Origin of the sequence: Streptomyces sp. TSRI0281 (genome assembly GCF_001905125.1) — a bacterium.
Classification (GTDB): domain Bacteria; phylum Actinomycetota; class Actinomycetes; order Streptomycetales; family Streptomycetaceae; genus Streptomyces.
Genome location: NZ_LWLE01000005.1, coordinates 110,906 through 167,629, shown reverse-complemented (window position 1 = coordinate 167,629; position 56,724 = coordinate 110,906). Strand labels below are relative to the sequence as shown.

Genomic DNA, 56,724 nt, shown 5'->3' with positions numbered 1-56,724 from the left:
CCTTAATAGTCATGGATGTGATTAGTCAGATTCTTGACTATCATGGAAGCGGTGTTCGTGGACAGAGGCGAGAAGGAGGCGGTCCGATGGCTTTGCGCCACGCCGTGCTGGCAGCGCTCATCGATGGGGAACTGAGCGGTTATCAATTGGCCAAGGCGTTCGACACGGGTGTGGCGAACTTCTGGCATGCGCTGCCGCAGCAGCTGTACGCCGAGCTGACCAGGCTGGAGAAGGAAGGGCTGGTCGTGGGCCGTGAGGTGGTTCAGGACACTCGGCCCAACAAGCGTCTGTTCGCTGTCACCGCCGCCGGGCTGGCCGAGCTGGAACAGTTCGCCAAGACGCCCACCAAGCCCTCCTTCATCCGCGACGACCTGCTCGTCATGGTCCAGGCGGCGGACCATCTCGACACCGAGGCACTTGTCGCCCAGCTCACCGAACGGGCCGCCTTCGCCGAGGCCAAGATCGGACTGTTCGAGGCGCAGCTGCGGAAGATGCGCGGTGGCCGCGACGAGGAGGAGTTCCTGCGCCACGGCGAACGCGTCGGCCCCTATCTGACCTGCTGCCGTGGCCTGGACTTCGAGCGGGGCAACCTGGAGTGGTGCAGGCGGACCGCGGCGCTCCTGCGGGAGAGGCGGGCGGCCCGTGCCCAGCGATGACCACCTGCGCTTCGTCGCACTTGGCGACAGCCAGACCGAGGGGCTCGGGGACGGCGACGACACCGTGGGACTGCGTGGATGTGCCGACCGGTTCGCCGAGCGGCTCGCGCTGCACCACTCCGGCGTCCAGTACGCCAATCTGGCCGTACGCGGTCGAATGGCCGGGCAGGTCCGTGCGGAGCAGCTCGCGCCCGCTCTCGCTCTGCGCCCGGACCTGGCCACGGTGGTCGCCGGGGTCAACGACCTGCTGCGGCCCCGGTTCGACGCCGACGAGGTCGCCGGTCACCTGGAGGCGATGTTCGAGGCGCTCACCGCGACAGGGGCCCGCGTCGCGACCGTCACCTTCCCCGACATCGCCCGGATCACCCCGCTCGCCCGTCCGCTCGGCTCCCGCGTCACCGCGTTGAACCACCGCATCCGGCAGGCGGCCCAGCGGCATCATGTCGCCGTCGCCGAGACCGCACTCCACCCCGTGCTCACCGACCCCCGGCTGTGGAGCCCGGACCGGCTGCACGCCAGCCCGCTCGGCCACGAGCGGATCGCCGCCGCCGTCGCCCACGCACTCGGCCTGCCGGGCAGCGACGACTCCTGGACCCACCCCCTGGCCGGACCGAGCGCACCCGTCCCCGCCGGATGGCGCCACGCGGCGGGCGAACTGCGATGGGCGGCCTCCTTCCTCGGCCCCTGGATCGGCAGGCGCCTGCACGGCCGTTCCTCCGGCGACGGGCGCACGGCCAAACGCCCGAACCTCCTTCCCGTACACACCATTTCTGACCATGGCGGTACGAGGAGGAACGACGCACGCCCAGGAGACGCCCCCCAGCGCCCGTGAGGGATGGGGTGACCTGTACGCCGTCGCTGCGGACGGGCGGCGCCCGGAGGCCCGAGACGGCGATCAGCAGCGTTGGAACTACGGAGCACCGTGGAACTGCTCGGCAGCGTAGAGCGACGAGGACGGCCTGCCCGGCTTCGCCGCTCTACCGCTGCTCGCCCACCTGTGTGATCCGCTCGTCGCCGAGCCTCTGCTGTACGTCCTGGAGGAGTACGCGCAGCAGCTCGTTCAACTGACGCTGTTGCCCGGGCGTCAGAGCGGTGATCAGATCGGCCTCGCTGTACAGGACCTGGTCGACGGTGGCCTCGACCAGCTCATGACCTGCCGGGGTCAGCGTGACCAGTACGGTCCGCGGGCGCCCCTGGGCGGGCCGGCGGACGACGAGCCCCTCGCGTTCCGCGCGTGCCACCCGCTGTGAGATCGCGCCCGCCGTGACCAGGGAGTGCTGCGCGAGTGCGCGGGTGCTCAGGGTGTACGGCTCGCCGCTGCGGCGCAGCACGCTCAGCAGGTCGAGGGTGGCCGTGTCCACACCGGCTCGGGCCAGCACCCGGCGCCGGTCGTCACCGAAGAGCTTGGCCAGCTGCCAGATCGGCGTGACGATCCCGATCGAGGAGACGGGGGTGCCCGGACGTTCGCGCTCCCAGGCGGCCGCGATGTCCTCGGCCGAGTGAAAGGCGCCGTCGACCGCCGTGGACCGTTCACCGCCGGCCGGAACGGCACCGGCCGCAGCACCGGGGTCCGGCTCGCCCGACGGCGGGGTGAGGGGATCTCTCGTCACGGTGTTGCTCCCAGGTGCTACGTTTAGATCTGAATTTAGACCTACATGAACGCGATACGGAGCTCAGCATATGGCACGCACCATCCTGATCACCGGCGGATCCACCGGCATCGGCCAGGCCCTGGCCCGTCACTTCGCCGAGCGCGGCGATGCCGTGATCATCACCGGCCGTCGGGCCGGCCCGCTCAAGGAGACCGCCGCCGCTGTCGGCGTCCGTGGGCTGGTCTGTGACCACACCCGGCCCGAGGCGCTCACCGCACTGCTGTCCGAGCTCCCCGACCGGATCGACGTACTCGTCAACAACGCGGGCGGCAACACGGACTTCGACGCCGACGGTGCCGACGACCTCGCCTCGTACGCCCGTGACTTCCGCGCCAACCTGGACGCCAACCTCGTCAGCGCGGCCCTGACCACCAAGGCGCTGGAGGACCGCCTCGCACCCGGCGGCGCGGTCGTGCACATCGGCTCGATCGCCGCGGACCAGGGCGCGGGCTCCTACGGAGCGTCCAAGGCCGGCCTGGCCACATGGAATCTCGACCTCGCCGGACGACTCGGCCCGCGTGACATCACCGCCAATGTGGTGGCGCCCGGTTACATCGCCGATACGGAGTTCTTCCGCGACCACCTCTCCTCCGAACGCCGCGACCAGCTGATCGCCGGAACGGCCACGGGGCGCCCCGGCACACCGTCCGACATCGTCGGCCCGGTCGGCTTTCTCGCGTCCCCGGCTGCCCGGCACATCACCGGTCAGGTGCTGCACGTCAACGGAGGTGCGCTGATGACACGGTGAGGCTTCCAGGTACCGGGAACTGCGCCACGCGCTGCCGATGCTGCTGTCCGCCCTGCACCGGTGAACCTCGACGGCATCCACCGGTCCGTTTCGCGGCTCGGTTCCGCGGCCGCCCGCACCGTACCCGGGCGGGCTGGGGGTGGGCGCGGTCCGTGTTGCCGGTGGGGCCATCCGCCAGCAGCATGGATGGCGGAGCAGCCAGTGGGCGGCCGGAGGGTGCGTGGCACCGAAGACCCTCCCTCGCGGCGCCCCGCGCTTTTCCACGGTCGGGCATGCGCGGCCCGGTCCCCTCGACCATCCGGAAGGACAGACTCATGCCCACGGTGATCACACGCGACGGTGTCGAGATCTTCTACAAGGACTGGGGGCAGGGGCGTCCCGTGGTCTTCATCCACGGCTGGCCGCTCAACGGCGACGCCTGGCAGGACCAGCTCAAGTACGTGGCCGACAACGGATTCCGGGGCATCGCGCACGACCGGCGCGGCCACGGCCGCTCCACTCCGGTGTACGACGGCTATGACTTCGACACCTTCGCCGATGACCTGAACGACCTCATCAACGCCCTCGATCTGCGTGACGTGACCCTCGTGGCGCACTCGATGGGCGGCGGCGAACTGGCCCGATACATCGGCCGGCACGGCACCGGCCGGATCGCGTCCGCCGTCCTGCTCTCCGCGATCACACCCCTGATGCTCCAGGGCCCCGACAATCCCGAAGGTGTGCCACAGGACGTCTTCGACGGCATCAAGCAGGGCATTCTCAAGGAGCGCTCGCAGTTCTGGAAGGACACCGCGGAAGGGTTCTTCTCCGCGAACCGTCCCGGCAACAAGGTCACCCAGGGCAACAAGGACGCCTTCTGGTACATGGCCATGGCCGAGACCATCGAGGGCGGTGTGGCCTGCGTCGACGCGTTCGCGCACACGGACTTCCACGAGGACCTGAAGAAGTTCGACATCCCCACCCTCGTCGTGCACGGTGACGACGACCTGATCGTACCGATCGACGCCACCGGCCGCAGGAGTGCCGAACTCATCGCGCACGCGACGCTCCGCGTCTACGAGGGCGGCTCCCACGGCATCGCGCTCGTCGCCGGTGACAAGGAGAAGTTCAACCAGGATCTCCTGGGCTTCCTCAATGGCTGACCCGGGCGCCCGAGCGGGGCCCCCGCCGTGCCTGGCCGGGCCGTGGTGGCCGTTCCGTGCCCGGCCGGGGGTAGCCGGCCCCGCGCCGGGAAGCGGAATGAGCCGTACACGGGCACGGTGGAAGGGGCGGCGATCGACAGGACACGGAGGGCGCCATGGATCAGGAAGACGTCGCAGCGGGGCTCCACTGTCTGGTGACCGGGGCGACCGGTTACATCGGCGGGCGGCTGGTTCCCGAGCTGCTCGACGCCGGACACCGCGTGCGATGCCTCGCGCGTACCCCGGAGAAGCTGCGCGACCACCCGTGGGCGGGCCGGGCCGAGGCCGTCCGGGGCGATGTCCTGGATCCGGATTCCCTCCGGGCCGCCATGCACGGCGTGGATGTCGCCTACTACCTGGTCCACACGCTCGGCAGCGGGAGCGGCTTCGAGGCCACGGACCGCGAGGCGGCCCGGAACTTCGCCGAGCAGGCACGTGCCGCGGGGGTGTCCCGCATCATCTACCTCGGTGGCCTCACGCCCGCGGACGTACCGGAGGACGAGCTGTCACCGCATCTGCGCTCGCGTGCGGAGGTCGGCGCCATCCTGCTGAGGTCCGGGGTTCCGACCACGGTGCTGCGCGCGGCCGTGATCATCGGTTCGGGCTCGGCCTCCTTCGAGATGCTGCGCTACCTCACGGAACGCCTGCCGGTCATGGTCACCCCGAGCTGGGTGTCGACCAGGATCCAGCCGATCGCCGTCCGGGACGTGCTCCGGTACCTGGTGGGCAGCGTCGCTATGCCCGCCGAGGTGAACCGCACCTTTGGCATCGGTGGCCCCGACGTCGTCACGTACCGGGAGATGATGGAGGAGTACGCGGCGATCGCCCAGCTGCGGAAGCGGCTGATCCTGCCCGTCCCGATGCTGACGCCGCGCCTGTCCAGCCACTGGATCGGACTGGTCACCCCGGTGCCCCGCTCGATCGCGCGACCGCTCGCGGAGTCGTTGAAGTACGAGGTGGTGTGCGCAGAACACGACATCCGGCGATACGTTCCCGATGGCCCCGGGGAGCCGTTCACCTTCGAGCGGGCGCTCACACTCGCGCTCCAGCGGGTGCGCGAGGCGAACGTGACCACACGATGGTCGTCGGCCTCGGTACCCGGCGTGCCGAGCGACCCGTTGCCGACCGACCCGGACTGGGCGGGCGGCAGTCTCTACGTCGATGAGCGGAAGGCCGAGGTGGACGCGCCGCCCGAGGCGCTGTGGAGCGCCATCGAGAGCATCGGGGGTGACAACGGCTGGTACTCCTTCCCTCTGGCCTGGGCCGTCCGCGGCTGGCTCGATCGTGCCGTGGGCGGCGTCGGACTGCGACGGGGCCGCCGGGATGCCACGCGGCTCAGAGTGGGTGACTCACTGGACTTCTGGCGGGTCGAGGAGATCGAGCGGGGGCATCTGCTCCGGCTGCGCGCCGAGATGCGGCTGCCGGGCCTGGCCTGGCTGGAGCTCTACGCGGAGCGGAACGGGACAGGCGGTGTCCGGTACCGGCAGCGGGCGCTGTTCCATCCCCGGGGGCTGCTGGGCCACGCCTACTGGTGGAGCGTCTCCCCGTTCCACGCCATCGTCTTCGGCGGCATGGCGCGGAACATCACGCGGGCCGCCCTGTCGCCGAAGCGGGCAAAACCGGTCGAGCCGGCTTCGGCTCTCCAGCGCGGGGGAGCGGGGGCGTAGTCGCACGCCGGGAGGGCGCCGTCGAATGCTTCGGTGAGCCTGTCGATGCGGGCGGTGAGTGGGCAGCATTACCGAGGGCCGTCATCGGGCAGGCGGCCTCACGGGCAGCGATGCCACTGCGCGTCAGGCTGGGGAGGAGTCCATGGTGGAGCGTCTGCTCGCACCGCACGAGGCGGCCATCGCCGAGGCCGGTGTCCGGCTCGTACTGCACAGCGATGTCGAGGGCGACCTGGACGAAGAGATCCTGGCCGAGGCACTGGCCCGCCTTCGGTCCTGTTACCCGTTGCTGGCAGGCAGCATCGTCCGGGATGCGGACGGCGAGCAGGTCGTCCGGATCGACGAGACTGCCCCAGGACCCTTACTGAACACTGGCGTTGATCTCGATCAGGAGATCAGCGCCCCTCTTGCCTGGGACAAGGGACCGCTGCTGCGACTGACGCTGCTGCGTGAGCCCCACCGCACCCGTGTAGTGATGACGCTGCCTCGGGCGTTCTCCGACGGGATGAGCTATCTGGCCGTCCACCAACGGCTGTGGGACCTCTACACCGCGCTCTCCACGCACCGGCCGGTCGCCACCGAGCCCGTCCGGCCGGTGCTGGGCCCGGCGCTGGACGACATGCTCGCCTCCCGCTTCACTTCGGAACAGCTGAGAGAATTCGTCACCGAACGCGCGCGGCTGGACACCGGGGCGCCACCCTCGCTGCTGCCCGCCCTCGCTTCCCGCGACGGCGCTCCCGGCCCCGATACGAGCTTCGGCATCATCGGCGTCGAAGCCGACGCCGACCGGTGCGGGAGGCTGGTCCAGTGCGCCCGCGACGCCTCGCTCACCCTCAACGCCCTCGTCTCCGGGATCCTGTTGACCAGCCTGCGCTCCCTGTTTCCCGCACCGGGCGGTCCCGTACGGATGCTGTGCACCACGGCCGTGGACATGCGCCGCAGGCTCGACCCGCCACTGCCCGACCAGGTTCTTCAGTCGGCCGCCACCACCACGTCCATCCGGCTCCAGGTCACCGACCGGTCCCACCCCGTCGAGGTCGGGCACGACCTGGCCGCCCGGCTGCGCGCCGATCTGGACACGGGCGCCGCGGCGATGGAACTGGCCGCCTTCGCGTACATGCTCGACCAGCACCCGCCCAGCCTGGTCATCACCAACGTGGGCATCATCACCGAACCGCGCCCGCCCGGAGGTCTCCGGATCCGCGACGTGCGCCTGGCACCGCTGGGCCACGTACCGATGATCTTCGCGGTCGTCAGCCGCTACAAGGGCCGCCTCGCCGTCGACCTGACCTACAGCCGGGCCTGGTACACCGACGCCCAGATCCAGGAACTGGCCCGCCAGGTCTCCGTCGCGCTGGACGACCTGGTGGCCTGATCGCCGGACCGGCTCCCGGCGTACCACCTGCCCACCTGGAAGTGCCTGCCCGGCACGGCCCGCCCAGAGCAGCTCAAGAAGGAGTGCGGCGTCTCCGGAAGCGTTCCACGTACCCGGCGCTGGACCCCGCCCGTCTCCACCATCAGCTCCCCGTGATCCCGCTCGTCGACGGTCAGGCGCTGTCCGGTGCCGGGGATGTCAGCCGTGCCGGTGGCGGTAGCGGTACGTGTCGAGGGCAGGCCTCGAATGCCTGGATCGCCAGCCCCGCGAAACGGCGGGAGGCCATGACCTGGGAGGCGGTCGATCGGGTGTGGATTCCCTTGTTGGCCATGAGGATGAGAATGAGGTCGTCCAGGACGAAGTCGGACCGCAGATGTCCTGCCTCCTTGGCTCGCCGGGCCAGTCCGGCGACTGCTTCGACCGTGTACTCACGCCCCGCGACGTCCGGCGCCCCGGGGGACGGTCGACAGAAAGGCTTCGGTGAAGCCCCGGTCGCGTGCGTGCAGTTCGCAGATCTTCTCGATCACCAGACAGAGGCCATGCCATGGATCGGGATCGGCGCACCCCTCGTCGACGATGGTGCGACATGCGCGCAGTTGGTCCGCGAAGGCTTCGGCGATGAGTATCTGCTTGGTCGGGAAGCGACGGTACAAGGTGGCGGGCCCGACACCGGCGCGCCGCGCGACCTCGCGCATCGGCACGTCCAGGCCGTCGGCGGAGAACAGGGCCCGGGCCGCGTCGAGGATGCTTTCGCGGTTGTCCCGTGCGTCGGAGCGCAGGGTGTGAGGCAAACGATCGCTCATGCTCTCACTTTAGCTAAACGGACGGGGGTGTCCGTTAACGTTCGAGACGTAGCAACTCACCCAGATCGTCCGGGCGCGCAACACCGGGACAGCCTCCGGCGGTCCGCGGCCTCGTCGTCAGTGGCGATCGGTGGTGGGCATTGAGCAGGACCGCGCCCGAGCGGTCCGGAACAGGGGAGACGGAAGTGAAGGCAGTCGCGATCCAGACGTACGGAGGTCCCGAGGGTCTGGTCGTTGTCGACCTGCCGGCCCCCGCACCTGCCGGCGGCCAGGTGCTGATCACCACCGAGGCGATGGGCGTCGGTGGTGTCGACACCGTGATCCGAAGCGGAGCCCTGGCCGCCTACGGCTTCAAGGAGGGTTTCGTCCCGGGCAGCGAGGTGGCGGGCACCGTGTCCGCGGTCGGTGACGGCGTCGACGTGTCGTGGATCGGCCGACGGGTGTGGGCCTTCACCGGCACCGGTGGAGGCTACGTCGAACAGGCCATCGCGCCCGTCGAGGAGATCGTCCCCCTGCCCGAGAACCTGTCCGCCGTCGACGCGGTGACCCTCGGCAGTCCCGGCGTGGTGGCCCACTTCGGACTCCGCCACGCCCACTTCGCTCCCGGTGAGACGGTCCTGGTACGGGGCGCGGCCGGAAGCATCGGGATCATGGCAGTGCAACTCGCCGCTCGCGGCGGAGCCGCCGCGGTGGCGGTCACCACATCCTCGGCCGACCGCGGCAGGCGACTGCTCCGTCTCGGCGCGACCCACGTGCTGGAGCGCTCCGGCGAAGGAGGCGAAGGCGCCCCTGCGGGCTATGACGTCATCATCGATGTGGTGGCCGGTGGGGACATGCCGTCGTTCTTCGACCGGCTCAACCCGAACGGCCGCATGGTGGCCGTGGGTGCTGTCGCGGGCCAGCCGCCCGCAGACTTCGGAACGAAGGTCATGGTGGCGTTCCAGAAGTCGATGTCCTTCGCCGCTTTCAGCGCCGCCACCGTCTCCGAGGCCGACCGGTCCGCCGTACGGCGCGAACAGTTCGCCGCGGCGAGCCGCGGCGAGATCGAAACAGTGGTGCACGACGTGCTCCCACTGGACGCAGCCGTTCTGGCGCACCGGAGGATGGACTCGGGCGAGGTCTTCGGCAGGATCGTGCTGACACCGTAACCGCTGTCATCCACACCGGGCCTGCCGCGATGTCCTGCGCGCCCGAGGGAGTCCACCATCGGTATGTTCGGGACTTTAGGTCCCTGAAGACAGAGTCGGGCTCCCCTCGCGACCGTGCTCCACGTGCAAGCCGATCAGCCCTCAGCCGGGCGGCCGCAGACCGATGCGGTCGATCGCGCATGTGCCCGGAGTCCGGGTGCTCCTGGCGTGCTGGCCGACATGGGTCAGACGGAGCGTGTTGACGCCCGCCCGCAGGGAGACCCGGGCGAACTCCGGCTCGGCGTAGGTCATGACCGGGCTGTAGAGGTCGAGCGGCTCACCCACCGTGGTCCCGTTCACCGACAGCCGGTAGATGCCCCGGGAATAGTGCCGCTTCACCCGCAACCGCAGGGTGCGCAGACCGGGGCCTGGCTGCTGGAACTCGCAGGTCAGTGCGTCGCCGGGGGCGGCCGGTGTGAACAACAGCCCGTGGCCGGAGCCGCATTGGGGGTCGGCGAAGATCTCGGCGCTGCCGCCCGACACGGTGCGGGCGAGCTCTTCCGCCTCCGCCTGCCAATGCAGGGAGTGTGGCGTCCAGTCGCCGTGCGAGTCGCAGAGGACGACGCGGGTGCGGTCGGTGGTGGCTTCCGTGTCGGTGTAGGCGACCATGCGGCCGTCTGGTGAGAAGGCCGGATGGGGGTGGCCGGGGTGGGCGGAGCCCCAGCCGGCCAGGCCGAGTGTGCGCGGTGGGTGTACGCCGGTGAGGTCGACCAGCGCCACCGAACCCGTCTGCCCGAGTGCCGAGCCGTTGCGGCCGTTGGTGTCGGTCACGGCCCAGCGGCCGTCGGGGGAGATGGCGCAGTGGTTGTACGCGCCGTTCGTGCCCGAGGGGCCCCGTGCCAGCAGCCGGTCCGGCCGGTCGTCCGGGTGGACCATCCACAGCCCCGGGGCGCTGCCGCCGATCGCCACGGCGAGGCAGCCGGTGTCGGCACCGGACGTCCACACCTCGTGGGTCCCGACCGGGACCCCCGCCGCGGCCTGGTCCCAGATCATCCTGCCCAGTGGCGCGTGGACCGGATGCAGGGCCCAGGTACGCATGTTGCCGCCGAGCGAGTAGCCGATCCATTCGGGATCGTGGGCGCTGTACTGGAAGTGGGTGGCCATCACGTCCCCCGAGAACACCTCCTTGACCCGGCCGCCCGTGAGCTCGATCTCCACCGCCGTGGTCGGTCCGGCGGTGATCGGGGCCGGGTAGTGGCTGCACAGAACCCGGTCGCCCGCCGGATGCAGATTCACGACGACGCTGAGCGCGCGGCCCGGCGGCGGTGAGTAGAGCTTCACGGGCGAGGGACCGGCCAGGTCGATCAGCCAGACCGCGTTCTCGGCGCAGGTGACGAGGCGTCCGGAGTGGATGTTCCACCAGACGAAGGGATTCCGGTCGCCCGCCGGGGTGGCGAACCGTGCCAGGAACCGCTCCGCGCCGGAGTGCAGATTCACCTCCCACAGACTCGTGGCCCCGGCCTCCCGCTGACCGAGCACGATGCGGCCGGCATCGACGAAACCGTTGTGGGTCGGGTACGTGAAGTAACGCCGCCGGCCGAACGAGCTGAGGTAGCGCACCTCGAACGGTTCCTGGACCGTGCCGGTGATGCCGGCGGCCCCGCTCGCACCGCCCGTCCCGGCAGTGAATCCTGCGGCCAGCACAGCCAGTCCGGCCATACGGCCGAACCCTCTTCGGGTGATCTCACTCATGGCGTCCTCACTCATGCGTACTCACGGTGGGTGGCGCCCAGCTTCGAACCCGCCCACGGGACACGTCAAGGTGCTAATACGTATTACTGCCGGTCCTCGGCGGATCCGGAGCGCCGACCCCACATCGGCTTGAGGGTTGTCGAGGTCCTGCTCCCGGACAAGGGAGCCCCCGTTTCCCAGCCGTCGCCCCGGCTCCGGGTGTCCGTCACGAAGTGCGCCGAGCCGGTGAAGCCGCATCGCGCGCCGTCACTGCTGCGGGCCTGTCCGCCATGGTTCGGAGCGCGCGTCGGTTCGCGGAATCCACCGACTCATCGGCTGCGTCGCGGTGCGCGCGGAGTTGGCCGGCGGACTCGGACCTAGTCAGGGCATGGACACCTCCCGGTTCCCGAGAAAGTTGCTTCCGACCCCTTGACCCGCCGCTCGGGGCACCCTCAAAGTACTCGTCAACACCCGGTACTAATACGCATTAATGAAAGATCGGAGCGGAGATGGCGCAGCGGGAAGCGCACGGTCGGCGTGGTCGGACGTCCCGCCCCAGGCAGGCCGAGGTCGCCCGCCTGGCGGGAGTGTCGCAGGCCACCGTCTCGCTGGTGCTCGGAGGGAACAAGCAGGGCATCTCCATATCCGAGGAGACCCGACGCAAGGTCCTCGACGCGGCGGACAGCCTCGGATATGTGCCCGATCCGGTCGCACGCCGGCTCGCTGCCGCCCGCAACAATCTGCTCGGCGTCTTCTCCTTCACCGCCACCTTTCCGACCGATGTGCAGCACTCGTACTACCCCTTTCTCGTCGGCGTCGAGCAGGAGGCCGCCTCCCGCGGCTACGACCTGGTCCTCTTCACCGGCTCAAGCTCCGGCGGCGCCGGAGCTGCCCGACCGGAGGCTCTGAACCGGGTCAGGCTTGCCGACGGCTGCCTCTTCCTCGGCCGCCACGCACCCAGCACTGAGCTGCGGCGGCTGGTGGACGACGGTTTCCCCGTGGTCCACATCGGCCGCCGTGACGAACTCGAAGGGCTCGCCTGCGTCGGCGCCGACTATGTGAGCGCGAGCAGTGAAGTCGTCGCCCGTCTCGCGGCGGCGGGGCATCAGCGGATCGTGCTCGTTCGCGAGGACGACGACGCGCCTGCCTCGACCGACCGTGAACACGGCTTCCTCAAGGGGCTGGAGGAAGCCGGACTTCCGGCCGGACCGGCCGCCGTCTTCCGGGATGCCGACCCGGAAAGGGAGTTGACGTCGGCATGGCTGCACGCGCGGCTCGACGAGGGCGTCACCGCCTTCGTCGCCGAGGAGACCGACACGGGGGCCGCGTGGCGAGCGCTGCGCGATGCCGTCCGCGACGCGGGCCTCGCCTGCCCGCGCGAGGTCTCGCTGGCGCTGCTCGGCAGCCCGCCGGCCGATCTGACACATGAGCCCGAGCCGACCGGATTCGACATCCCGCGCCTGGAGTTGGGTGCCGCCGCGATTCGTCTGCTCGCCGCTCTGGTGGCCGGTGAACAGGCAGTGGAACCCCTCGTGGCCTGCCCCTTCCGCCCGGGTGCGACGGTCGGGCCGCCGCCGACGCGGGCCTGATGGAACGCACTTGAACCCGGACCCGAGGCCGTGGGTCCCGTATCCGAACCCGTGATCCACGGCCCGGCGTCCCTTCGTACCGCACCGAGGCGTCCTGCTTCGAGTACCACGCAACACAAGGAGTGAAGTGAACGTGCAGCAACCCGACATCCTCGTCGTCGGTGGAGGTCTCGGCGGTGTCGCGGCGGCGCTGGCCGCGTGCCGGGCCGGACGCAGTGTCGTCCTCACCGAGGAGACCGACTGGATCGGCGGCCAGCTGACCTCGCAGGCCGTGCCCCCGGACGAGCACCCCTGGGTCGAACAGTTCGGCACCACGGCCTCGTACCGCGGTCTGCGCGAGGGCATCCGTCAGTACTACCGGCAGTGGTACCCGCTGCGCTCCGAGGCCCTCGCCCTGACCGAGCTCAACCCGGGCGCGGGACGGGTCAGCAAGCTCTGCCACGAGCCCCGGGTCGCCCTCGCTGTCCTGGAGTCCATGCTCGCTCCCCACCGGGCCGCGGGGCGGCTGGTCTTCCTGACCGAACACCGGCCGGTCGCCGCAGAGTCCGACAACGATGTCATCCGAACGGTGACATTCGCGTCGCTGCGGGACGGAAGCCGCCGGACCCTCAGCGCCCGCTACGTCGTCGACGCCACCGAAACCGGCGAACTCCTGACTCTCGCCGATGTCGAGCACGCCAACGGAGCCGAAGCGCAGGGGGAGTTCGACGAGCCCCACGCACCCGCCGAGGCCCAGCCGCTCAACCAGCAGGGCATCACCGTCTGCTTCGCGCTCTCCCACCACGCCGGCCAGGACCACACCGTCGACCGGCCCGAGGACTACGCCTTCTGGCGCTCCTACCGCCCCGACTTCTGGCCCGGACCGCTGCTCGGCTTCGAGGCCCCCGACCCGCGCACCCTCGAACCTGTACCACGTACCTTCGTCCCCAACCCCGCACTGGACCCCCTGGACGTCACGGCCGACCAGAGCGCCGACGCGGGCGACAAGGAACTCTGGGGCTTCCGCCGCATCCTCGCCCGCACGATGCACCGGCCCGGATCGTTCGACTCCGACATCACCCTGGTCAACTGGCCCCTCAACGACTACTGGCTCAAGCCCTACATCGGCGAGGAGGAGCAGGCCCTGCGCGAGGCACGGCAGTTGTCCCTCTCCCTGTTGTACTGGCTGCAGACCGAGGCCCCCCGGCAGGACGGCGGCACCGGCTTCCCCGGCCTGCGTATCCGCCCCGATGTCACCGGCACCGCCGACGGGCTGGCCAAGGCCCCGTACATCCGCGAGTCCCGCCGCATCAAGGCGGTCACCACGGTCACCGAGCACGATGTCGCCATCGACCTGGTGGGCCCGCGCGGCGGCACCCGGTACCGCGACTCCGTCGGCGTCGGCGGCTATCGCATCGACCTCCACCCCTCCACCGGCGGCGACAACTACATCGACATCGGGTCCGTGCCCTTCGAGATCCCGCTCGGCGCTCTCGTACCTCGCAGGGTGCGCAATCTGCTCCCCGCCGGCAAGAACATCGGCACGACCCACATCACCAACGGCTGCTACCGCCTGCATCCGGTGGAGTGGAACGTCGGAGAGGCCGCCGGAGCGCTGGCCGCCCACTGCCTCGCCGAGGACGTCGAACCGCACCAGGTCCAGGCGGACGACAAGCACTTCGACGAGTTCGCCCGCGTCCTCGACCACGCCGGGGTCCAGCGCCACTGGCCCGACGTCCAAGGCTACTAGAGCCCCCGGGCCGCTCAACCGCCCGCTGTCGGCAGCCCCCCTCGCATCGCGCAATCCCGCATCGCATACCCCCGTGCTCCGTACACCTCGCGCACCCCGTACGCCCGCACTCCGAAGCCCGCGCCCCGTACGCCTCGCGCACCCCGCACCCGTACGCCCCGCACCGCAGCACAAGGAGGTGCTTTCCCACCATGACCACCCAACGTATCCGTGTCGGCATCGATGTCGGCGGGACGTTCACCGACGCCGTGGCCGTCGACGCCACGACTCTCGAACTGCTGGGACAGGCGAAGGTCCCCACCAGCCACCATCACGAGGACGGCGTTGCCCACGGGATCGTCACCGCTCTCGACCGGCTGCTCGCACAGACCGGCCGGGATCCGGAGGACGTGGCCTTCCTCGCCCACGGCACGACCCAGGCCACCAACGCCCTGCTCGAAGGCGACGTCGCGACCGTCGGCCTGGTCGGCATAGGCTCCGGCGCCGGAGCCGTCCTCACCCGCCGACTCGCCGCCCTCGGCAGGCTCGAACTCACCCCCGGCAAGCGCCTTCCGCTCACCTACACCCATGTGGACGACCCCGAGGACGCCGCCGCCGTCAGCCGTGCCGTCGACGCCGTCACCCGGGACGGAGCGCAGGTTCTCGTCGCCAGTGAGCCGTTTGGCGTCGACCGTCCGGAGGGGGAGGAAGCGGTCACCGCCGCCGCATGCGCGGCCGGACTGCCCGCGACCGCCGCCCACGAGATCACCTCGCTCTACGGGCTGCACAAGCGGACCCGTACCGCCGTGATCAACGCGGCCATCCTGCCGAGGATGCTGGCCACCGCCGATCTCGTCGACGCCTCCATCACCAAGGCGGGCGTCACCGCGCCCCTGATGGTGATGCGCTGCGACGGTGGAGTGATGTCCCTGGACGAGATGCGGCGCAGGCCCCTGCTGACCGTCCTGTCCGGCCCCGCCGCCGGTGTCGCGGGCGCGCTCATGCAGGAGAGGATCAGCGAAGGGCTGTTCCTGGAGACCGGTGGCACATCCACCGACATCAGCGTCGTGCGACGCGGCAAGGTCGCCGTCCGGCACGCCGTCATCCTCGGCCGCACGACCTACCTCAACGCCCTGGATGTACGGACGGTCGGCGTCGGCGGCGGCTCCATGGTGCGCATCGACGGCGGGCGGATCACCGGCGTCGGACCGCGCAGCGCACACATCGCCGGGCTGCCCTACGCCTGCTTCGCCCCGCTCGACGACCTGCGCGATGCCACCGTCGCCACCGTCCGGCCGATGGACGACGACCCGGCCGACCACGTCGTCATCGAGGCGGCGGGGGGCCGCTACGCCCTGACCATGACCTGCGCCGCCAACGCGCTCGGCCGGGTCCCCGAAGGCGACTTCGCCCGCTGCGACCCGGCCGCTGCCCGCGCGGCGATCGCCCCGCTCGCCGAACGCCTCGGTCTCGACGTGCCGACGGCGGCGTCCAGGATCCTGGACGCCGGCACGGACCGGGTGAAGGCCGTGGTCGACGCCATGGTGAAGGACTACCGGCTCGACAAGGACACCGCCGTGCTCGTCGGCGGGGGAGGAGGCGCGGCCTCCGTCACCCCGCATCTGGCCCACACCAGCGGCATGGAGGGCCGCATCGCCCGCCACAGCGAGGTCATCAGCCCGATCGGAGTCGCCCTCGCCCTCGTCCGCGAGCAGGTCGAGCGGATCATCCCGGGCGCGGGGGAGGAACAGATCCTCGCGGTCCGCGCGGAAGCGGAGGCCGCCGTCGTCGCCCAGGGCGCCGCGCCCGACGGCGTCGAGGTCGAGGTGACCGTCGACCCGCAGACCAGCACGGTACGGGCCGTGGCCACCGGTGCGACCGAACTGCGCACCCAGGACCGGGCCCACCGCGCCGACGACGACGAACGCCTGCGCACCGCCGCCGCCAGCCTCAAGGCCGACCCGGCCCATGTCGACGTGCTGGCCGGCACCTCGGCGCACACCGTGTACGGGACCGAGGTACGCCGCAGGCTCCGCGCCACCCGCCGCCCGGTCCGGGTCATCGACGCGGACGGTGTGGTCCGCCTCCACGTGGCGGACGCCCGGGTGGAGACGACCACCGTGGGCCGCGCGCCCGAGGTGCTCGCCGCTCTGGTGCGCGACGCCACCTCGTACGGGGACGGCGGTGTCCGAGCCCCCGCCGTACGGCTGCTCCTCGGCTCCCGGATCGCCGACCTCTCCGGCGTACTCGACCCCGAACCGCTGCTCGCGCTGGCCCGCGGCGAACTCAAGGCGCGGGCCGCCGACGAACCGGTGGTCGCGGTAGTGGAGGTACGCGCATGAACACCGCGGCAGGCCGTGGGCCGAAGACCCCGCCGCACGGGGCCGACGACCTCGAACTGGCCGTCGATCTGCTCGCCGACACCCCCACCCACGAAGGGCGCGACCGGGCGCTGCTGCGCCAATGGGCCCGTACCGCCGAGGAGTTCGGGTCGGCACTGCCCGCGGCACGGCCCCGTGCGCGCGTCGTGGAGTCCGACGGCGGGCTGGACCTGGGTCTGCTGGCCCGTTACACCACCCGGCCCGTACCGACGGTCGAGCTCTTCACCGACTCCTTCGCCCGAGCGGAGGAGATCGTCGAGGCGCGTGGATGGCGCCACTGGTTTCCCGCAGGTTCCCTCCGCGCCGCCGCCCTCGCCCACGAAGCCGTCCACGAACAGCTCCACCACGGCCCGGCACGGGCCGCCCTCAAGCAGGCGCTCGGCCACACCGTCCTCCGTCTGGGCCGGCGCCGGCTGCTCGGCCATGTCGTGGGCGCCGAGGAGATCGCCGCCCACGCCCACGCCCGGACCGTCTGCGGACTAGGCCGCAGCCCCCTCCTGCTCACGGCCGCCCTCGCGGACGCCTGCACCGTCCCCGCACCGCACGGAAGAGAGAACTGACGCCATGGGTCTCGTCATCCTGCTCATCATGGCGGCCGGTGTCGCCGCGATGCTCACCCGCAGACTTCCCACCGCCTTCGCCCTGGTGCTGCTCGCCGTCGCCATCGCCGTGGTCGCCGGTGCCCCGCTCACCGGGAAGGGAAGTGTGCTCCTAACCGTCCTCCAGGAGGGCGCGCCCACCCTCGCCGCCACCATGATCGCCGTACTGCTCGGCTCCTGGCTCGGCAAGCTCCTCGACGAGACCGGCATCGCCGGCACCCTCGTCAGGAAGATCATCGAATTCGGCGGCGACCGCCCCAGCGTGGTCGCACTCGGAGTTCTCGGCGTCTCCGCCCTCGTCGGAACCGTCACCGGTTCCGCACCCGCCGCGATGCTCGCCGGGATCATCGGCATCCCCGCGATGATCGCGGTCGGCATCCCCAAGGTCACCGCGGCGGGCACCATCCTCATGGGCATCGCCGTCGGCATCCCCTTCGAGCTGCCGGTCTGGCAGTTCTTCTCCACCGCCCTCGAACTGCCGGTCCCGACCGTCCGCGGCTTCATGATCAAGCTGTTCCCCTTCGCACTCGTCGCCGCGGTCCTCTTCGTTCTTGTGGAGTCCCGCCGCCGGGGCGTCGAACACGCCTGGGCCTTCAGGTCCGCGACGGCCAAGCCCCTCTCACGGCGGGCGAAGCTCGGCGACGCCCCCTGGTACGCCCTGATCACCCCGCTCGTCCCCCTGGTCCTCGCCCTCGGCCTCGACGTGCCGATCATCCCCTCGCTGCTCGCCGGAGTGCTCTACGCACTGGTCACCACCACCCGCCCCGGCGGGATGAACAAGAGGCTGCTGCGCACGCTCTACGGCGGCTTCGAGGTCGCCGCCCCGCCGATCGCCCTCTTCATCGCCATCGGCATCCTGCTCGCCGCGGTGAAGCTGCCCGGTGCCGTCGAGGCGCTCGAACCGCTGGTCAAGGCAGTCAGCCCCCAGAACGCGGTGCTGTTCGTCCTCGTCTTCACACTGCTCGTCCCGCTCTGCCTCTACCGCGGTCCGCTGAATGTCTTCGGTCTGGGCGCGGGCATCGCGGGTGTCCTCATCGCCGCCGGGATCTACCCCGCCATGGCGGTCCTCGGCCTCGCCACCTCGTACAACCAGGTCTTCGGCGTGGCCGACCCCACCAGCACCCAGACCGTGTGGAGCGCCCAGTACGCGGGGGTCACTCCGCAGCAAGTGATGCTCCGCACCCTTCCGTACGTCTGGGCCGTCGCCCTCGGCGGCTTCTGCGTCACGGCCGCCACCTACCTCTAGTTCGTGCGGCGAAAGCGGATCCGAAGCGGTAAAGGATCTCGGTTCATGGGGCGGGGAGATCTCGCTGACGAGCAGTGGGCGGCGCCGGAGCCGGTGTTGTCTGCCGGGCACGGGCCGTGGGGCCAGGTCTACGGCGTGTCCCGCCGGTGGCAGCGGGACGGCACCTGGCATCGGGCCCTCGTCGTTCGGACCCGTGCCGGAGAGGGTACGTGTGCCGGAGAGGGTACGTGTGCCCTGCGTCGGACCTGGCCGGGTACGCACCCGCGCGCAGCAGGCGGTGAGGGTGGGCCGGGTCCCGTCGCAGGACCTGCGGCACCGGCGCGGGGCTCACGGAGCTGTGGGAGCTGCTGGACGGTGCCCGGGGGCCAGTCCTCAGTTGTATTCGAACCAGGCCAGAATGGCCTTGACGCGTCGGTTGTCCTCGTCGGGAGGCATGCCGAGCTTCACGAAAACGTTCGCCACATGCTTACTCACGGCAGCGCCGGAAAGAAACAGCTCCGTCGCGATTTCTGCGTTGGAGCGCCCTTCGGCCATGTGGGCGAGCACTTCCCTTTCACGAGCGGTGAGCCGGGCAAGCGGCCCCTGGGGCGAGTTCGCGCGGGTGACGTGGCGAACAACCTCGGGGTCGATCACGACGCCACCTGCGGAGACCGTCTCGACAGCTCGCAGGAAGTCGGCGACTCTGCCCACTTTCTCCTTGAGCAGGTACCCGACGGCTCCGTCGGCACCCGGGCCGTTCAGAAGCTCCCTCACATAGGGGCCCGTGACGTAGGCGGAGAGAACCAACACCGGCAGGTCCCGGTGCCGGGAGCGCAGATCGATCGCGGCACGCAGTCCGTCGTCGGTGTTTTGGGGGGGCATGCGGACATCCGTGATCACCATGTTCGGGGCGGCTCCGGCATGCACCAGCTCGTCGACTGCGGCAACCAGTTCGTCGGCGTCCTCGCATTCGCGGATGACATCATGAGCGTGGGAGGTCAAAATTTCCCGGATGCCGGCCCTTATCAGCACGCTGTCATCTGCCAGAACAATTCTCATGACCCCCCTCCCCGGGGAACGTCCTGCTTCAATTTATCACCATGGCGGTTGGCTGGGAGCGGACGCCACAACCAGCGTCCCGCCACCCGGTGGGCTGAGAATTTCGAGATTCCCGCCGACACTTCGCATTCGCTCGCGCAGTCCGGCGAGCCCGGAGCCCGCATAGATTCTCGCACCGCCGACACCATCGTCGTGCACACGCACGTGTACGTCGGTCGTGGCGCATCGTAGGTCGATCCGAGCGCTTCCCACACCTGCGTGTTTCGAGATGTTCGTCAGGGCTTCGGACACCGTGAAGTATACGGCGGTCGCAGTCGGTGACGAAAGCTGGGCGTCATCGCCGGTGCTGTTCAATTCGACCCGCAAAGGCGATCGCGCGGCCAGCTCGCGGACGGCGGCGATGAGACCGAGGTCGCTCAGTTCACGGGGATGGATTTCGCGCACCGTGTCCCTCAGCCGTTCGAGTGCGCGCTCCGCGTGAACCTGGGCCTGCCGTGCCAGCCGCACGATTCGTTCCTGGTCGGCGGCTGCGGTCGTGGCCGTGGCTTCCAGCATCCCGAGACGCATGACGACGGCGACGAGTTCCTGTTGGGCGCCGTCGTGCAGATCGCGTTCGATGCGCTGTCGCTCGAATTCGAAGGCCGCGGTCAGCGAAGCCCGACTGGTCCGGAGCTCCTCCAGTTTCGCGAGCAGATCCGGGTCCCGGCTTCTGGAGAGGGTGCGCAGGAGAAGGTCGCGAAGAAATGATGTGCCGGTCAGTACGGTCGTGGTGACCGCGCCGAGAACGATGCCTGCGGGCATCGCCAGGAGGGTTTCCCTAACGGATTCAGGGGTGAATGGACCGACCTGCGCGGCGATGCCGAAGAGCCAGAAGACGGGGGAGAACACCAGAGCGGCAGCGCCGATGAATCCGAAGAAGGCCACCAGCAGTGACAGCGCGGACAGGAGCACGGCGGTCACGAAAACCGGGAGGTCGGTGCGCCACATTGACCGTGAACGCAGCCGGAGTGCTACCCACTGGGCCCAGCTGTGGTCAGAGGGTTTCAGGGGCATCGTCTCGACGCCGCACCACCGGGCTCTCGAACGGTCCGTCTCCGCCACCACCGGGGCCGAGACCGGCGAAACGAGAATGGATAGCAGCAGAATCGGAAAAGCCATTGCCGCGATGCATTCCGTCAGCACCCTCCGGGCAATACGAATCTGCGCCATGCCCGCCATTGTCACATACTGTGGATCGCGTAAAAGGTAGACCTAGGTCTACCTTTAACCAGTGCAGGCACCCGTGTGGCTCCCGCCGTGCCCTGCTTTGCTCGATGCATGCCTATCTCAGCTGCTGCTTCCGTGCCGTGCATCCGTTCGCGCGGCCTTCATATGGACTTCCCCGTTCCGGGCCGTCGACGCGAGACGGCGCGCGTCCTGCACGATATCGACCTGGACATTCCCGAAGGCCGGCTGACCGCCATCGTCGGCCCCTCCGGGTCGGGCAAGTCGACGCTTCTGCTCTGCATTGCTGGTCTGGAGCAAGCGACCGCGGGTTCCATCGAGGTCCTGGGAACGGATATCCTGTCGCTCCCCCCTCGCAAGCAGGCCGCATTCCGCAGTGAGAACGTCGGATTCATCTTCCAGGAGTACAACCTCGTCAGCTCGCTGACGGTCGAGGATAACATCGCCCTGCCGGCGCGACTCGCTGGCCATCGGGTGCCCAGGTCGAGGGTCGGCGACGCCATGTCGAGGCTCGGTATCGCCCAGCACGCGCGGCGGCGCCCCGACCGGCTCTCCGGAGGTGAACGCCAGCGCGTCGCGGTGGCCCGGGTCGTCGCGAATCAGCCGCGGATCGTCTTCGCCGACGAGCCGACCGGCGCGCTCGACCTCAAGTCGGGTCACGTCGTGCTCGATTGGCTGCAGGCACTTCCCGCGCAGGGAACCACGGTCCTCATGGTCACACACGACCCTCATGCGGCCGCACGTGCTGACCAGGTCGTGGTGCTGGGGTCCGGGCAAGTGCACGCCGTCATTCCTGGTGGCGACTCCCACGCGGTGAGCGATGCCGTCCTCGCGGCGCAGTCGGAGGACGAAGCGGGGGAGCAGGCGTCGTGATGCGACTTGTCCTGTCGGACATTCGGATGCAGGCGTCCATGTGGTTGTGGACGTTCTTGTGCGCAGTGGTCGGTGCGGCATGCGCAGCGGGCTCGGTCATCGCCATGTTCACCGCCGTCTCGACAGCGCGGGCGGCGGGTGACGCGCGGATGGTCTCCGCGTCGATCGCGCTCGGCGGCAACATCGTCTTCTTCACCGTGCTTGCCGCCGTGGGCATCGTCGCATCCACCGTCGGTCTGACCTTGACGACCCAGCGACGCGATCATGCCCTGTGGGCGATCCTCGGGATCCCTCGCAATCGCATCAGATTCATTCTGCGTACGGAACTGGTCGTGCTCGGCGCTGCAGCCGGCGCGCTGGCAGTACCGCTGGCCCCTCTCGTCGCGAGCACCGCCCTCGCACAATGGACGACCACGGGACTCGACCTGCACGGAGCCACGGCCGGATTCCACCTCTGGCACGTCGGGGCGAGCGTGCTGTCCGGGGTGGTTCCGTGTCTGCTCGGCGGCTGGGGAGTCACGCGCCGTGCCGCCAAGACACCGGAGATGCGCGCGTTCCGAGACCTCTCCGATCCACCGGCGCGGCCCGGCGTCACGCGCAGCGTTCTCGCCCTCTTCCTCCTCGCCGGTGTGGTCGGGATGTGGATTCCCGGGCTGGGACTCGAACTCGAGGGCGGGATCGAACAGCGGACGGCCTTCGCTTTCGCCGGCGACCTCTTTCTCATCTGCCTGTTGCTGCTGATGGGGCCGTGGGTGCTCACACCTCTGATGAGGTTCTGGACCGCACTCGTGCCCTCGCGCGGTGTCGCCTGGCACCTTGCCGTGCAATCGTGCCGCACCCGCGCGGCGAGAAGCGTCGCCACGGTGCTGCCCTTCGCCCTCTCCTTGTCGTTCGTCGGACTCTTCATGGTCATGGGGAACGTCATGCCCGGAAGCACCGCCGGGCTGGGCGATGTCCTGGTCGTGCTGGGCTGGGTCTTCGTCGTGTCCTGGGTCGGCGGCCTTGCTGTGATCGCTCTGGTCGGGCGGGAGCGCACACGTGATTCCGCCATCGTGACGGTCGCCGGTGCGCGACCAGGTGTGGTCACCCGATCAACGATCTATGAGGGAGTGATCTACGCGGGGACGGCGATCGTCTTCGGCGCGATCGCCATCGCGGTGACGAGTGCCACTATCGCCGTGGGCGCCGAGATCAGCGTCGTCCGGGTTCTGGACGGCCTCCCCTGGGCGACTCTCGGCGTGCTCGCCGGCGTGACGCTCGTGACCACCTGCCTCGCTCTGGCCCTCCAAGCCGCCCGTGTGTCGCGCACGGTCGCAGCCCGGGCTCTGCGCTCGTGAAGCAGGGCGACGTCCGTACCGCCGCGACGGCAGAATCGCCCGGCCGGTATTCAGGTTGCCTGCTGATTCCACGGAACGAACTCGCCACCGACGCGATCGCGTCCTTCGAACCAACCACCACCATGAACGGCATGCGTCACCTGCATGTCCAGAATTATGAAGGAATGAATCAATGGGCATGAAGCCTCACACTGTGCTCGCCCTCGGGGGCGTCGCGATCCTCGCTGTCGCAGCAACGGGATGCAGCCCGGACGGTGCCCCGGCGAACACAGTCGTGGAATCGAAAATGTTTGATTTCAGTGGGGACAGCCTGACCGTGAAGTCCGACTCGGCCGACCTGGAACTCGTAGCCGCCGATGTCAAGGGCGTTCGGGTGACGCGGCAGGTCAGCGGTACGAAAGTAGGCGGCGAAATAGAATCCGGATGGAAGCTCGAAGGGGGCGTTCTCACGCTCTCGCTGGATTGCACGGGTCTCTCCGTCAACTGCGGTGCGAAGTACACCGTGAAGGTACCGCGCGACGTCGCGATCATTGCCGAGAACGACAAGGGTCTTGTTGAAGCCACGGGCTTCACCGCAGATTTCTCGGCCAAAGCCGGCGACATGCGGTTGTCGGACCTCAGCGGGCCCCATCTGGATCTGGAAGGCCGCGACGGAACCATCGAGGGCGACAGGATCTCCGCAAGGTCGGTCACTGTCACCTCACGGAACGGCGACAACGAGCTGAACTTCGTCTCCGCACCTGACCTCGTCGATGTGCGAAGCCAGGACGGCGACGTTCGGCTCGGCCTGCCGGAGGTGACATACGCAGTCGACACGGCCGCCAAGAAGGGCGACATCACAGTGGATGTCATGAAAGACGACACAAGTGACCATGCCGTGAGGATTCACACCCGTAACGGAGACATCGTCATCGGCAAGAGGGAGGCGCCTTAGTTGGATATGAGGAACGGGGGTTTTCCCTACCATGCTCTCTCCCGCTGCCCGCATTGTTCGGGCGATTCCCTTCGGCCAGACTGGACGAGTCCGATGGTTGCCCGGTTCAGCGGGGCGAGCACCGCCACTGGCAGTGCAGTGAGTCGCGCACCCGTGGTTTCCGCTGGTTCCCGAACATTCCTTGGCTATCCCATCAAGACAGAAAAGGAATTTATCGGTGGCGCGGATCGGCATTACGTTCTTGAAATCGTGCTCCATGGGCTGGCGTATCTCGATCGCCGAAAGCGCGACCGCTGGCATTTATGGCGCCCCCTCGTTTAACGCTAGAAATGAAAAGGTATCCTCGCAATGTTTATGAAAGTCCCTGATCTCATGCGAAATCGCATCCGAAGGGAGCCCATGCCCGCAGTCCATCCGAGGGCGGGAACCACACGGCGGGAGGCTACTGGATACGGCTCACGCCGGCTGCGTACCCGCGCAGCCGCAGTAGCTGTGGCATCGGCCCTTGCGGCCGTCACGATGTCGGCGTGCTCCAATGACTCAAAGGATCACTCGAATTCCGCGTCCCCGAACGCTCTAGGTGTGAGCGCCGAGCTGCAAAAGCTCATGGATGCCTCACCGTGGGCAACAGGCGACTGGGGCGTGCAGGTCGCCGACCTGAAGACAGGAAAAGTCCTCCAGTCGAAGAACACCGAATCCAAGTTCATGACTGGATCGACAGCCAAGACCTTCGCGGTAGGTGCAGCCCTCGACGACCTCGGCAGCGACCACCGTTTCCGTACGCCAATCGTGCACAGCGGTTCGATATCGGAGGCCGGACGACTCACGGGCAACCTAGTCATGGTGGGAAGCGGCGATCTGACTCTCGGCGGACGGACGACTGCAGCAGGACAACTGGACGTCCCCGACTTCGACCACTACGACGCAAACGCCGTGCCGGGAATGGCAACCATCACCCGGGAAGACCCGCTGGCAGGCATCAATGACCTGGCTCGTCAGGTCGCGGCAAGCGGCATCCGTCAAGTGGACGGCAACGTGATCATCGACAACCGGCTCTGGGACCCGGTGTCGATCGGTGGGACGCCCGTCACGCCAACGCTGGTCAACGACAACCTCATTGACCTGCTCATCACGCCCGGCACGCCCGGCAACCCGGCGAAGGTCGACTCGCGGCCCAAGACGGCAGCCTTCACCGTCGACGCAAACGTCACAACCACGCCCGCCGGCACGAAGCCGACGGTGAAGACCGAAAGCAACGCCCCCGGGCACATCCGGGTTCGAGGCTCGGTGCCCGCTGACGCCACCGCACCATTCGTGGCGACATTCCAAGTACCCGACCCCGCAGCGTTTGCCCGCACTGTACTCATCGAGGCTCTTGAGCGGAATGGTGTCACCGTCAGCGCCCCGACGCTCGGATCCAATCCCGGCTCCGACCTTCCGTCATCGGAGGAGGTGAAGGCCTTGCCTGTCTCGGCGACGTACACGTCACCGCCCTTCAGGGAATACGCCAAGTTGATCAATAAGGTCAGCCACAATCTCGGCGCCAACCTCTTGCCACCGCTGATGGCAGTCCATCACGGCAAGCACACCTATGCCGACGGAATGCAGATCGAGCGGAACTTTCTCGCCGGCGCAGGTATTGACCCGAATTCGTTCACTCTCGTCGATGCCCAAGGCTTGACCGGGGACAAGGCCACACCAGCCGCACAGACGGAGTTGCTGCGGCATCTTTCCCACAGTCGCGACTTCAGCACCTTCTACGACTCTATGCCGAGCCTGGGTGTCGATGGATCACTCGCGGATGTCATCGCGCACACCGACCCTGCCGCAGGACACATTCGCGCGAAGACCGGCACCCTGGTCGGCGCTTTCAAGGGCAAGCTGGCTCTCACCACCAAGGCGCTTGCAGGATACGTTGACGCGAAAAATGGTCACCGTCTCGTCTTCGCTATCTATGTGAACAATGTCCCGGTCCCCAGCAACAGCGTCAGCGACGCGATCGACCTGGCGCTAAAGGCCAACAAGCAATTGGGATCAATGGCCGCCAGCATCTACCAGAACCCCGAAGGGAGAAACTAACCTCCCTGGCTTTAATCACGAGTGAGTCCCGGGTTCTGGCACAGATCTTGGGGAGTGGTCGCGGAGCGTCATCAGGCCGGAGTACTCCACCATGACCACCCCGGTCCTGGTCATCGCGGGCGGCAAGGACCAGTCCCAGCTCTCCACCCGGGGGCCGGAGTGGTTCACGGACGCCTACCATCTCAGCCCGTCCCCGAAGAGTCTGCTCGCCATCGCCGAGGGCGAGCACACCCTCGGCGGCATCGCCGGCGAGAGGGTCGCCGAAACCACCGACGAGGCCCCTGACCGCGTCGCCCTCGTCGCCGACGCGATCTCCGCCTACCTCCTCGACGCCTTCACACTCGACGACGCCGCGTGGACCGCCCTCAACAGCGCCTCCGCGGCCGACGACGGTACGTGGAGCATCTCCAGCAAGTGAACCCAGCCGGACCGCGTTGTCGACCGACCCGGGGGTGGGCGGTGCGGGAGCTCTGGATGCTCTGAGCCGAGGGCGGTGGTTCGTCCCCGACGGCACCGCGTGGTCGATGACCGAGTCACCGCTCCGAGCGGTGAACCTGGAATGTCAGTCCCTCCGGGCTACTCAACCGCACACCACGACGCCCGGTCTCTTCGGACCAGGTGACCGGGTCCTGGCCGTGGTCGCGTGCGCGGGCGACGACGCTGTCCAGATCACCGACATCGACCGCGAGTTCCCCCTGCGGAGTGGATGCACCGGGTCCGAGTGTGGTGATGAAATCGGCGCAGATCAGAGGGGTGCCAGCCGTCATCTCGTAGAAGTGCCGGGCTTTGTCGGGCTGATCGCAGGCCAGGACCATGCGATGGGGAGCACCCGCCAGGTGGGGCGGGAGTGTCCATCCGGTGAAGTGGTGCGGCTGCCACAGCGAGAAGGCGGCGCCAACCGGATCGATGGTTGTTCGTGCTGAACGTGCTCACGTGGTCGGCAGACATGTGCCGCCCCGACCGTGCTGTCCGGGGAGTGGTCCGTCGACGGTGGGTCGAGAGCGGGAGCGCCCGCCGGGCCGGGTACTTCCGCGGCCTCGCCGCCGGAGACGACAAGACCGCCACGTCTCACGAAGCGGCGGTCTGTCCGGCGGCTCTCACCCGCGGGCGGGTTGCCTTCGAGGCTGACCCGGCTGTTCCAGGGGTGGTTCGGTTTCCGTACTGGTCAGGGTCATCCGTCGGCGGACCGGCACGGGACTACGAGGCGTCGTTCACCCAGAGGTGCCACTTGCCGCTGCTGGCCTTCCGGCACTCCTACTCGGCGTAGGCCGAGTTCACCCCGTCGTCGTAGCACCGGCGCTCGGTGCTGTAGGTGCCGACGTAGATCCATGTGCGGGTGCCCGGCGCGGTGGCCGTCGTGCCGGTGTCGGAGGGCACGGGGGCCGCCTGGGCGGTGGCGAGGGTACCGCCGGTCAGCAGGGCGGCTCCCATCGCCGCACTGGCAAGCACGAGTCGAGTACGCATGATTCCCCTTCAAGTCGAAGCAATTTGCTCTCGCCCGATCGATGCTGGGACAGGAGGAGGCGGGGCGGAACAGGGATCGTGTGTCCGGGACGCCCCGCAGATGTCCCAGACGTCGTGCTTCGTGTCCATGCTGGTCAGCGTGTTGTGCCGCGACCTTGTCCCAGTTCCGCCCCTGTGACGGGACGGTGTGCCGACCGCGAGCGCAGCGTGAGCCCATGGCGGGCGGCCCACTGGCTTCGACAGGGCGATCCGAAGAACGCGGCAACGAGCGGAGCGGATGATTCACGCCCTCAGGGAACTCCCGGGCCTGGCCACGGGATTCGACCGGCGTGCCTACGTCTTCCACGGCGCCGTCACCGGCGAGGCGATTCGGCGCCGGCTCCGGGCATACATCCAGTATCCAGGTGCGGGGAGGCACCTGTCACCGTTCCCCGGAATGATCTTTATACCTGTTATGTGCGCCTTTAGGGTTGCGGTCGACGAGCACAACGCCCTTGAGTCACCATGGAGTTGACAGTGATGCACGACGTTGCCGCACTGGCGGTGGAACTTACGGACATGGCTGCGGCCGATCAGCAGTCCTCGGTCGGCGCGAACAGCGATGATCCGGCAGAGCAGTTGGCGTGGCGCCGGCTGACCGCGCGGCATGGTGACAGACTCGGCGCGATCATGGACGAGTACGGCTGGCCGACGGCGGAGATGGTCGGCGAGGGATCCGCCGGCGCGGCGTGGCTGATCGCCCAGCACGCCGACCGGCAACTCGACATCCAGCGGCGCGCGCGCTCTCCAGTTGATGGATCAGGCGGTGTCGGCAGGCTTGGCCGGCCCGCGCGAGCTGGCCTTTCTGCGCGACCGCACGAGGGTCAATGAGGGCCGCAAGCAGGTCTACGGCACCCAGATCGCCGGAGTGAAGGACGGGGCACCGATTCCGTGGCCCTGTGAAGAGCCCGAGCGCGTGGACGAACTCCGCGCGGAAGCCGGCATCGAGCCTTTCGACGCGTACGTTTCCCAGTTCGCGATGACCTGACCGCCTGCCCCCGGTCACGTCCTGCGGATGACCGGATGACTGCCCCGAACTCATCTGCCGTGGGGCAGCCATCCGCCGGACTCGTCCTACGGTCTGTGGGGGACGTCCTTGACGAACACGATCCCGGCGCTGTCCGCCAACTGGGCCGGGTCGAGCGGGGCGTAGCCGAACCAGGGGGATATACGGGGCGCGGGCGGCGTGTCGCCGAGGGTGGTGGCCAGCCGGGGGGCGTCGACGAGGTAGCGGTCCTCAGGGAGCGCGTACAGGAGTCCTTCGACGGTGTCCGGCGGCGGCGTGTCCACTCCCTGGTGCCGGATCGTGCCGAGGGCCGTGGCCACGAACGCGTACTCCGCGCCGAGCCGCGCGCTCACCAGCGAGCCGGCGCTCCACCACTCCACCGGCGTCCCGCCCACTGTCATCGTGCTCTTCTCCCGCTGGAGATGGCCGTTGTGGGCGTGGACGAGTGCCGGGCCCCGTTCGGCGACGGCGAGGATGTTGTGGGCCATCATCTGGTCCCGCAGGCCCACCAGCCGGGTCATGCGGGCCGGTGAGGTGTCGGCCATCCAGTAGTGGTAGCGCAGCAGGCCGGTGGCGGTGCGCCCGTACAGGCGCGCCCGGTCCCAGTCGTCGTGCGGGCTCGCGGCGATCAGGTGCGGGGTCTGTGTGTCGAGCAGCGCCACCAGATCGTCGGCGAGCAGCCGCAGCCGACTCGCCTCGGCCGACTGCCCCACGGACCGGGACGGGTCCCTCATCGCGGCGGGATCGGTCCACCGGTCGTCGGTGCCGAGCAGCCGGTCGAGCGTCTCCGCGGTGGAGGGGAGCAGGCCCTCGTCCACGTGGGCCGCGAGGTAACCGTGGAGTGCGACGAGGGCCTGCCGGGGGCTCGCGGCGCCGGCGATCTCCAGCGGGCCGTCGAAACCGGCGAAGCGGATCCGCTCGGACACGGGCCGGCCGTCGTTGTGGGCGCGCATCCAGCGCACGAGCTCGCGGTTGGCCGCGGAGGCGCCCCAGCCGTGGCTGAATCCGTGCTCCATGACCTCGTCGAGGGTGCCCGTGCCCGAGGTGACGTAGTCGTCCACGGCCAGGCCCATCATGCAGTCGCTCTCGATCGCGATCGTCCCGTAGCCCTCCTGCTCGACAAGCTGCCGGAAAAGCTTGTTGCGCAGGTCGAGCAGAGTGTCCTCGCCGTGGGTGGGCTCGCCCAGGGCGAGCAGCCGGGGCCGGTTCGGGAGCAGCCTCATGACGGCGGCAGCCTCGACCGCATGGACGGTGTCCTTGATGTCAGTAGCCATGCCTTCAACGGTATCGTTGAACCTTCGATGGAGACTTTCTCGCGATATCGGCAGGATCATGGGTCGAAACCTTCAAAACGGTGAGCGGCTCCGGCCGATCGACCTGGCGCGTGGACACGGCCTGTCCACACAGGCCGTCCGGAACTACGAGGAGGCCGGCATCCTTCCGGCCGCCGGGCGCACATCCCACGGCTACCGCACCTATACCCCGCTGCACGCGCGGGCCTTGGACGCGTTCCTCGCCCTGGTGCCAGGCCACGGCCACCAGAGGTCGGCGTCGATCATGCGCGCAGTGAACGAGGGAGTGGCCGATGAGGCATTCCGCCTCATCGACGAGAGCCACGCTCAACTCCTTGAGGACCGGCGCACACTCCAGGCCGTGGAGAGCGCCCTCCGCGGCCTTGAGCCCATGGAGGCCTCGGGGGCCGACGCGAGGCCTGACGCGAGGCCTGACGCGGTGTCCGGACCGGCCGCGGTGTCAGGGCCCGGCGGCACGTTCATCGGGCCACTGGCGGCCAAGCTCGGAATCCGGCCCGCGACTCTGCGCACATGGGAGCGCGCCGGGCTGGTGCTCCCGCACCGCGACCCGCGCACCGGATACCGCGTCTACGGCGACGCCGACGTGCGGGATGCCCGGCTGGCCCATCAGCTCAGACGGGGCGGCCATCCGCTGGAGCAGATCGCCCCACTGCTCTCCCGGGTGCGGGCGGCCGGCGGGCTGGAGCCGCTGGAGGCCGCCCTGCGCGACTGGCGCGGCCGACTGTCCGCCCGCGGGCGCGCGATGCTGACCGGGGCCGCCGCACTGGAGGTCTACCTCCGCGACCGCGGATAGGACATGTCCGGACCGTCGCCGCCGCACCACACCGCACCTCGCGGTGTGGACGCGCGACGAGCCCCCGGCGGCTACCGCGACGGAGCCAACTGCTGTACGAGGTCGTGCAGTTGTCGCATGAGTGCTGTCGCTTGAGCGCGGGTTCGGCCGATGCAGAGGGCGCCGAACTTCCCGTACTCCGTGACGGGGCTCATCATGTGCAGTACCACGCCGGTCTTCTGTACCGGGTCGAAGCCGATCGGGGAACCGGTGACGGCCTCGATGAGCTGGGCCGGGCGCAGCCCCTCGTAGCGTTGGTCCATGATGGCGTCCGATGCCTCATAGACGTACTCGGTGTTGTCCACGAAGAGACGCCCGTCCGCCGTCGGCTCCGCGCCGAGAAGGCCCACGGCCATGGTGAAGGGGTGTTTGGTCGCTGTGGCACGGAGATTGATCTCGCAGCCCAGCAGGCGCCACCCGGACCCTGATCGCACGGCGAGGAAGTCCACTCCGTAGTCTCCGCCGTTGACGCCGCGCTCCACCAGTACCTCGCCCACCCGCAGCCCGTACTCGATGATCGACTGCCGGTAATCGGCGTGGGCCGGGAAGGTGCAGCCGTGGTAGCTCTGTCCGTTGGCACCGAGGACCTGGTCGTGAGTGGACACGGCTTCCACGGTGCCACTGTCGGTCAGACGCCCCTGGAAGCTCGGGCTGGGCAGCGGGACATCCGTGATCATCTCTTCGGCGATCACCCCGGATTCCTTCATCAGGGTGACGTAGTCGTCCCAGGTGATCTTGGGGTCCATCAGGGACGACTGAGGCAGCGCCCGGCAGATCTGCTGCTCGATGCTGTCATCGGGTGCCGAGGCGATCCCGTCATCCAGTGCGAGCAGCGCATTGCCCAGGCCCCCGCCGTACGCGGTGCTGTTGAGCTTCAACACCAGTGTGCGTTTCCCGGCCCTGACCAGTTCGGTCACTTCGGCGGCGAGTTCCGCGGTGTCATGGCACACACCGCTGCCCGCGGGTACCGGAATGCCGGCGGCGGCAAAGATCTGTCGGCCGGCGTGCTTGGTTCCCAGCGGGATGTGGGAAGCGGAAGGCTGAGTGCCAGGCACCTCCAGGTCGCGGGCCAGTTGTTCCAGCGACTGGGACGGCTCGAAATAGCTCAGCCGCACATCTGTGCCGGTGCGCCGGTGGGTGTCCGCGAACTCCCGTAGCACCTCCCGTACAGAGGCTGCCCGCGTGCTGGTGGTATCGAGAACCTTGCTGCTCAGCCAGCGGGTGGAGGCATCGTCAAGGGGCACGATGCGGACCAGGTCGCGTTTTTGCCGCAGTTCGCCCGTACCGGCCTCGTGAGCGTCGTCCGACAAGAGGCCCAGGTAGTAGTCCACCTGCTGATCGGCGTCGATCAGGCCCGGGGCTGTCACGTACAGCAGGTGACCGCCACGACGGCACACCGTGTTGATGAGCGCGGGTCCCAGCAGCCGTTCGGGAAAGTACGTCGCGCCGGTCAGCCGCTCCAGCAGTTGTGGGCTGCACTCACGGCTCTCGATGTGGATACGGGCCGTGGGGCGTCGATGCGGTTCAGTCACAACGTCCTCGAAGCTACGGGCGACAGGTGGGGATTACGTAAAGCAACAACATGGGTACCCGCATCGAGGTCACGGCCTCCCACCGTGGCGTGGACACGGCGGTGTTCGACGGGCTCCAGCCCCTCGTCCTGAGCCAGGGTCATGAAATTCTCCACCCATGTTTTGCGCTCCACGTCGTAGTCGACTCCCGCCACCAGGGCTTCGAGTTCCAGAACGCAGAAACGCACGCGCTGCCACGGGCTGTCATCCCCGACATGGAACCACCGGTCCTGGCGCACTTCTTCGAGAAGGTCCGCCAAACGCTCCGGTACCCGCCGGTCCGTGTCGCGCAGGGCCCGGATGCGGCGCTGCTCGACGGGCGGGAGATGGGCGTCCGGGACATGTGCGAGCGCCTGGTCCATATAGACGAAATGGTGGTCGATGACGGCCCGCGACCGTTCGGATTCCGACGCATACGGAGCGACCATCTCGTCCGCGACGACAATCAGCCCCCCGGGCGCCGTGTGCCGCTTCAGACCACGCAGGAACATACGTGTGTCCATGTGGTGGGAGGCGCCGACCGAGACCGTCACCGGGTAGTCGCGGGGGCCGGCGAAGTCGGTGATCCCTGTCCTGTGCACGGACACCGCACGGCCCGAAGTGTTCTTCACCAGATGAGGGATGGCCGCCGGACTGGGCTCCACCGCGTCGATCCGCGCGTCCGGGAACATCTCGGCCAGCATCACCGTCGGCAGACCGGGCCCGCTTCCCACATCGAGCACCGCGCCCGGCAGTGCACGGCAATGGGACCGCACCATGCGGCCCAACTCCACCATCTGCACCGCATAGCCCGGGTGTACCGCTTCGAAGAGCGCGTACTCGTCGACGCTGATGCGGGCCTCCCACACCTCGGTGAACGTACCGTCACCGTGGGAGGCGTCCCCCGTTCCGACGTTTTGGTGGGGATCGTGGTCACGCACGAATCGCGGTACCGCCGGGACCCCGGACCGGTTCAGCACATCACACGCGAGCGTGGCCACCAGCCAGCTCTCGTGCTTCAGCGCGGCCCTGAGCCGTTCCTCGTCACCGGTGAGCAAGGGGCCGATGCCGGCCGGCAGACCCGTGAGGTACTCGGCGAGCTGCCAGACCTCCGCAGCCTGCTCCGGCGCCGGTAACAACGGGCCACCGCGCGCAACGCCAGGTCCGGCGCGGTGGCCATGGACCACGATGGACGATGCCCGCTCCTCGATCGTCACGGCCGCTCGCGGAAGCCGCATCCGCAGGCCGCTCTCCCATTCCTCGACGGACGCCTCGATCCGGCGCGCATACGTGTCCAGACGCTTGCGCAGGGCCGGCCAACCCACGTCGCTCGACAGATGGATGATTCGTTCCGGCAGCCCGTTCTGGCACTCCTGGACTACTTTGGCCACCACGGATTCAAGACGCTCAGAAGAATTGATCGTCAACTCGGGGCGCGGCAGTTCCACAGTTGTCCTTCCGGGAAGAGCAGTCCGGCCGGTGGCCGGAGCGGATCGTGCCATTAACATCGCAACGACGGGGCGTGACGACGACTTCGTACCGCCCCCGTTCCTCGGAACAAACAAGCCCCAACTTTGACGGAGTCGCCCGACTCAGACAAGACCGCCCTTCGCTATGCACCCACGTCGTGGTGGCAGGCGGGTGCGGTCCTGTCCGCGGCGACCGGTGATCGATGGGAAGTGCCGCCGGACAGCAGCGCCCGCATGATTGGCTGTCCTCATGAGGCCGACCGAAGCTGTCCTGATGACCCGTGACGGCGTTGTGGCCCACGAGGCGTATACCGGCACGGAGCCCGCGACGGGGGCTCCGTGCCGACCGGAGACACGGTTCCAGATCGCTTCCCTCAGCAAGCAGTTCGTGGCTGCCACCGCGCTTCTCCTCGCCGAGGACGGCGTCCTGTCCCTGACGGACCGGCCGGCCGACGGGCTTCCCGGCTGCCCGCCCGCATGGGCCGCCGTCACTCTTCACCACCTGCTGACGCATACGTCCGGACTGCCCCACTGGGACGCGGTTCCCGAACCCGGGCCGCACACGCCCCCCTCGCGTGCGGACACCCTTGCCCGGATCATGCGGCTGCCCTTGCTGGGTGCCCCGGGGGACCGGTGGCACTACAGCAGCCCCGGATACGTCCTGGCCGCCCGCATGATCGAGCAGGCCGGCGCACGTCCGTACACCGACATCCTCCGCGAGCGGATCCTCCTCCCCCTGCACCTGAACCACACCGGCACCTCAAGCCAACGGACACGCGCGGAGAACGGCACGACGGACCTCTCCCTCCTGCCCGGCACCGGCGACCTCTGGTCCACCGCCCGCGACCTCGCCCGCTGGGCCCGCGTGCTGGAACGGGGCGAACTCCTCAACCCCGGCTCCCTCCGCAGCATGTACACCCCACACGCCGTCCCCCGCACCCAGTACTCGACGCCTCTCCTCGCCACCGGATACGGCTACGGAGTGTTCCTGGGCACCCTGGCCGGACACCGGGCACACTTCCACCACGGCGACAACCCCGGCCACCGCTCGCTCCTGGTCCGGCTCCCCGACCAGGACACCGGCATCGTCGTGCTCACCCGCGACGACGACACCGACCCGTGCGCCACCCTGCCCACGCTGCTCACCGCACTGGCACAGCGCCCCTGACCACTCGCCACGCGGCCGGCGCGGCAAGACCGGTCATCAGCCTCAAGGGCAGCAACGGCCCACCGGAACAGCATCGTTCGGCACCGCTCAAGTCGAGGGCGCGTTCGGCCGAAACGGACAGAGGGCGCGCCGACGGATCATGGCGGCGCCCGTCGGTGCTCGGTTCCTCATCTTCGACGGAGTGTGTATGCGCGTGCGTATGCGTTGGATGGCGGCTCTAGTTCTCGTGCTGGTCCCGGTGAGCGGCACGGCGGGCGCGGTGGACGTGCCCGGCGGGAGCCCGCTCGGGGTGGAACGTTCTGTCCGGGCGGTGCCGGGCGAGTACATCGTCACGGTCAAGCCCACCTTCTCGCCCGACGACGTGCTCGGGAAACTGGGTGTCAGACCTCTGTTCACGTACGGCACAGCGCTGCGTGGGTTCGCCTCCGTTCTCACGCCGCTCCAACTACGCCTCGCGCGCACCCTTCCCGCCGTCGAGGCCATTGAGGAGAACAGCGAGATCACCATCGACGTGATGTCGTCGCCTGGTGCGGTGAACAGGACGACCGGACGTGCGGGGGCCGCGGGGAGCGGAGCCGCGGCAGAGGCGGGGAGCTGGGGTCTGGACCGGATCGATCAGCGCGGTCTTCCCCTCGACGGCCAGTTCACCGTCACCGGCACGGGCCGTGGCGTCACCGCGTACATCATCGACACCGGGATCGAGACCGCGCACGCCGAGTTCGAAGGGCGTGCCACCGTGGGATTCGACGCCGTCCAGGACGGGCGCAACGGCCAGGACTGCCACTTCCACGGCACCCACGTGGCCGGAACGGTCGGCGGCAGGACCTTCGGTGTCGCGCGTGAGGTCTCCCTTGTCGCCGTCCGCGTGCTGGACTGCACCGGTGACGGCACCGCGGCGCAGACCATCGCCGGACTCGACTGGATCGCCGGGCACGCCCAGCCACCGGCGGTTTTGAACGCCTCCATCGGCGATTCGGCGTCCCGTGCCATCGACACCGCGACCGACGCGGTGGCCGATCGCGGTGTCCTGCCTGTCGTCTCCGCCGGCAACGACGCGCAGGACGCCTGCGACGCCTCGCCGGCCCGCGCCGAGAAGGCCCTCGCCGTCGGCGCCGTCGACCGGCAGGACCACCAGGCGGGCTTCAGCAACTTCGGCCCGTGCCTTTCGCTGTACGCACCCGGAGTCGGCATCGTCTCCGCGCGGCTCGGCGGCGGCTCCCGTACGCTCAGTGGTACGTCCATGGCGAGCCCCCACGTCGCCGGCGCGGCCGCACTCCTCAAGGAGCAGGACCCCCGGGCCACTCCCCAGGAGATCACCCGTCGCCTCACCGACGCCTCGACGACAGGGGCCGTGATCTCGCCGGGCGCGGGTTCACCCAACCGCCTTCTTCACACGGGCGGCCTCTGACACACCATGCGCGGTTCCGCGTTCAGAGGGCGGGCGGCGGTGTTGGGGACGCGAGAACCGGACACCGACGGGGGCCGGCCGGGTGGTGCTTCCGCGCGCCGTCCGAATGGGTGAGCGGGAGCGGGCGTTGGCGGGGCCTGATGCCCAAGGATGCGAAGCAGCCCGATCCATCCGTCGCATCTGGAGGCTTCCGTGCCCATTCCCGCCCTCGATCACCGCCAGAGCGGGTACGACCTCGCACATGCCTACTGGCTGGCCAGGGCGGCCCGTGCCGCCTATCAGGATGCTGACGCGGCCCGTGAGGAACTCTCCGGCTGGGGCTTCGACCGGTTCCGTCATTTCGTCTCGCCGCACGCGATGCCCTTCCCCTTGGAGGACACCCAGGCGTACGTCGCGGGGAGCGAGCACATGGTGCTCGTCGCCTTCCGCGGGACCGAGCCGATGAATATCCAGGACTGGCTCTCCGACACCAATACTCCGCCCGTCCCCGGACCCGGTGGAAAGGGATTCGTGCACTACGGATTCCATCAGGCACTCGCATCGGTGTACCCGCATGTCCGCGACACCGTCACCGAGTTCACCGACCGGGACCAGAGCGTGTGGCTGGCCGGGCACAGCCTCGGTGGTGCGCTGGCGATGCTGGCAGGTTCCCGGCTCCACTTCGAGGCGGGCATCCTCCCCGCCGGGATCTTCACCTACGGGCAGCCACGGACCTGCGACCGCACGCTGGCCAGTGCCTACAACACCACTCTCAAGAATCGCACCCACCGGTTCGTCAACAACAACGACATCGTCCCCCAGGTCCCTCCGGCACCCCTGTTCGCCCACGTCGATCAACTGCGCTACTTCGACGCACTGGGCGCCCTGCGTGACCGGATGCCCCTCATCCCCGGTATCCAGGACAGGATCAGCGGTGCGACGGCCGACATGTTCGCCCCCACCACGGACGGCATCCGGGACCACTTCATCGACGCCTACCTGACCCGCCTGGAGGAGAACCTCACCTGACTCGCCCGGAGGGGGCAGGACGATGCGGGCCGTACGCGCACCGCGGTCAGCCGTCACCGCCCTGCCCCGGAAGCAGCCCGTGGGTGCGAGCTCATCAGCCGGAAGCGGCGATCCGTACGCCGTGGCTGTCGCCGTCGGAGAGGAACGACGCCAGTGCCCGGCCCTGCTCGGCGATATCGGTGCGGTCGGCTCGGGAGAGACGGTGAAGCGGTGTGACGATCACGGTGCCGGCCTCGACGCTCCAGGTCGCGGCGACCCGGCCGTCGACCAGAACGACGCGAGCACCGGCGACCGACAGGCCGCGGTCGGCGTCGTCGATGATGCGGCTGCGGTCCTGGTAGCCGAGGATCGCGTTGTCGAACGCCGGCAGGAACCGTACCGGGGCAGGTGTGCCGGGGTCGGGGCGCGGTGCGTCGGGGAGGTCGAGCAGCTCACGACCGTTCTCGTCGCGGAAGGTGACCAACTCCTCGCGCATCGCGGTGATCGCCGCAGGAAGTCCGGCGAGACCGCACCAGGCGCGCAGGTCGGCGGAGGCCGCGGGACCGTGCGCGGCCAGATAGCGTCGTACCAGCGCCTGGCCCACAGGATCGGAGCTGTCGGGGGAGGGAGCGGCGATCTCGCGTCCCAGCCAGGACGAGAGCAGGACGTTGCGCACTCCTGCCTTCTGCCGCCAGAGCCCACGCGGCGGCAGCTGTGCCACCGGGAGGAGGGCGGCGATCAGCATCTCGCCCAGTGCGCGCGGCCCCGGCGTCGGCCAGCGCTCGGCGACGGCCCGCGCGAGTTCGGTCATCGAGCGCGGCTCGCCGTCGGACATGACCGCCTGTCCTGCTGCGGCGAGTTCGTCGAGGTCGATCCCGTCGAGTTCCCGGCGGTAGGTTCCCAGCACCCGTTGACGCAGCATGGCGCCGTGGCGGGCCCGCCAGGCCAGAGCGTCGTCGGCGGTCACGAGGTGGACGGTACGGCGCATGAGATGGGTCCGCACCACGCTCCGTCGGACCAACCGGTCCGAGAGCTCCGCCGGATCGAACGCCCGCAGCCGCGACCAGAGGCCGACGAACGGTTCCTGCGGTTCCTGCGCCTGCAGACCGCCGAGGTGCGCGACAGCGTCGAGGACCGGTACGTCGGCGTGATCGAGCAGCAACTGCCGGGCAAGGGTGGCGCGGTTGAGCGCCCGGGTATCGAGAACGGTCATCGGGTTCATGCCGCAGCACGCCCGTCGGCCGATCGTCGGCGCAGCGACGCGCGTGCGGTGTCGGCGGCGTTGAACATGTTCGTCTCCGTACTGTGCATAGGGGAAATCGACGGTCCGGCCCAGCGGGACCACGGACCCGGGGAGACATGCTTGATCAGCCCTCCCAGGGACAGCGCGCTCACCGTCGGCGGACCACACTCGCAAGAGAAGAGGACAGAATATGGCCGCTTCCTGAGGCAATATGGGGCCATGCCGAAGACCTCAGCGCGACTGCTCTCACTGCTCTCGCTGCTCCAGGCACGCCGGGACTGGCCGGGGGCGCTGTTGGCCGAGCGGCTGGAGATCAGCCCCCGCACCGTGCGCCGCGATGTGGACCGCCTGCGCGAACTCGGCTACCCGATCCTGGCGGTCAAGGGCCCCGACGGCGGGTACCGGCTCGACGCCGGCACGGACCTGCCCCCGTTGCTCTTCGACGACGAGCAGGCCGTCGCCCTCGCCGTCGCACTCCAGGTCGCCACCACCACCATCGCGGGTATCGAGGAAGCCGCGGCGCGCGCGTTGACCACCGTCCGTCAGGTCATGCCCGCACGGCTGCGCCACCGGATCGACACCCTCCAGGTCACTGCCGTCGCGCGGTCCGCGGCCCGACCGGACCCCAAGGTCGACAGCAGCGTGCTCATGGCGATCGGCGCCGCCGTCCACGCCCGCGAAGTGCTGCGTTTCGACTACACCCCCACGTCACCACCGGGGGAGGACGGCAAGGGCGTGCACACGCCTCCGCGCCGGGTGCAGCCCCATCACCTCGTCACCTGGGGCGGGCGCTGGTACCTCGTCGCCTGGGACCTCGACCGGGAGGACTGGCGCACCTTCCGTGCCGACCGCATCACCCCACGCGCCCCCAACGGGCCCCGCTTCACCTCGCGCGAGCTGCCCGGAGGCGATGTGGCCGCCTTTGTCGCCGGCAGGTTCCGGGGCTCCGACGGCTCGGACGGCTCGGGCGACTGGCCCTGCCGAGGCGAGGTCATCCTCGACCTGCCCGCCGCCGTCGTGTCCGGCTACACCTGTGACGCGGTCGTCGAGGAACTCGGCCCGACACGCTGCCGGCTCGTCATGGGCTCGTGGTCATGGCCCGGCCTGGCCGCTTCCCTCGGCAGGTTCGACGCCGGCATCGAGGTCGTCGGGCCGCCCGAGCTCAAGGACGCCTTCGCGCACCTGGCCCGCCGCTACGCCAACGCCGCAACCGACGCAGCCACAACCGACGCCCCCGCGACGCAGCCAACGACGGCCGTGAAGGCGTAATCGGCGTCGCCTCCACGGCGCTTCCCGAACCGGCGGTGGACCTCTTTGTCGTGGCTGTGCAGCCGGGGAGTGAACGGTATGCCGTGGTGGAGCAGAGGAGGCTCTTCGGTATCCCGACGCTCACACCCAGTCGTTCTCCGGAGTCGCTGCCCGGAGCACCGCGCTCGCGTCGGCCAACAAGGGTTCGCCGTGGGGTACGCACACGGTTTCGACCTCCAGCGCGGCCAGCCTTCGGAAGGAGGCGATGGCCTGCTCCCTGGCCACGTTGAACGGGCCGAGGATGGCCCGGCCCTCCGCGGTGGCGATGGTGTCGCCCGGGAACAGCACGTTGCCGGCGGTGAGGTGGAGCGCGATGCTTCCCGGGGTGTGGCCCGGCACATGCAGGACGCGGACGGGCTCGGACCAGCCGGTGAGGGTGTCGCCGTCATGCAGCTCGATGTCCACCGCCACATGTCGCACAGGTGGCATGTCCCCGTCCGTGAAGCCGGCCGAGATCCGCTCATGGAGGGCATGCTCCGAGGCGGTGTGCACCGGCTCGGGTTCGGCGGCGGTACCTCGGATGACCGGGGCGTCCAGTGCACCGGCCAGCACACGGGCGCCCGTGGCCTCGACGAGATCTGCGGCGGAGCCCATGTGGTCCACGTGCGAGTGGGTCACGACGATCTGCCGCACGTCTTGTGGACGGCCGCCGAGCTGCTCCAGGGTGTCCAGGATCGCCGGGGCGGACCCTGGCATTCCGGTGTCGATCAGGGCGTATCCGTCCGGCAGGCGCACGATGTGGACGTGTCCGACGGGGAAGGACAACTGCCAGATGGCAGGGGTGATCCGGAGGGGCTTCATGGTGCGAAGCTAGACGGCTGTCGAGGGGCGGCCGCCCGTTTTCTGCTGCGGGCGAATTGTCTGCATACGGCGAACAGGCCCTGTTGCCCCGTCGCAGCAGTCCGTCTCACCCGTACGTGACCGGGGCATTGAGCGCGTTCTGGTCCACGGACCCGTCCCTGCCCCCTCGCCGGCCCGCCGCCCGGAGAGCGCGGTGCAACGCTTCTCCGGGCGGCGGCTGTTCCCGTACGGGAACGGTGTCCGGGGCTGTTCGGGTGTCGTGTCAGAGGGTGATGTCCACGTCGTACGTACGCAGCCAGCCGTCGAGCTGCAGCGTGGTCTCCAGGGCAGCCCGGCTCATCCCCTCCTCCAGGGCGGCGGGACCATGGTGGCGGATCTGTGTTCCGAGACGGGGGGCGAAGAGGGGGGCGAGGGGGCTCGATCCGGTGAGGACGACGTCGGCCAGGCGCTCGCGGAGCGTCCGGTTGTAGGCGTCGGCCCGGATGGACGGGTAGGGGGTCTTGACGCGCTGGGCGACCGCCTCGGGCAGCAGGTCCTTCATGGCCGCGCGGAGCAGGCTCTTCTCGCGTCCGTCGAAGCTCTTCATGGCCCACGGGACGTTGAAGGTGTACTCGACCAGGCGGTGGTCCGCGAAGGGCACCCGGACCTCCAGTCCGCAGGCCATGCTCATGCGGTCCTTGCGGTCGAAGAGGACCTGGGCGTGGCGGGTGAGGGCGAGGTAGGTGACCTCGCGGTAGCGGGCCTCGGCGGGGTCGTCGAGGTGGTCGCCCGCGGAGATCTCGGCGACCGCCTTGCTGTGGCAGTCGCGCTCGTAGGCGTCGAGGTCGAGCTTGGCGAGCAGGTCCGGAGTGAAGACGACGTCGTTGCCCTGGTAGTTGTGGCGGCCTTCGTGCACCCAGGGGAACGTGGCGGAGAACACCGCGTCGGGGTCACGCTGCCAGCGGTACCCGCCGAACACCTCGTCGCCGCACTCCCCGGAGAGGGCGACCGTGGAATGCCCGCGGACGATCCCGAACAGCATGTGCAGGGAGGCGTGTTCGTCACCCTTGGCGATCGGGAGATCGTAGGCATTGAGGACGGATGCCCGCAGGTCCGGGGCGAGCAGGTCCGGGGCGTGCAGGGGCAGCTCGCTGTGGAGGGAGTCGACATGCTCGGCGAGCAGACGGGCGTAGATGTGATCCTCGTTCGCCCCCGCTCCGGCCGTGCCGTCGAGGTCCGGGTCGGTGACCGAGCAGGAGCGGATCTGTCCCAGGCCCTTGCGTCGGGTGACCTGGGCGGCGAGCGCGGTCAGGGAACTGGAGTCGAGGCCGCCGGAGAGGAGCGTGCAGAGCGGCACGTCGGACACCATCTGCTGCTCGACGACGGATTCGAGCAGTTCGCGCACCGTGTGGATGGTCCGGTCGAGCGAATCAGTGTGCTCGGCCACCTCCAGCTGCCAGTAGCGGTCCTCGGTGAGGCCCGCGCGGTTCACCCGTACCGTGCAGCCGGCCGGTACCTCCCGCATGCCACGGAAGATCGCGTGTCCGGGCACCTTGGCCACCGACAGGATGTCCCGCAGCCCGTCGGCGTCCAGCACCGCCTTGAACTCGGGATGGGCGAGGATCGCCTTGGGCTCGGACCCGAAGAGCACCCCGGACGGAGTCTCGGCGTAGTACAGCGGCTTCACGCCCATCCGGTCCCGGACGAGGACGAGTTCCTCCCGGTCCATGTCCCAGACCGCGAAGGCATAGATCCCTTCGAGCCGGGTGGCGAGGCCGGCGCCCCACTGGAGGTAGGCGCGGAGAACGACCTCCGTGTCGCTCCGGCTGGTGAAGTGGTGCCCCAACGACTTCAGTTGGGAGCGGAGTTCCTGAAAGTTGTAGGTCTCGCCACTGTAGGTGAGCGCGGCTCGCGAGCCGGGCGCCTCCTCGGCCACCATGGGCTGGCAGCCGCCCTCCAGGTCGATGACGGAGAGACGCCGGTGCCCGAGGGCGACATGGTCCCCGGTCCAGAGACCTTCCGCGTCGGGTCCGCGGCGGGCCATCGTGGCCGTCATGGTCCGCGCGAGATCCTGGTCCACGGGGCGCGCGAAGTCTACCCACCCTGCAATACCGCACATGAGAAGTACTCCTGAGAACTGATCGGGCATCGTGCCCGGGTCTACAAATGGATGTCCGGCACCACGGGGGTCCTACAGGCGGGCGATGTGCGGCTGCGGGCGCGCGGAGCCACGGGTGTCGAGGAGCAGCGGGGCGTGGCCCTCGATCTCGGCCATGTCGAACGCCTTGTGCTGCTGCAGGAGGATCGCCAGATCCGTCCGGTCCAGGGCGGCGACCAGGTCAGGGGCCTCGGGGACCGGCGTACCGTCCACTTCCCAGTCGCGTACGTAGGGGTCGTGGTAGGAGACCTCCGCGCCGAGGGTGCGGAGCCTTCTGGCGACGTCACGGGCGGAGGTCTCCCGCTGGTCGGCGATGTCCGCCTTGTAGGTGACGCCCAGCAGCAGGACGCGTGCCCCGCTGAGAGTGGTGCCGCTGCTGTCGAGGAGCTGCTGCGCCCGCTCGACGACGTACCGGGGCATCCGGGTGTTGATCTCCTGGGCCAGCTCCACCATGCGGAAGGGGTAGCCGAGCGTACGGACCTTGTGGGCCAGGTAGTTGGGGTCGATCGGGATGCAGTGTCCGCCCACCCCCGGCCCCGGCCGGAATGCCTGGTAGCCGAAGGGCTTGGTGGCGGCGCAGGAGATGGCGTCCCACAGGTCGATGCCGAGCTCGTGGGAGAAGATCGCCATCTCGTTGACCAGCGCGATGTTGACGTGCCGGTAGGTGTTCTCGATGAGCTTGGCCATCTCGGCCTCGCGGGTACCGGCGGCCTGGACGACCTGGTCGACGATCTTTCCGTAGAAGGCCGTGGCGGCGGTGGCGCAGGCGGATGAGTACCCGCCGACGACCTTGGGCGTGTTGCGGATCCCGTAGACCTTGTTGCCGGGGTCGACCCGTTCCGGCGAGAAGGCCAGGTGGAAGTCGGTGCCCGCGGTGAGACCCGACTGTTCGAGGATGGGCAGAACCACCTCGTCGGTGGTCCCGGGGTAGGTGGTCGATTCGAGCACGACCAGGGTTCCGGGCCGCAACTGGCGGCCGATCATGGCGCATGCGCTCTCGACCATGGTCAGATCCGGTCCGCCGTGGGTCGACAGCGGGGTGGGCACACAGATGACGACGGTGTCCGCCTCGGCGATGACACGCTCGTCGGTGGTCGCCAAGAAGCCCTGGGCCCGCAGACCGTCCACGGTGGCATCGTCGATGTCGTCCACGTGCGAGACACCGTCGTTGAGCCGCGCGACGGTCGCCGCGTCACGGTCGAGACCGATGACGCTCAGACCGGAGCGGCCGGCTTCCACCGCGAGAGGAAGACCTACGTAACCGAGACCTATGACGACAAGGTCACTTCGCACAACGTTCCCTTTCGGAAGGGTGGAGTACTGCTGGAGGTGAGAAGTCCGGACCGGTCCGATGAGGCGGCAGCGTTCAGTTGCTGCGTGCGCGGACGGCCAGGAGAGCGACCAGAACGGTCGGCACGAGCAGGAGCGCGAAGGCAGTCGCATAGCCGTCGAGCGTCGAAGTCCCCACAGCGAGACAGGCGTTGAGAACCGCGGTGGCCAGTGCCAGGACGACGACCTGACCGAGGTTCATATTGGTCTGCATGGCGCTGGTGGTGTGCCCCTGCCGGTGCCGGGCACTGTGCGAGAGGGACAGCACGGTGACACAGGGATCGAGCAGGCCCATCCCGATCGCCGCCAGGGGCATGGCCGCTGCCGCGGTGAGCGGCGGCACGGCCGAGAAGCTCCCCAGCACCGCGAAGGCGACGGAGGCGGTCATGATCAGGGCGCCGGCCGTGACGAGGCGGTGCCGGGCGACGTGCTGGAGCAGTTTGCCCTGCACCCAGGAAGCGCCGGCCCACAACACCGCGGAGGCGGTGAACGCCACGCCGACCGCCACCGCGGCGACGTGCCGCTCGGTGATCAGCATCAACGGCACCAGTGCCTCGACGGTGAAGTAGGTGCCGGAGGTCAGACCCCGCAGCAGTACCGCGGTCGGCAGTCCCCGGGCACTGCGCCACGTACCCTTCGGCAGCAGTCTCGGCGCGAAGGTCACCAGGAGCACGACGCCGACGGCGACGAATACCAGGTGGCGTACGTCCCACTCTGACACGCCGTACTGGCCGAGTGCCGCGCCCAGGCTGAGCATCGCCGCGATCATGAGCGGCGGGCGCGCCGCCCGTTCCTCCGCGGGGGGAGCATCGGCGGGCTCCGAGTCCGGGCCCCCCGCAGGGGCTCCGCGCAGCACGACCACCAGGGCCAGGGCGGGCAGCGCGGTCAGGACGGCCAGACCGTAGAAGACCACACGCCAGGACCAGACCTCGGCGACCACACCGGCCAGCGGCGGCCCGACCAGCGACGGGATGACCCAGCTCGCGCTCATCATCGCGAGCATCCGGGGCCGCAGGTATTCCGGGTAGGACTGGCCGATCGCGGTGGTCACCGACACCGCGACCATGCCGGCCGCCAGACCGTCCACGAAGCGGCCGATCGCGAGCTGCCAGATCGACACGCTGGACGCCGATACCAGCAGTGTCACCACCGAGAGGACCATGCCGAGCGCCAGCGGGCGGCGCGCCCCGGACCGGTCGGCCCAGTGGCCGCCCATGACCCCGCCCAACAGGCTGGCGGCCACGAAGCAGCCCGCCACCATCGGGAACAGGGATACGCCGTCCAGGTCCCGGGCGGCGGTCGGCAGGGTGGGCACCACGGCCAGCGCGGCGAACCCGGTCAGGAACATCACTACGCTGAACGTCGTGGTGGCGGCGGCGTACTGCCGGGAGAAGAGACCCGGCTCCGCGGTGTTCTCCGGCCGGAGAGTCTGCTGTTCCTCAGGCATCGGTGTCCTGCCGCAGGGCACCGGGGATGTGGTCGTGGGTGTCGCAGGCCAGCCACTGGGCCTGTGCCCGTGCCCCGTTCCGTACCGGGGCCGATGCCTGCCAGCCGGTCTCGGCCGTGATCAGGGCGGTGGACATGGGGGGCGTGTGCGGCGAACCGGCGTCGGCAGCCTGCTCCCAGGGGGTGCGCCGCGCCGTCTCCGCGGCGAGCCCGGCGAACTCGGTCTCGTCGTAACGCGCCGAGGCCACGTTGTAGACGGGGGAGTGTACGGGCCCGGCGAGGACGGCGGCGAGTGCCTCCGCCAGGTCGCGGTGGTCGACCACTTGGTGGTGGCGCCCTTCGACCAGGACCATGGGGCGGCGCGTCCACGCCCGCAGCATCCAGGTGGCGAGCACGCCGCGCAGCGGTGCGTGCGCTCCCACCTGCTCGGCGACGCGCAGGATCTGCACGGGGGTGCCGGTCTCGCTGCCCCAGCGCAGGCATTCCTGCTCCTCGTCCCACCAGGCGCGGGCCTCCGCGTCGTGCGGCTGCGTGGAGAGCGCGTCCTCCGCGCGATCGCCGGTGCCCGCGCCGCGGTAGACGGCTGCCGAACTCACATGGACCAGACGCTCGATCCCGAGCTTCTCGGCATCGGCGAGCAGGTCGGACACGGAGTGGCCGCTGTGCGGATCACCGAGGTGGACCAGGGCGCGTACATCCCTGTCCTGCTGTGGGCCGAGCTGTCCGGCATACGCCGCGCCGCAGCCCGCGTCGGTGAGCAGCCCGGCCAGTTGCTCACCGAACGCCGGACTGCCACCGGTGACCACGACGCCCGCCGTCGCGGCGGTGGCAGGGGGAGTGGTGTCGCCTCCGGCCCGGCGGGCCGCGCGGCCGGATGCGAAGGCGGCCAGGGCCAGTTCCCTGATCAGGGGAATCATGGGAAGAAGTTCGGCGCCGGTGTACTCCTCGCACAGCCCACCGGGGCCGAGGGAGTCCATCACGGCTCCGGCCGTCTCGGGGTCGGGGTCCTGCTCCGTCAGACCGGCGACGACGACGCCTGTCGCGAAGGCAGTGAGCCACACCTGCCGGCGCACGACGGCGGGCAGACCGGGCTCGCCCATTCCGCCTGCTGTGCCTGCTTCGGCGACCGCGCCTGCTTCGGCGAAGTCGCCGTCGCAGCGCTCGGCCAGGCCGGTTCGGCGCAGATAGCGGTCGGTGTCCAGGTACTCCCAGCGCGCGCCGCTGCGCACCGCGCACTTGGATTCCCCGTACTGGTAGAACGGCACGACGGAGAACGACGCACACGCGTACGTGGTGACGTCAACAGCCTTGCTGGAAAAGAGAGTTGCCCGCCGCCACCCATGCTTGCTGTTCCCCGCGAGGCTCGGCACGTCGTCGTGGTCGACCGTGCAGGGAACGGCGAGTCTGACCGGAATGCCCAGCGTCTTGAGATAGCGCTGAATGACAACGTCGTACGGCCACCCGTCACCGTGCTCCGCGGCGAACCTGGCGTATCCCCGGGCGGCGTCGGCCGGAAGCATCAGCGCCAGCGACGGGACGTGCTCGTCGATCGCGTACGCCCAATGCTCCCCGGTGAGGGCCCCCAGACGCACAACACCGCTGTTCCTGCCCTCCCACCCTTCGTAGAAGGCGACAGCCTCTCCCGGAACGGCGGCGGCGGTCTTCTCCACGTAAGCGAAGAATTCCTCGGCCAGGAGGACATCGTCCTGGAAGACGATGTGATGTGTCGCCGCGTCCCCGACACAGTTCCACGACGGATTCGCGGTGCGCAGCGCGGTGGGCGGGCCTGTGGGGTCCGGGTCCACGACGACGCGAATACGCCCCTGTGAGTCTTTCGCCGCGACCTCCTCGGCTGCGGCAATTCTCCTGGGGTGGGTCATCACAGCGCCTGTCAACGTGACAGCGTTCACGGCATGCCTTTCTGGCCGTTGAGGGCCGGGCCGGCCCATCGGCCGGCCCGGCTGGACGGAGAAGTGTCTGCGCGGTGGGCAGAGCGCGCGGGGCGCGCAGGCTGCCGCGGGCCGTGCCGGTCAGTCCTCGGCCGCGTCCGGGTTACGGACCTGCCGCACGTTCTCGTTGAGGCCGTGGTCGGCGCCGCGCTCCCGCTCCAGCTGGATCATGGCGGCGGGGCGGTAGTTGAGGATGTATGCGCGTCGCGTGCCGTCCGTGGTGTTGCCGCGCGAGTAATGCAGTGTGGTCCCGGAGTGCGCCACCGCCTCTCCTGCCCGTACGGGCACGGGCGTGGCACCCGGCTCGTCCTCGGAGCAGTCGCATTCGATGTTCTTGCCGTCGCTCGTGGGGCGGTGCGGTCGCAGTGGCTTCTGATGGGAGCCCTGGACGTACCACATGCAGCCGTTGTCGAGATCCGCGTCGTCCAGCGCCACCCAGATCGAGACGGCGCGGCGATCGGGCATGTCGACCCAGTAGGCCGCGTCCTGGTGCCAGGGCGTGGCAACGTCCGTGTGCGGGGCCTTGTGAATCATCATGTCGAAATCGAGTTCCGCGTCCGCGCCGATGAGTTCACGGGCCATGGTGAGGGCCCTGTGGTGCAACGGGAGATCGCACAGCGGCGGATACAGCGCCGAGGGCCACATGATCTGGGTGATGTTCTCCCGTACACCCTCTTTGCGTGGAACGTGTGAGCCCAGATCGGATCTCTTGTCTCCGGATTCGATGTCACCGCTCAGGAGACGGTCATAGATGTCCCGGTAGACCGCGAGTTCGCCGGGGGAGATCACCTCCCCCAGGGGGGTGAACCCGTCATCGGAAAACTTCTCTAAAGTCCTGGAAAACACTTGCGTGGTCAAACTCAACAACTCCTTCACTGCCTCTCCGGCCCCGCTCGGCGCGGCACGGAGAGAAAGCTGTCTACGGAAGAGAATCGAATCGCGAATGGCTGGTCTAGACCTTGCAGGCGAACTGGAGCCTACGAGGCGCCTTGCCCGGGGGTCAAGGCCGTTCGGTCTTCGAGATCCGTCGGAGTCCGTACGCCCAGCGACAGTTGGAGTTTCATCGATGAGTCATCGTCCCTGGTCATAGGGGGGATGGCGGCAGTTGCCGAGCTCACTGTGCGATACAACGGCGTTGCCAAGGGGCTGGCGGGAGTGCATGATCTCTCGGGCGACGGGCCGAGGTTGAACTCGGGGTGGACCATTCCGGATTGTCTCGGGGAGGCGGCTTCGACACGACCACATGGCCAATCCCGTACCCCCCAGGCGAGTTGGGGATCGCGGTTCAGGAGACGGCATCCATGAATCCTGGGGCCGAAGGGCGGGCAACGTCCGGAATTGGCCCCCCTGTGTGTCCAGAAACTGTCGCCCGCCGGCGCGTCCGAGGGCCGGGATCCGGCCGCTCCGAAACACCCCAACTCGCCTTCTAGTTCCCCAAGTCGACGGCATCGGAGAATGACATGACCGAAACCCAGCGCGTACAGGCAGCCGTGCGCCGCAACCCCTACCGATACATGCTGGACGACGTCGAACTCACCGAGCTGCTGTCGGACCTCGGACACCGTCGCGCCGAGAGCATCCTTCGGAACCACACCGCCGACCTCGGCAAGGCGCCGCGCGGGCCCTACCCCCGCCCCGCCATGGGATTCGTCATCCTCGACCCGACGGCCGACGCGCAGGCCGGCCACGCCGACGCGGTCCTGGGTGCCATCACGGTCGGGGACCAGGCGCGCCAGTTCCTGCCGAAGGCGGCCGCCAAGGCCGCGGCCCACCGGCGCCTGGGCCGCAACAACGGGACGTCCGTCCACACCGATCCGCACCTGCTCGGCACCGGAGCCTTCCGCTACGGTCACTCCGCCGAGGTCCGCGGCCTGATCGTCGCCGCCAGCTCCCAGACCACTGACCAGGACCTGTACGAAGCCTCCCGGCTGGCCGCCGAACTCGTCGAGGAGATCGCGGCCCGTCATCGGGACTACGAGTGGCGCCGGGGCGAGACGGACTGGCTCTCGTCCGACGATCAGCCCCTGGCCCTGCACAACGAGATGATCAACTGGTTCCCGGCCGAGGGGAGCGCCTGATCACCCTCACCCTGGCGGGATCGCTCCGTTGGCGCGTTCGCGCGCCCGCCAGGGAGCCCGTAGGTCGGAGCGGCCGGTTGTGAGGGCGTGCGCCAGGGGGTGGCGCCGCGGCGCGTGGGTCCGCGCCGTAGCGCGGGGTCTGCGCTATGGCGACGGACACGGCACGCGCGTCGGGAACTCAGCGATACTCCCGGTCCATGGGATTGCGTCGAGCCGCTCCTGAACGGGGTCCTCTGTGGAGTGTGGCGGAGTTGGCTTGTTGTGGATGAAACTCGGCTCGAACTGCTTGGTGTGTTGTCCGTTGCGTCAGTGGGCGAAGCCGCTCGTGCCGTCCACACCCCGCAGAGCGCTGAAGGGTTTCGTGCCCAAGAACCTTACTTGTCGCGGCACTCGGTCCGCTGTTCTTCTTGCGGGGCGGTGACGTAAATATCTGTGGGAATCGCCTTGTCGATGCCCTCCTGAAGGTGGCTCTCGCGCAGATCGTCCCAGGTCTTGTTCTCGATCTGTTCTGCGATGGATTTGCACACGAGGCGATGCAGGGCGGGGTCGTTCTTTTTCATGCCCACACCCCAGTGAGTCGTACTTCCTTTCAAGTAGTCGCGGATCACTTTTAGGTCAGGGTTACGGGGCAGGAAGCCGGAAAGGATGATTCTGTCCGTGACCACTACGTGGGTCTTCCAGGATGTGGCGGAAGTGCTCCGGTATTCTTTGAGCTCTTCCACGCAAGCCTTGTAGTCGGTTTTGCTGTCATCGACGGCGAAGTCTTTTTCCGGAAATTTGTCCAAGATCTCTTTGGAGATCGACTCGCTCGCTGTACAGATTTTTGTTCCGTTGGGGAACTCCTCAAGGCTGTTGACCTCCTTCGTCACTATTTTCCCTCCCTCCACCATGCGGCTCTTGGTGGTGTCGCTCGAATCCTCCACTGCCAGGACCCCCTGATTGGTGGAGAGGTAGGGGCCCGCGAAAGCCACCTTGGTCTTACGGCCTGGGGTGATGCTGTAACTTCCTACGAAAATATCGACCTGCCCGTGCTGCAGCATGTCCTCCCGGCTGCGGGAACCGGCTGCAATGAATTTGATCCTGTCTCCGAATCCCAGTGCCTTCGCGATGTTCCTGGCGAAATCGATATCGAATCCGGACCATTTGTTGCCGGACTTCTCGCTCAGTCCGGGCTGGTCGGCTTTCACCCCGATTCTGATCTTTTCGTTGTTTTTCGCCTTCTGAAGTACGCCGGACTCCGGCAGGGATGCGTCGTCGGTTTCCCGCTGGGGGCCATGGGTGTCCGGCGAGGCCTTCTCTCCTTCATCCCGCAGCTGGTCCCAGGCGAGCCAGCCGCCGGCCAGCAGAGCCAGGCAGGTCGTGCTGATCAGCGCCAGGTGCCATCCTCTGCCTCTTCGGCCGCCCGGTGATCCGGATCTGCCCGCCGGGGGAATGTCTCCACCGTTCCGGCCGCTGTTGTCGGCGCTGTTGTCCTCCGGCACGGCGGAGAGACCAGGGGTGATGTCCGCGGTGCCGGTGCTGTCCGTGGAGGGAGCGGGGGCAGCCTCGCCAGGAATGGTCCGGGGGCCCTCGGATGCGGGCGGGGCCGGGATGCCGATCTGCTCACGAATGGCGTCCATGTGGGCGTCGTACGAGTCGAGCTGCGCGTCAGCGGCTTCGAGGAAGCGGTCGTACTCCCACGGCTGAGGCGGCGGCACCGAGTCACTGTCCCCACCGGGGGATCCGGCCGGACTGTCCTTCCCGGTGCGCTGCTGGTAGGCGCGGCGGCGCTGCTCGGCCCGCTGAAGTGCTTCGATACGCAGGTCTTCGGCTTCCTGCTGTTCCCGGCGGGCGCGTGCCAGCCTCTCCTCGACCTGTGCGCACTGCTTCTCGGCCTCGGCCAGACGCTCCTCCGTCTCGGCCAGGCGCTGTTGATTCCCGGCCGCGCGCCGTCTGTTCTCGGCGGCGCGCTGCTGGTTGGCGGTGGTGCTGGCCTCCTGCTGGCGCAATTGCCGACGTGCCGTGTCCCGTTCGGTCTCCAGGTTCCTGCAGCGTTGCTTGAGGTCGGCCATCGCGCTCACGAAGGCATAGATGAGCTGGGTGAGACCCTGCACCGTCGCCTGTGCCCTGATCTGACCTTGGCGTGCGTCGTCCAGACGCAGCTGGAGTTCGTTCACGGTGCCATCGGGGGGATCAGCAGCGGATCCGGCCGCTCGGCGAGCCGCGTCGGCCTGTTCGGCGGCTTTCAACAGCTGGCGCCCGATGCCCCGTTGCCGATGCTGGTCCTGCGGAGGGACCAGTTTGGTGACGACGTTCTCCAGCAGCCACAGAGTGATGAGCTTGTGACCCTTGAGGAATTCGCTCCACTGGGCGCGAGGGTAGGGGAACAGGTCTTCCAGCTGCTGCATGGTCAGTCCGGCTACGCGCGCACGTAACCATTTCGCGAGCTCAGCGGATTCAGGCGTGTCTCCTGCCACCGGGCCGGACCGTGGCCTCAGCCGATGCGTGGGCCGTTCTTCTTCGTGCACTCTTGCCGCCTTTGTATGGGATCCGTCCTGGGTGTCCTTCGGCTTCACCGCGGTGACGTGCGCGGACGTGAACGGGCAGAAATGGACATCAGATCACCAACTTGCTGTGCTCTTCCACCCGTTCAGTGAACTTGGAAGGCACCCGCAATGCGGAAGTGCTGGAAGGCCCCCGGCACGGTCGTGGCAGCGGGCCTCTCATGACCGCCGGATCAGTTCGGGCGGGGTGGGTACGACGTGGGTCGGCCGGGTCACGCGACGAAGCGACGCGGCGCCGACCTGTGTGGGGGCGGCCGGGCGACGGACCCCTCCCCACGCGCTGGACGCGGCTGACTCAGGCCGACCTCCGTGGCGGGGCGAGGTACCCGCTGCACCGCACCGTGTCCACCGCGCAGAGGATCAGCGACTCGCGTGCCACGTACCGGAGAGTTGGCCGGATGGCGGAAGTCCGTGACGTCCGCGGCGCGAGCGACGCGGTCTGCGGCCGTGCTCCGTGGCCGGTCGGCGCGGACCTGCTTCGACACCGGGTGGGCGTGGTGCTATTGGCGGGTCTCGCGCCAGGTACGGCCGAGGCGGACGGCGGTGGCGCAGGTGGTGGTGGTCCGGCAGGCGGAGCAAGTCATGGTGTGACCGAGCCACGCTTTGTAGGCGGTGTCCGGGTGAATGGTGGTCTTCTCGGCCTGGAGCGTCATGGGCGGTCCTTCCACCTGGACATGCGGGGGCGTCAGCGCAGGATGAAGCAGGGTCTGTTCGGGCGACGTGCCGACTCATGCGGATCTACCGTCCGAGTATGGCATCACGGACAGTGACCGTCGGCCTCATGAGGTGAGGACCGGACAGGTCTGAACCACCTTCGCCGACCAGGCGTCCGCGTACGTCGGGGAATCCGACGACCAGGCCCCGGCAAGCCCCACGTAGACCTCGGATCTCACTCCTGGGCGAAGCCGGAACCCCCCTCCACCGATCTCCTCGGTGGGGTCCGTCTCAGACCGGCCTGCTCTGCGGCCGGCAAAGGTAGAACAGCTCGGGATCGCCCTCATCGAGGCCGTGGAGAAGACCGACCGGGCTCCAGCCGGCTCGTTGGAGCAGTCGCTGCATCGGCTGGTTGGACACGTTGGTCGAGGTGAACAGTTTCGGGGTCGTGCACGAGGCGGCCGCGGCGTCCAGCAACCGATGGCCAACGCCCCTCCCGCGGGCTGCTGACGCCACCATCAGCATCGTGACGAAGCCCTGTTCGAAGAACGTGTACTCAACCACGCAGTAGCCGAGCAGGCCGGACGCGTCCTCCGCCACGATCACCAAGCCCTGCTCGCACCACTTTCGGATGTTCGCCCGTCGCTCGACGTCACCCTCGACCGCGACCGAGTCGATCTCCACCAGCGCGCCCGACTCCGACTCATTCGCGCGGCGCACAACGAAGTCGCCAAGGTCCACTGCGTTCATGAGCCCATTCTGTCAGTCCGCACCACCGGCGAGCCCGGCCGACCACGCATGAGCCGGTGCACCGACGCCCTCGGACCAGCCGGCGTGATCAGTCGGCACGGGGCCGGCCGGCAGACGGCCGGAAGTGATCTACCGGAAGTCGTTGAGCCAGTCGCCGGGGAGCAGGTCGCGCAGGCTGTCGAGGGCCGCTTCGGTGCGGCCGCGGGCGACAAGGGCCATTCCGTCGTCGCGCAGCAGCACATCGGCGCCGAGGAACCAACGGGTGCCGTGTTCCTTCTCGCTGCTCGGACAGGCCGGGAACGGTAGCCGGGTGCAGTTCTGTTCCAGCAGGGCAACGGTGACGTCGTCGAAGTCGCACAGGAAGTCACAGAGCTCGTTGTCGGCCTGCAGAGCCTCCGAAAGCACGATCTCGATGAAGCACAGAGACAGCCGTTCCATCCACCCCTCCCAGCATTCGGCAGCCTTGTCGGCCAAGTCGGCCCTGATGAACACGGCGGGGTCCTCGTCCATCAGCTCGCCGAGCCGGATTCCCCAGGACGCGGCTCCCTGATTCTCATGCCGGAAGACCAGCGCTTCCCCGGCCTGGTCCACGTACAGCTCGGACGGGCCGAGCAGGAGGTCATGGTTGCTGGTGAGGTCACGGCGACGCCCGAACAGCAGATACGCCTCTCGAAGCGCCGACGGCAGCTGGATGCCGAGCCTTTCCTCGGCGGCCACGAGATCCGCCTCGCCCCAGCCATCGTCATCACCGAGCGCCTTCACCCAGTCCGCGACGAACCCCCGGATGAACACCCAGGCGGCCCTGCGGTCTTCCGTACCCGCAGCGAGCGACCGCGTCATATCGAACTCATGTGTCATGCCAGGAAGGTACCGGCTGAGTCGATGCAGCCTTCAGGCCGGGCCGGAGCCGGAGTCCCCGATCGGGGACAGCAACTGGAAGGGTGTCAGCGGCGTCTGGCCCAGAACAGAGCGTGCCCGCTGTCGCCTTCGGGCACGAACTCTTCCCTCTCGACGGTGAGACCGGCTTGAGTGATCCAGCTCCGGTTCGTGGCGGCGTCTGCATGGCTCCACCACATAGGGGTCCCGCCACCCAACCAGTCCTCATCGACGCCGGTCCAGGCCCGATGGCCGGTGGTGCCCAGGAACCAACCGTCGGGGCGCAGCCATCCGGCGATCTTCTCCAGCAGCGGAAGCTGCTCCTGGATCGGGATGTGGATGAGCGCATACAGGGAGACGACCGCATCGAAGGAGGCCGGTCCGAACTCCACGGTCGTGGCATCAGCACGGACGAACTCGGCCTGCGGCACCGACTCCCGTGCCCTGCGGATCTGTTCCTCGCTGATGTCGACGCCGGTAACACGGTGGCCCGCGGTCGTCAGGTCGCGGACGACGGGGACTCCGCTTCCGCACCCCAGGTCCAGCACCGTGCCTCCAGCCGGGATGCGACCGCGCAGTTCGCTGATCCACGGCTGGTACTTCGTCTCGGCGGAGTACGCCAGGTCATAGCGGAGGGAGAGCGCGTCGTACCCACGCCGGACAAGGTCTTTGGAATCTTCGATGTCCATGCCGGTGCACGCTAGCCCTTCGCATGGCGAGGGCCGAACAGTTTTCCCGACCCACCCGCGCAGGGGCCAGGCATGGTTGCACCGAGGGCGGAAGTCCTTCGGGTAGAGGTCCTTCGGGGAGGCCGAAACCGCCGAGCTGAGGATTCGAACAGGAAGCCGAAGTGTCGCCATCAGGCTGAGGTTTGGCCGTTACCTCGGCTGTTCGGGCCCGCCGCTGAGGCCGAGCAGGCGCTGTCGCGCTGCCACATCGACTGGGCAGCGGGTAGGGAGACTGCCTGAATGCCCGCGGCCTGACCGCGAGCACGACGCTGTTGGCCAGGGAGGTCACTCGCCCCAGTCGTACGTGATCCGGCCGGTGGGACTGTCGCGGCTGACGACGCAAGGACGGGGTGTCAGGGAGAAACTCTCCGCGGCCCATCCGGCGATGGCCGGAGCGAGGGCTGCCTCTGCGTAGTCGGCCTCCAAGATCTCCAGGGCTCGAACCGAGACCAGGATGTAGGGGCTGGACTCGACGCGTTCGATGTCGCCGGATATTCGGCCCAGGCCGAACCGCAACCAGGCGACTTCGCGTTCGTTGAGCGCCAGCCGGTTGCGGTAGAAGGCGTTGTCGACTTCGGAAGCGTCCAGCCAGACCCGGTTGCTGACGGGGACCCCCGTGGTCGGCGGGTCGGTCAGGAGGGTGGCCTCGGCTGCGATCCCGAGGAACAGCCCGAAGCCGCCCTTCTGTACTTTGTAGCGGTAGGTCCCCATGCCCCTCAGCCATTTCGTGGGCCCGGCCGCCGGCCGGCGGACTCGATTTCATGCGACAGGCTCGTGAGCTCGCAGTGGACCACAGCCGCGAAGGGGCCGTCCACGAGGTTCAGCGCCGTGGGCTCGGGCTGTTCACGGGAACCAGTTGCACCTGATGCCTTGGAGGAGCCATGGACCTGCTGACAGCCCTTGATGAGGCGGTGGCCATGCTCAAGGCTCCTCTGGAGAGGGAAGATCGGGAGCAGGGCTGGAACGACGATCTCCGGAGAGAGATTCAGGAAGAGATCTCGGTCAGCCGTTCAGCGCTGCGCCGCCACGGATCGGGTATGGCGCGCTATCTGCGGCCGCGCCTCGACGAGTGGATGCGGATCGAGGGCGTGCGACCGGGACGACTCCAGCGGCGGGTGTCGGAAGTACAGCGGCGGCTGGTGGACGCTCGCATGCCGCAGGTGTGATCAGGGGTAGCTGTTGAGGCCGGGTGAGGGGTGGGTGGCGGCCCAGGTCCAGTGCTGGTCGATGGTGCCGCGGGCCTTGCCGGTGACGGTGCTGGCCGGTGCGTCGGGGTCGTCGGCGGGGCGGGGAAGTGCCTCGGCGAGCACCGCGTGTTCGTGCTCGGGGTTGTTCCAGGGCACGGTCGGGATGACATAGGCGTGGCCGGGGCGCAGAGCGGGGCCGCCGGTGGTCTGGGTGATGGTGACAATGCCGGTGAGGTTGCCCTTGTAGGCACGGATGACGCGGACTTCGTAGAGGTCGGAGGGCACGTCCTGGATGGTCCGGGTTCCGGTGCGGCGCTCGACGGTCGCACGGAAGACGTCGCGGGCCGCGGTGGCGACCTCCTGGTCGTCGTCCGGGTCGTGGAGCGTCATCGCCTCGAAGAACGACCGGTCCGGGGTGAGGTAGGAGTACGCGGTCCAGCCGGTGGCGACGATGACCGTCAGAGCCGCTCCGGCAACGGCCACGATCCGGGTCTTCTTCATAGTCAGCCCCACA

The 56,724-nt window shown here is 68.8% G+C and carries 48 protein-coding genes and 4 pseudogenes (1 of these 52 running past the window's edge); 27 read left to right on the top strand and 25 right to left on the bottom strand.

What is annotated here, in order from left to right:
• Positions 1–86: 86 nt before the first annotated feature.
• Both A6A29_RS12320 and A6A29_RS12315 read left to right on the top strand, forming a co-directional pair.
• Positions 87–656, top strand: coding sequence for a PadR family transcriptional regulator (locus A6A29_RS12320; protein WP_073720079.1), 570 nt, complete (start codon positions 87–89; stop codon positions 654–656).
• Positions 643–1,488: an SGNH/GDSL hydrolase family protein gene (locus A6A29_RS12315; protein WP_073720078.1), complete on the top strand. Its 846-nt coding sequence runs from the start codon at positions 643–645 to the stop codon at positions 1,486–1,488. The genes A6A29_RS12320 and A6A29_RS12315 overlap by 14 nt, the downstream gene beginning before the upstream one ends.
• 145 nt (positions 1,489–1,633) lie before the next feature.
• Here the strand turns inward: A6A29_RS12315 and A6A29_RS12310 are convergent, their stop codons facing one another.
• On the bottom strand, positions 1,634–2,143 hold the full coding sequence (locus A6A29_RS12310; protein ID WP_073720152.1) for a MarR family winged helix-turn-helix transcriptional regulator: 510 nt from the start codon (positions 2,141–2,143) through the stop codon (positions 1,634–1,636).
• A gap of 193 nt (positions 2,144–2,336) precedes the next feature.
• Here A6A29_RS12310 and A6A29_RS12305 point away from each other — a divergent pair, with 193 nt between their 5' ends.
• From A6A29_RS12305 to A6A29_RS12290, 4 genes are all read left to right on the top strand, one after another.
• Positions 2,337–3,056 (top strand): SDR family NAD(P)-dependent oxidoreductase, encoded by a 720-nt coding sequence (locus A6A29_RS12305; protein ID WP_073720077.1) that lies wholly within the window; start codon positions 2,337–2,339, stop codon positions 3,054–3,056.
• Positions 3,057–3,370: 314 nt separating this feature from the next.
• Positions 3,371–4,198 carry an alpha/beta fold hydrolase gene (locus tag A6A29_RS12300; RefSeq protein WP_073720076.1) on the top strand — a complete coding sequence of 276 codons (828 nt, stop codon included), beginning with the start codon at positions 3,371–3,373 and terminating at the stop codon, positions 4,196–4,198.
• A gap of 155 nt (positions 4,199–4,353) precedes the next feature.
• Entirely contained in the window at positions 4,354–5,904 is a 1,551-nt protein-coding gene (locus A6A29_RS12295) for an SDR family oxidoreductase (protein WP_073720075.1), read from the top strand.
• Between the two features lie 142 nt (positions 5,905–6,046).
• Complete coding sequence (locus tag A6A29_RS12290; RefSeq protein ID WP_241838434.1) at positions 6,047–7,276, top strand: phthiocerol/phthiodiolone dimycocerosyl transferase family protein; 1,230 nt, start codon at positions 6,047–6,049, stop codon at positions 7,274–7,276.
• Positions 7,277–7,448: 172 nt separating this feature from the next.
• On the opposite strand, the pseudogene A6A29_RS12285 reads toward A6A29_RS12290, so the two are convergent.
• Positions 7,449–8,079 (bottom strand): annotated as a pseudogene (locus A6A29_RS12285) (TetR/AcrR family transcriptional regulator).
• Between the two features lie 185 nt (positions 8,080–8,264).
• Between A6A29_RS12285 and A6A29_RS12280 the strand changes: the two are divergent.
• Positions 8,265–9,227 (top strand): zinc-binding dehydrogenase, encoded by a 963-nt coding sequence (locus tag A6A29_RS12280; RefSeq protein ID WP_073720074.1) that lies wholly within the window; start codon positions 8,265–8,267, stop codon positions 9,225–9,227.
• Positions 9,228–9,368: 141 nt separating this feature from the next.
• Here the strand turns inward: A6A29_RS12280 and A6A29_RS12275 are convergent, their stop codons facing one another.
• Positions 9,369–10,958, bottom strand: a complete 1,590-nt coding sequence (locus tag A6A29_RS12275; protein WP_158074392.1) for a TolB family protein — start codon at positions 10,956–10,958, stop codon at positions 9,369–9,371.
• A 488-nt stretch (positions 10,959–11,446) separates the two neighbouring features.
• On the opposite strand from A6A29_RS12275, the gene A6A29_RS12270 reads away from it, so the two are divergent.
• The 5 genes from A6A29_RS12270 (at position 11,447) to A6A29_RS12250 (ending at position 18,460) form a co-directional block, all read left to right on the top strand.
• Positions 11,447–12,526: a LacI family DNA-binding transcriptional regulator gene (locus A6A29_RS12270; protein WP_073720072.1), complete on the top strand. Its 1,080-nt coding sequence runs from the start codon at positions 11,447–11,449 to the stop codon at positions 12,524–12,526.
• 127 nt (positions 12,527–12,653) lie between these two features.
• Positions 12,654–14,255: an FAD-dependent oxidoreductase gene (locus A6A29_RS12265; protein WP_385727230.1), complete on the top strand. Its 1,602-nt coding sequence runs from the start codon at positions 12,654–12,656 to the stop codon at positions 14,253–14,255.
• 191 nt (positions 14,256–14,446) lie between these two features.
• Positions 14,447–16,576 carry a hydantoinase/oxoprolinase family protein gene (locus tag A6A29_RS12260; RefSeq protein WP_073720071.1) on the top strand — a complete coding sequence of 710 codons (2,130 nt, stop codon included), beginning with the start codon at positions 14,447–14,449 and terminating at the stop codon, positions 16,574–16,576.
• A complete protein-coding gene (locus tag A6A29_RS12255; protein ID WP_073720070.1) occupies positions 16,573–17,175 on the top strand; it encodes a hypothetical protein in 603 nt (200 codons plus the stop codon). Before A6A29_RS12260 ends, A6A29_RS12255 begins: the two co-directional genes overlap by 4 nt.
• A 4-nt stretch (positions 17,176–17,179) precedes the next feature.
• Positions 17,180–18,460 carry a TRAP transporter large permease subunit gene (locus A6A29_RS12250; protein ID WP_073720069.1) on the top strand — a complete coding sequence of 427 codons (1,281 nt, stop codon included), beginning with the start codon at positions 17,180–17,182 and terminating at the stop codon, positions 18,458–18,460.
• Between the two features lie 372 nt (positions 18,461–18,832).
• Here the strand turns inward: A6A29_RS12250 and A6A29_RS12245 are convergent, their stop codons facing one another.
• Both A6A29_RS12245 and A6A29_RS12240 read right to left on the bottom strand, forming a co-directional pair.
• Positions 18,833–19,498, bottom strand: a complete 666-nt coding sequence (locus A6A29_RS12245) for a response regulator transcription factor (RefSeq protein WP_073720068.1) — start codon at positions 19,496–19,498, stop codon at positions 18,833–18,835.
• 36 nt (positions 19,499–19,534) lie between these two features.
• Positions 19,535–20,707, bottom strand: coding sequence for a sensor histidine kinase (locus tag A6A29_RS12240; RefSeq protein WP_241838433.1), 1,173 nt, complete (start codon positions 20,705–20,707; stop codon positions 19,535–19,537).
• Between the two features lie 108 nt (positions 20,708–20,815).
• On the opposite strand from A6A29_RS12240, the gene A6A29_RS12235 reads away from it, so the two are divergent.
• The 6 genes and pseudogenes from A6A29_RS12235 to A6A29_RS12215 all read left to right on the top strand — a co-directional run.
• Complete coding sequence (locus A6A29_RS12235) at positions 20,816–21,595, top strand: ABC transporter ATP-binding protein (protein ID WP_241838432.1); 780 nt, start codon at positions 20,816–20,818, stop codon at positions 21,593–21,595.
• Between the two features lie 104 nt (positions 21,596–21,699).
• Positions 21,700–22,932, top strand: coding sequence for an ABC transporter permease (locus tag A6A29_RS12230; RefSeq protein WP_241838431.1), 1,233 nt, complete (start codon positions 21,700–21,702; stop codon positions 22,930–22,932).
• Positions 22,929–23,114 carry a hypothetical protein gene (locus tag A6A29_RS44745; protein ID WP_143196981.1) on the top strand — a complete coding sequence of 62 codons (186 nt, stop codon included), beginning with the start codon at positions 22,929–22,931 and terminating at the stop codon, positions 23,112–23,114. The genes A6A29_RS12230 and A6A29_RS44745 overlap by 4 nt, the downstream gene beginning before the upstream one ends.
• On the top strand, positions 23,105–23,866 hold the full coding sequence (locus tag A6A29_RS12225; protein WP_073720064.1) for a DUF4097 family beta strand repeat-containing protein: 762 nt from the start codon (positions 23,105–23,107) through the stop codon (positions 23,864–23,866). Before A6A29_RS44745 ends, A6A29_RS12225 begins: the two co-directional genes overlap by 10 nt.
• Before the next feature lie 582 nt (positions 23,867–24,448).
• Entirely contained in the window at positions 24,449–25,945 is a 1,497-nt protein-coding gene (gene dacB, locus A6A29_RS12220) for a D-alanyl-D-alanine carboxypeptidase/D-alanyl-D-alanine endopeptidase (RefSeq protein ID WP_158074391.1), read from the top strand.
• A gap of 70 nt (positions 25,946–26,015) precedes the next feature.
• Positions 26,016–26,363 (top strand): annotated as a pseudogene (locus A6A29_RS12215) (chlorophyllase); the annotation flags it as partial.
• 115 nt (positions 26,364–26,478) lie between these two features.
• On the opposite strand, the gene A6A29_RS12210 reads toward A6A29_RS12215, so the two are convergent.
• Positions 26,479–26,760: a hypothetical protein gene (locus A6A29_RS12210; RefSeq protein WP_073720063.1), complete on the bottom strand. Its 282-nt coding sequence runs from the start codon at positions 26,758–26,760 to the stop codon at positions 26,479–26,481.
• A 439-nt stretch (positions 26,761–27,199) separates the two neighbouring features.
• A complete protein-coding gene (locus A6A29_RS44740) occupies positions 27,200–27,409 on the bottom strand; it encodes a hypothetical protein (RefSeq protein ID WP_143196980.1) in 210 nt (69 codons plus the stop codon).
• Positions 27,410–27,626: 217 nt separating this feature from the next.
• Here A6A29_RS44740 and A6A29_RS48005 point away from each other — a divergent pair.
• A pseudogene (locus A6A29_RS48005) lies at positions 27,627–27,794 on the top strand (IS5/IS1182 family transposase); the annotation flags it as partial.
• Between the two features lie 134 nt (positions 27,795–27,928).
• Positions 27,929–28,436 (top strand): annotated as a pseudogene (locus tag A6A29_RS12200) (DUF6624 domain-containing protein).
• Between the two features lie 86 nt (positions 28,437–28,522).
• Here A6A29_RS12200 and A6A29_RS12195 read toward each other — a convergent pair.
• Positions 28,523–29,728, bottom strand: coding sequence for an erythromycin esterase family protein (locus A6A29_RS12195; protein WP_073720061.1), 1,206 nt, complete (start codon positions 29,726–29,728; stop codon positions 28,523–28,525).
• 58 nt (positions 29,729–29,786) lie between these two features.
• Between A6A29_RS12195 and A6A29_RS12190 the strand changes: the two genes are divergently transcribed.
• Complete coding sequence (locus A6A29_RS12190; RefSeq protein WP_073720060.1) at positions 29,787–30,560, top strand: TioE family transcriptional regulator; 774 nt, start codon at positions 29,787–29,789, stop codon at positions 30,558–30,560.
• Positions 30,561–30,631: 71 nt separating this feature from the next.
• Here A6A29_RS12190 and A6A29_RS12185 read toward each other — a convergent pair whose 3' ends face one another.
• The gene (locus tag A6A29_RS12185; RefSeq protein ID WP_073720059.1) at positions 30,632–32,131 is read right to left on the bottom strand and encodes a peptide ligase PGM1-related protein; all 1,500 of its coding nucleotides are present in this window, start codon (positions 32,129–32,131) and stop codon (positions 30,632–30,634) included.
• Positions 32,128–33,597 (bottom strand): class I SAM-dependent methyltransferase, encoded by a 1,470-nt coding sequence (locus A6A29_RS12180; protein ID WP_158074390.1) that lies wholly within the window; start codon positions 33,595–33,597, stop codon positions 32,128–32,130. The genes A6A29_RS12185 and A6A29_RS12180 overlap by 4 nt, the downstream gene beginning before the upstream one ends.
• A 271-nt stretch (positions 33,598–33,868) precedes the next feature.
• On the opposite strand from A6A29_RS12180, the gene A6A29_RS12175 reads away from it, so the two are divergent.
• The 3 genes from A6A29_RS12175 to A6A29_RS12165 all read left to right on the top strand — a co-directional run bounded on the left by A6A29_RS12175 (position 33,869) and on the right by A6A29_RS12165 (position 37,202).
• Entirely contained in the window at positions 33,869–34,786 is a 918-nt protein-coding gene (locus A6A29_RS12175; protein ID WP_073720057.1) for a serine hydrolase domain-containing protein, read from the top strand.
• Between the two features lie 187 nt (positions 34,787–34,973).
• Complete coding sequence (locus A6A29_RS12170; protein ID WP_073720056.1) at positions 34,974–36,194, top strand: S8 family peptidase; 1,221 nt, start codon at positions 34,974–34,976, stop codon at positions 36,192–36,194.
• A 192-nt stretch (positions 36,195–36,386) separates the two neighbouring features.
• The gene (locus tag A6A29_RS12165; RefSeq protein ID WP_073720148.1) at positions 36,387–37,202 is read left to right on the top strand and encodes a lipase family protein; all 816 of its coding nucleotides are present in this window, start codon (positions 36,387–36,389) and stop codon (positions 37,200–37,202) included.
• Positions 37,203–37,296: 94 nt separating this feature from the next.
• Here A6A29_RS12165 and A6A29_RS12160 read toward each other — a convergent pair whose 3' ends face one another.
• The gene (locus tag A6A29_RS12160; RefSeq protein ID WP_073720055.1) at positions 37,297–38,394 is read right to left on the bottom strand and encodes a winged helix DNA-binding domain-containing protein; all 1,098 of its coding nucleotides are present in this window, start codon (positions 38,392–38,394) and stop codon (positions 37,297–37,299) included.
• A 249-nt stretch (positions 38,395–38,643) separates the two neighbouring features.
• Between A6A29_RS12160 and A6A29_RS12155 the strand changes: the two genes are divergently transcribed.
• A complete protein-coding gene (locus tag A6A29_RS12155; RefSeq protein WP_073720054.1) occupies positions 38,644–39,693 on the top strand; it encodes a helix-turn-helix transcriptional regulator in 1,050 nt (349 codons plus the stop codon).
• 120 nt (positions 39,694–39,813) lie between these two features.
• On the opposite strand, the gene A6A29_RS12150 is transcribed toward A6A29_RS12155, so the two are convergent.
• The 6 genes from A6A29_RS12150 to A6A29_RS12125 form a co-directional block, all read right to left on the bottom strand.
• The gene (locus A6A29_RS12150) at positions 39,814–40,533 is read right to left on the bottom strand and encodes an MBL fold metallo-hydrolase (RefSeq protein WP_073720053.1); all 720 of its coding nucleotides are present in this window, start codon (positions 40,531–40,533) and stop codon (positions 39,814–39,816) included.
• A 262-nt stretch (positions 40,534–40,795) separates the two neighbouring features.
• Entirely contained in the window at positions 40,796–42,631 is a 1,836-nt protein-coding gene (asnB, locus tag A6A29_RS12145) for an asparagine synthase (glutamine-hydrolyzing) (protein ID WP_073720052.1), read from the bottom strand.
• Between the two features lie 72 nt (positions 42,632–42,703).
• A complete protein-coding gene (locus A6A29_RS12140) occupies positions 42,704–43,963 on the bottom strand; it encodes a nucleotide sugar dehydrogenase (protein WP_073720051.1) in 1,260 nt (419 codons plus the stop codon).
• A gap of 73 nt (positions 43,964–44,036) precedes the next feature.
• Positions 44,037–45,446, bottom strand: coding sequence for an MFS transporter (locus tag A6A29_RS12135; RefSeq protein WP_073720050.1), 1,410 nt, complete (start codon positions 45,444–45,446; stop codon positions 44,037–44,039).
• Positions 45,439–47,325: an NAD-dependent epimerase/dehydratase family protein gene (locus tag A6A29_RS12130; RefSeq protein ID WP_073720049.1), complete on the bottom strand. Its 1,887-nt coding sequence runs from the start codon at positions 47,323–47,325 to the stop codon at positions 45,439–45,441. Before A6A29_RS12130 ends, A6A29_RS12135 begins: the two co-directional genes overlap by 8 nt.
• Positions 47,326–47,475: 150 nt before the next feature.
• The gene (locus A6A29_RS12125; RefSeq protein WP_241838430.1) at positions 47,476–48,183 is read right to left on the bottom strand and encodes a phytanoyl-CoA dioxygenase family protein; all 708 of its coding nucleotides are present in this window, start codon (positions 48,181–48,183) and stop codon (positions 47,476–47,478) included.
• Between the two features lie 671 nt (positions 48,184–48,854).
• On the opposite strand from A6A29_RS12125, the gene A6A29_RS12120 reads away from it, so the two are divergent.
• The gene (locus A6A29_RS12120; RefSeq protein WP_073720048.1) at positions 48,855–49,472 is read left to right on the top strand and encodes a hypothetical protein; all 618 of its coding nucleotides are present in this window, start codon (positions 48,855–48,857) and stop codon (positions 49,470–49,472) included.
• A gap of 374 nt (positions 49,473–49,846) precedes the next feature.
• Here A6A29_RS12120 and A6A29_RS12115 read toward each other — a convergent pair whose 3' ends face one another.
• The 6 genes from A6A29_RS12115 to A6A29_RS12095 form a co-directional block, all read right to left on the bottom strand.
• A complete protein-coding gene (locus tag A6A29_RS12115) occupies positions 49,847–51,859 on the bottom strand; it encodes a transporter substrate-binding domain-containing protein (RefSeq protein ID WP_073720047.1) in 2,013 nt (670 codons plus the stop codon).
• Between the two features lie 656 nt (positions 51,860–52,515).
• Positions 52,516–52,668: a hypothetical protein gene (locus A6A29_RS45220; RefSeq protein ID WP_158074389.1), complete on the bottom strand. Its 153-nt coding sequence runs from the start codon at positions 52,666–52,668 to the stop codon at positions 52,516–52,518.
• Between the two features lie 292 nt (positions 52,669–52,960).
• A complete protein-coding gene (locus A6A29_RS12110) occupies positions 52,961–53,419 on the bottom strand; it encodes a GNAT family N-acetyltransferase (protein WP_073720046.1) in 459 nt (152 codons plus the stop codon).
• A gap of 129 nt (positions 53,420–53,548) precedes the next feature.
• Positions 53,549–54,277, bottom strand: coding sequence for an SMI1/KNR4 family protein (locus tag A6A29_RS12105; protein WP_073720045.1), 729 nt, complete (start codon positions 54,275–54,277; stop codon positions 53,549–53,551).
• Between the two features lie 86 nt (positions 54,278–54,363).
• A complete protein-coding gene (locus tag A6A29_RS12100; protein ID WP_073720044.1) occupies positions 54,364–54,984 on the bottom strand; it encodes a class I SAM-dependent methyltransferase in 621 nt (206 codons plus the stop codon).
• A gap of 324 nt (positions 54,985–55,308) precedes the next feature.
• Positions 55,309–55,734, bottom strand: coding sequence for a hypothetical protein (locus A6A29_RS12095; protein ID WP_073720043.1), 426 nt, complete (start codon positions 55,732–55,734; stop codon positions 55,309–55,311).
• 170 nt (positions 55,735–55,904) lie between these two features.
• Between A6A29_RS12095 and A6A29_RS12090 the strand changes: the two genes are divergently transcribed.
• The gene (locus A6A29_RS12090) at positions 55,905–56,189 is read left to right on the top strand and encodes a hypothetical protein (protein ID WP_073720042.1); all 285 of its coding nucleotides are present in this window, start codon (positions 55,905–55,907) and stop codon (positions 56,187–56,189) included.
• Here A6A29_RS12090 and A6A29_RS12085 read toward each other — a convergent pair whose 3' ends face one another.
• Together A6A29_RS12085 and A6A29_RS12080 are read right to left on the bottom strand one after the other, a co-directional pair.
• On the bottom strand, positions 56,190–56,711 hold the full coding sequence (locus A6A29_RS12085; protein WP_073720041.1) for a hypothetical protein: 522 nt from the start codon (positions 56,709–56,711) through the stop codon (positions 56,190–56,192).
• A gap of 2 nt (positions 56,712–56,713) precedes the next feature.
• Positions 56,714–56,724: the 3' portion of a matrixin family metalloprotease gene (locus A6A29_RS12080; protein ID WP_073720040.1), read on the bottom strand. Its footprint extends 586 nt past the window's final position; only the last 11 of its 597 coding nucleotides appear in the window; its start codon lies beyond the right edge, outside the window — the gene reads right to left on this strand; it ends in the stop codon at positions 56,714–56,716.

Excerpts from the sequence above, each read along its gene's own strand:
- A6A29_RS12320 (WP_073720079.1), top strand. The coding sequence starts at position 87 with ATGGCTTTGCGCCACGCCGTGCTGGCAGCGCTCATCGATGGGGAACTG.
- A6A29_RS12305 (WP_073720077.1), top strand. The coding sequence starts at position 2,337 with ATGGCACGCACCATCCTGATCACCGGCGGATCCACCGGCATCGGCCAG.
- A6A29_RS12300 (WP_073720076.1), top strand. The coding sequence starts at position 3,371 with ATGCCCACGGTGATCACACGCGACGGTGTCGAGATCTTCTACAAGGAC.
- A6A29_RS12295 (WP_073720075.1), top strand. The coding sequence starts at position 4,354 with ATGGATCAGGAAGACGTCGCAGCGGGGCTCCACTGTCTGGTGACCGGG.
- A6A29_RS12290 (WP_241838434.1), top strand. The coding sequence starts at position 6,047 with ATGGTGGAGCGTCTGCTCGCACCGCACGAGGCGGCCATCGCCGAGGCC.
- A6A29_RS12275 (WP_158074392.1), bottom strand. The coding sequence starts at position 10,958 with ATGAGTGAGATCACCCGAAGAGGGTTCGGCCGTATGGCCGGACTGGCT.
- A6A29_RS12270 (WP_073720072.1), top strand. The coding sequence starts at position 11,447 with ATGGCGCAGCGGGAAGCGCACGGTCGGCGTGGTCGGACGTCCCGCCCC.
- A6A29_RS12260 (WP_073720071.1), top strand. The coding sequence starts at position 14,447 with ATGACCACCCAACGTATCCGTGTCGGCATCGATGTCGGCGGGACGTTC.
- A6A29_RS12255 (WP_073720070.1), top strand. The coding sequence starts at position 16,573 with ATGAACACCGCGGCAGGCCGTGGGCCGAAGACCCCGCCGCACGGGGCC.
- A6A29_RS12250 (WP_073720069.1), top strand. The coding sequence starts at position 17,180 with ATGGGTCTCGTCATCCTGCTCATCATGGCGGCCGGTGTCGCCGCGATG.
- A6A29_RS12245 (WP_073720068.1), bottom strand. The coding sequence starts at position 19,498 with ATGAGAATTGTTCTGGCAGATGACAGCGTGCTGATAAGGGCCGGCATC.
- A6A29_RS12240 (WP_241838433.1), bottom strand. The coding sequence starts at position 20,707 with ATGGCGCAGATTCGTATTGCCCGGAGGGTGCTGACGGAATGCATCGCG.
- A6A29_RS12235 (WP_241838432.1), top strand. The coding sequence starts at position 20,816 with ATGCCTATCTCAGCTGCTGCTTCCGTGCCGTGCATCCGTTCGCGCGGC.
- A6A29_RS12230 (WP_241838431.1), top strand. The coding sequence starts at position 21,700 with ATGTTCACCGCCGTCTCGACAGCGCGGGCGGCGGGTGACGCGCGGATG.
- A6A29_RS12225 (WP_073720064.1), top strand. The coding sequence starts at position 23,105 with ATGGGCATGAAGCCTCACACTGTGCTCGCCCTCGGGGGCGTCGCGATC.
- A6A29_RS12210 (WP_073720063.1), bottom strand. The coding sequence starts at position 26,760 with ATGGTCCTGGCCTGCGATCAGCCCGACAAAGCCCGGCACTTCTACGAG.
- A6A29_RS44740 (WP_143196980.1), bottom strand. The coding sequence starts at position 27,409 with ATGCGTACTCGACTCGTGCTTGCCAGTGCGGCGATGGGAGCCGCCCTG.
- A6A29_RS12195 (WP_073720061.1), bottom strand. The coding sequence starts at position 29,728 with ATGGCTACTGACATCAAGGACACCGTCCATGCGGTCGAGGCTGCCGCC.
- A6A29_RS12190 (WP_073720060.1), top strand. The coding sequence starts at position 29,787 with ATGGGTCGAAACCTTCAAAACGGTGAGCGGCTCCGGCCGATCGACCTG.
- A6A29_RS12175 (WP_073720057.1), top strand. The coding sequence starts at position 33,869 with ATGAGGCCGACCGAAGCTGTCCTGATGACCCGTGACGGCGTTGTGGCC.
- A6A29_RS12170 (WP_073720056.1), top strand. The coding sequence starts at position 34,974 with ATGCGCGTGCGTATGCGTTGGATGGCGGCTCTAGTTCTCGTGCTGGTC.
- A6A29_RS12160 (WP_073720055.1), bottom strand. The coding sequence starts at position 38,394 with ATGACCGTTCTCGATACCCGGGCGCTCAACCGCGCCACCCTTGCCCGG.
- A6A29_RS12155 (WP_073720054.1), top strand. The coding sequence starts at position 38,644 with ATGCCGAAGACCTCAGCGCGACTGCTCTCACTGCTCTCGCTGCTCCAG.
- A6A29_RS12150 (WP_073720053.1), bottom strand. The coding sequence starts at position 40,533 with ATGAAGCCCCTCCGGATCACCCCTGCCATCTGGCAGTTGTCCTTCCCC.
- asnB (WP_073720052.1), bottom strand. The coding sequence starts at position 42,631 with ATGTGCGGTATTGCAGGGTGGGTAGACTTCGCGCGCCCCGTGGACCAG.
- A6A29_RS12135 (WP_073720050.1), bottom strand. The coding sequence starts at position 45,446 with ATGCCTGAGGAACAGCAGACTCTCCGGCCGGAGAACACCGCGGAGCCG.
- A6A29_RS12130 (WP_073720049.1), bottom strand. The coding sequence starts at position 47,325 with ATGACCCACCCCAGGAGAATTGCCGCAGCCGAGGAGGTCGCGGCGAAA.
- A6A29_RS12120 (WP_073720048.1), top strand. The coding sequence starts at position 48,855 with ATGACCGAAACCCAGCGCGTACAGGCAGCCGTGCGCCGCAACCCCTAC.
- A6A29_RS12115 (WP_073720047.1), bottom strand. The coding sequence starts at position 51,859 with ATGCAGCAGCTGGAAGACCTGTTCCCCTACCCTCGCGCCCAGTGGAGC.
- A6A29_RS45220 (WP_158074389.1), bottom strand. The coding sequence starts at position 52,668 with ATGACGCTCCAGGCCGAGAAGACCACCATTCACCCGGACACCGCCTAC.
- A6A29_RS12110 (WP_073720046.1), bottom strand. The coding sequence starts at position 53,419 with ATGAACGCAGTGGACCTTGGCGACTTCGTTGTGCGCCGCGCGAATGAG.
- A6A29_RS12105 (WP_073720045.1), bottom strand. The coding sequence starts at position 54,277 with ATGACACATGAGTTCGATATGACGCGGTCGCTCGCTGCGGGTACGGAA.
- A6A29_RS12100 (WP_073720044.1), bottom strand. The coding sequence starts at position 54,984 with ATGGACATCGAAGATTCCAAAGACCTTGTCCGGCGTGGGTACGACGCG.
- A6A29_RS12095 (WP_073720043.1), bottom strand. The coding sequence starts at position 55,734 with ATGGGGACCTACCGCTACAAAGTACAGAAGGGCGGCTTCGGGCTGTTC.
- A6A29_RS12090 (WP_073720042.1), top strand. The coding sequence starts at position 55,905 with ATGGACCTGCTGACAGCCCTTGATGAGGCGGTGGCCATGCTCAAGGCT.
- A6A29_RS12085 (WP_073720041.1), bottom strand. The coding sequence starts at position 56,711 with ATGAAGAAGACCCGGATCGTGGCCGTTGCCGGAGCGGCTCTGACGGTC.